The sequence below is a fragment of the Streptomyces sp. CC224B genome, from assembly GCF_030010595.1.
GTDB classification, from domain to species: domain Bacteria; phylum Actinomycetota; class Actinomycetes; order Streptomycetales; family Streptomycetaceae; genus Streptomyces; species Streptomyces longispororuber.
On sequence record NZ_JASCXL010000049.1, the window covers coordinates 1 to 57,671 of the forward strand.

Annotated in this window: 31 protein-coding genes and 4 pseudogenes (1 of these 35 running past the window's edge); 21 read left to right on the forward strand and 14 right to left on the reverse strand. The window is 73.2% G+C overall.

Features of this window, described 5'->3' with window-relative positions; translation table 11 throughout:
* The first annotated feature begins 590 nt into the window (after positions 1 to 590).
* Together QK440_RS20395 and QK440_RS20400 are read left to right on the forward strand one after the other, a co-directional pair.
* A complete protein-coding gene (locus tag QK440_RS20395) occupies positions 591 to 1,925 on the forward strand; it encodes a M14 family zinc carboxypeptidase (protein WP_282794595.1) in 1,335 nt (444 codons plus the stop codon).
* A gap of 50 nt (positions 1,926 to 1,975) precedes the next feature.
* Positions 1,976 to 2,231 (forward strand): annotated as a pseudogene (locus QK440_RS20400) (transposase); the annotation flags it as partial.
* A 294-nt stretch (positions 2,232 to 2,525) separates the two neighbouring features.
* On the opposite strand, the gene QK440_RS20405 reads toward QK440_RS20400, so the two are convergent.
* A complete protein-coding gene (locus tag QK440_RS20405) occupies positions 2,526 to 3,377 on the reverse strand; it encodes an SDR family oxidoreductase (protein WP_282794596.1) in 852 nt (283 codons plus the stop codon).
* Between the two features lie 102 nt (positions 3,378 to 3,479).
* Here QK440_RS20405 and QK440_RS20410 point away from each other — a divergent pair, with 102 nt between their 5' ends.
* Positions 3,480 to 4,151, forward strand: coding sequence for a TetR/AcrR family transcriptional regulator (locus tag QK440_RS20410; protein ID WP_282794597.1), 672 nt, complete (start codon positions 3,480 to 3,482; stop codon positions 4,149 to 4,151).
* 106 nt (positions 4,152 to 4,257) lie between these two features.
* Here QK440_RS20410 and QK440_RS20415 read toward each other — a convergent pair whose 3' ends face one another.
* Positions 4,258 to 4,806 (reverse strand): NUDIX domain-containing protein, encoded by a 549-nt coding sequence (locus tag QK440_RS20415; RefSeq protein ID WP_282794629.1) that lies wholly within the window; start codon positions 4,804 to 4,806, stop codon positions 4,258 to 4,260.
* A gap of 58 nt (positions 4,807 to 4,864) precedes the next feature.
* Between QK440_RS20415 and QK440_RS20420 the strand changes: the two genes are divergently transcribed.
* A complete protein-coding gene (locus QK440_RS20420) occupies positions 4,865 to 5,332 on the forward strand; it encodes a hypothetical protein (protein ID WP_282794598.1) in 468 nt (155 codons plus the stop codon).
* A 762-nt stretch (positions 5,333 to 6,094) separates the two neighbouring features.
* Positions 6,095 to 6,556 (forward strand): hypothetical protein, encoded by a 462-nt coding sequence (locus QK440_RS20425; protein WP_282794599.1) that lies wholly within the window; start codon positions 6,095 to 6,097, stop codon positions 6,554 to 6,556.
* 253 nt (positions 6,557 to 6,809) lie between these two features.
* Here QK440_RS20425 and QK440_RS20430 read toward each other — a convergent pair whose 3' ends face one another.
* The gene (locus tag QK440_RS20430; protein WP_282794600.1) at positions 6,810 to 7,508 is read right to left on the reverse strand and encodes a DUF4232 domain-containing protein; all 699 of its coding nucleotides are present in this window, start codon (positions 7,506 to 7,508) and stop codon (positions 6,810 to 6,812) included.
* A gap of 409 nt (positions 7,509 to 7,917) precedes the next feature.
* Between QK440_RS20430 and QK440_RS20435 the strand changes: the two genes are divergently transcribed.
* The 6 genes and pseudogenes from QK440_RS20435 (at position 7,918) to QK440_RS20455 (ending at position 34,279) form a co-directional block, all read left to right on the forward strand.
* Positions 7,918 to 8,517 (forward strand): DinB family protein, encoded by a 600-nt coding sequence (locus QK440_RS20435; RefSeq protein WP_282794601.1) that lies wholly within the window; start codon positions 7,918 to 7,920, stop codon positions 8,515 to 8,517.
* Positions 8,518 to 8,830: 313 nt separating this feature from the next.
* A pseudogene (locus QK440_RS20440) lies at positions 8,831 to 14,782 on the forward strand (amino acid adenylation domain-containing protein); the annotation flags it as partial.
* 24 nt (positions 14,783 to 14,806) lie between these two features.
* A pseudogene (locus QK440_RS41420) lies at positions 14,807 to 15,349 on the forward strand (phosphopantetheine-binding protein); the annotation flags it as partial.
* Positions 15,346 to 21,654, forward strand: a complete 6,309-nt coding sequence (locus tag QK440_RS20445; RefSeq protein WP_282794603.1) for a condensation domain-containing protein — start codon at positions 15,346 to 15,348, stop codon at positions 21,652 to 21,654. The pseudogene QK440_RS41420 and the gene QK440_RS20445, both read left to right, overlap by 4 nt.
* Positions 21,651 to 33,110 carry a non-ribosomal peptide synthetase gene (locus QK440_RS20450; RefSeq protein WP_282794604.1) on the forward strand — a complete coding sequence of 3,820 codons (11,460 nt, stop codon included), beginning with the start codon at positions 21,651 to 21,653 and terminating at the stop codon, positions 33,108 to 33,110. The genes QK440_RS20445 and QK440_RS20450 overlap by 4 nt, the downstream gene beginning before the upstream one ends.
* 251 nt (positions 33,111 to 33,361) lie before the next feature.
* The gene (locus QK440_RS20455) at positions 33,362 to 34,279 is read left to right on the forward strand and encodes a phosphotransferase (protein WP_282794605.1); all 918 of its coding nucleotides are present in this window, start codon (positions 33,362 to 33,364) and stop codon (positions 34,277 to 34,279) included.
* 389 nt (positions 34,280 to 34,668) lie between these two features.
* Here QK440_RS20455 and QK440_RS20460 read toward each other — a convergent pair whose 3' ends face one another.
* The 3 genes from QK440_RS20460 to QK440_RS20470 all read right to left on the reverse strand — a co-directional run bounded on the left by QK440_RS20460 (position 34,669) and on the right by QK440_RS20470 (position 36,846).
* Complete coding sequence (locus tag QK440_RS20460) at positions 34,669 to 35,805, reverse strand: ABC transporter substrate-binding protein (protein WP_282794606.1); 1,137 nt, start codon at positions 35,803 to 35,805, stop codon at positions 34,669 to 34,671.
* Between the two features lie 455 nt (positions 35,806 to 36,260).
* On the reverse strand, positions 36,261 to 36,611 hold the full coding sequence (locus QK440_RS20465; RefSeq protein WP_282794607.1) for a DUF1036 domain-containing protein: 351 nt from the start codon (positions 36,609 to 36,611) through the stop codon (positions 36,261 to 36,263).
* A 13-nt stretch (positions 36,612 to 36,624) separates the two neighbouring features.
* A complete protein-coding gene (locus tag QK440_RS20470) occupies positions 36,625 to 36,846 on the reverse strand; it encodes a hypothetical protein (protein WP_282794608.1) in 222 nt (73 codons plus the stop codon).
* Between the two features lie 680 nt (positions 36,847 to 37,526).
* Here QK440_RS20470 and QK440_RS20475 point away from each other — a divergent pair.
* Together QK440_RS20475 and QK440_RS20480 are read left to right on the forward strand one after the other, a co-directional pair.
* Positions 37,527 to 38,063: a peptidoglycan-binding domain-containing protein gene (locus QK440_RS20475; RefSeq protein WP_282794609.1), complete on the forward strand. Its 537-nt coding sequence runs from the start codon at positions 37,527 to 37,529 to the stop codon at positions 38,061 to 38,063.
* On the forward strand, positions 38,063 to 39,967 hold the full coding sequence (locus tag QK440_RS20480; RefSeq protein WP_282794610.1) for a hypothetical protein: 1,905 nt from the start codon (positions 38,063 to 38,065) through the stop codon (positions 39,965 to 39,967). The genes QK440_RS20475 and QK440_RS20480 overlap by 1 nt, the downstream gene beginning before the upstream one ends.
* Before the next feature lie 151 nt (positions 39,968 to 40,118).
* Here the strand turns inward: QK440_RS20480 and QK440_RS20485 are convergent.
* Positions 40,119 to 40,208, reverse strand: a pseudogene (locus QK440_RS20485) (SAM-dependent methyltransferase); the annotation flags it as partial.
* A gap of 223 nt (positions 40,209 to 40,431) precedes the next feature.
* Here QK440_RS20485 and QK440_RS20490 point away from each other — a divergent pair.
* Positions 40,432 to 41,544 (forward strand): NAD(P)/FAD-dependent oxidoreductase, encoded by a 1,113-nt coding sequence (locus QK440_RS20490; RefSeq protein WP_282794611.1) that lies wholly within the window; start codon positions 40,432 to 40,434, stop codon positions 41,542 to 41,544.
* A 489-nt stretch (positions 41,545 to 42,033) separates the two neighbouring features.
* Positions 42,034 to 43,200 carry an alkaline phosphatase PhoX gene (locus tag QK440_RS20495; protein WP_282794612.1) on the forward strand — a complete coding sequence of 389 codons (1,167 nt, stop codon included), beginning with the start codon at positions 42,034 to 42,036 and terminating at the stop codon, positions 43,198 to 43,200.
* A 107-nt stretch (positions 43,201 to 43,307) separates the two neighbouring features.
* On the opposite strand, the gene QK440_RS20500 is transcribed toward QK440_RS20495, so the two are convergent.
* The 5 genes from QK440_RS20500 to QK440_RS20520 form a co-directional block, all read right to left on the reverse strand.
* Positions 43,308 to 43,742, reverse strand: a complete 435-nt coding sequence (locus QK440_RS20500; RefSeq protein ID WP_282794613.1) for an ATP-binding protein — start codon at positions 43,740 to 43,742, stop codon at positions 43,308 to 43,310.
* A gap of 153 nt (positions 43,743 to 43,895) precedes the next feature.
* A complete protein-coding gene (locus tag QK440_RS20505; protein ID WP_282794614.1) occupies positions 43,896 to 44,483 on the reverse strand; it encodes a hypothetical protein in 588 nt (195 codons plus the stop codon).
* 194 nt (positions 44,484 to 44,677) lie between these two features.
* On the reverse strand, positions 44,678 to 46,321 hold the full coding sequence (locus QK440_RS20510) for a histidine kinase (protein WP_282794615.1): 1,644 nt from the start codon (positions 46,319 to 46,321) through the stop codon (positions 44,678 to 44,680).
* 227 nt (positions 46,322 to 46,548) lie between these two features.
* A complete protein-coding gene (locus QK440_RS20515; RefSeq protein WP_282794616.1) occupies positions 46,549 to 47,391 on the reverse strand; it encodes an ABC transporter permease in 843 nt (280 codons plus the stop codon).
* Entirely contained in the window at positions 47,388 to 48,389 is a 1,002-nt protein-coding gene (locus QK440_RS20520; protein ID WP_282794617.1) for an ATP-binding cassette domain-containing protein, read from the reverse strand. The genes QK440_RS20515 and QK440_RS20520 overlap by 4 nt, the downstream gene beginning before the upstream one ends.
* A gap of 363 nt (positions 48,390 to 48,752) precedes the next feature.
* Here QK440_RS20520 and QK440_RS20525 point away from each other — a divergent pair, with 363 nt between their 5' ends.
* From QK440_RS20525 to QK440_RS20545, 5 genes are all read left to right on the forward strand, one after another.
* Positions 48,753 to 49,373, forward strand: a complete 621-nt coding sequence (locus QK440_RS20525; protein WP_282794630.1) for a response regulator transcription factor — start codon at positions 48,753 to 48,755, stop codon at positions 49,371 to 49,373.
* A gap of 230 nt (positions 49,374 to 49,603) precedes the next feature.
* The gene (locus QK440_RS20530; protein ID WP_282794618.1) at positions 49,604 to 49,834 is read left to right on the forward strand and encodes an SsgA family sporulation/cell division regulator; all 231 of its coding nucleotides are present in this window, start codon (positions 49,604 to 49,606) and stop codon (positions 49,832 to 49,834) included.
* A 234-nt stretch (positions 49,835 to 50,068) separates the two neighbouring features.
* Complete coding sequence (locus QK440_RS20535; RefSeq protein ID WP_282794619.1) at positions 50,069 to 51,280, forward strand: LLM class flavin-dependent oxidoreductase; 1,212 nt, start codon at positions 50,069 to 50,071, stop codon at positions 51,278 to 51,280.
* Entirely contained in the window at positions 51,277 to 51,930 is a 654-nt protein-coding gene (locus tag QK440_RS20540; protein ID WP_282794620.1) for an FMN reductase, read from the forward strand. Before QK440_RS20535 ends, QK440_RS20540 begins: the two co-directional genes overlap by 4 nt.
* A 251-nt stretch (positions 51,931 to 52,181) precedes the next feature.
* Positions 52,182 to 53,432, forward strand: coding sequence for a hypothetical protein (locus QK440_RS20545; RefSeq protein WP_282794631.1), 1,251 nt, complete (start codon positions 52,182 to 52,184; stop codon positions 53,430 to 53,432).
* A gap of 37 nt (positions 53,433 to 53,469) precedes the next feature.
* Here QK440_RS20545 and QK440_RS20550 read toward each other — a convergent pair whose 3' ends face one another.
* Positions 53,470 to 55,437 (reverse strand): transglycosylase domain-containing protein, encoded by a 1,968-nt coding sequence (locus QK440_RS20550; RefSeq protein ID WP_282794632.1) that lies wholly within the window; start codon positions 55,435 to 55,437, stop codon positions 53,470 to 53,472.
* A 336-nt stretch (positions 55,438 to 55,773) separates the two neighbouring features.
* Here QK440_RS20550 and QK440_RS20555 point away from each other — a divergent pair, with 336 nt between their 5' ends.
* A complete protein-coding gene (locus tag QK440_RS20555) occupies positions 55,774 to 56,934 on the forward strand; it encodes an amidase domain-containing protein (protein WP_282794621.1) in 1,161 nt (386 codons plus the stop codon).
* 126 nt (positions 56,935 to 57,060) lie between these two features.
* Here QK440_RS20555 and QK440_RS20560 read toward each other — a convergent pair whose 3' ends face one another.
* Positions 57,061 to 57,671, reverse strand: partial view of a low temperature requirement protein A gene (locus QK440_RS20560; RefSeq protein WP_282794622.1) — the 3' portion only. 514 nt of this gene lie beyond the right edge of the window; only the last 611 of its 1,125 coding nucleotides appear in the window; its start codon lies off the right edge, out of view; the stop codon is at positions 57,061 to 57,063.

The following is a 57,671-nucleotide window of genomic DNA, read 5'->3' on the forward strand; positions in this document are numbered from 1 at the left end:
CACCGTCTACCTGGCCGCTCTGCACATCGCGGGTATCTTCATCTGGTCCGCTCGATGATCCAGAAGAAACGGCCTAGTCGTGGGTGTGGGTGTGGGGTGTGGGTGTAGTTGCGGTTGTGGGTGTATCTGCGGCTGTGGTGTTGTCGTGGCGGCGGAACACGAGGGTCCGCGCATGGGTGTCCCTGCGCCGTCGGCCACCTTTCCGCGTCGCTGGTGCCGTGTACACCCGCGTCGCCGGTGCCGGGTACAGCCACGTTGGCGGCGCCGTGTACACCCCCGTCGCGGAGGGGGCGTGTACCTCCACGCGGCCAGTGCCGTGCAGGCAAGCGGGGCCGTCCTCCGTGCCGGGGCCCCGCCGGGTTCGGTGGCACGCTGGGGATGCGCGTGGCCGCTCCCCGGGACCTCGTCATGACCCTGAACCTGTCGGCCACCACCGCCCGCGTGCCGCTCACCGGCATGGCGGGGTGCGGCGTCGTGCACGGCCGTAGTGGTCGTCAGGGTCGCCGCCGCCACGTACATCTACATCTCTTGCCGGAACCCGCCCGCCACGACGGGATGGACTCTCGCCCCCTCACGGTTGGAGAACCCATATGGCCCGACGGGCGTACTACGTCTCGCCACCTCCGTCCGGAGGAGCGCCACGACCGCCTACCTGGTCAGCGCTCACGGCGCGGCTGCGTGGCCTGGCAGCCGCGAACCCTGGCGCATGCCGCATCACCACGGTGGGCGTCTCGCGGGGTGGTGAGCCGCTTCTCCTGCTCACCCTGGGGCACGGCCCGCTCCGTCTGCTGATCGTCGCCGGAGCGCACCCCAACGAGCCGGTCGGCCACGCGACGGTCGTCGCGCTCGTCGAGCACGTACCGGCCCATCCCTCGGCGCGCGAGGACGCCACCTGGTACGTACTGCCCTCGAGCGATCCGGACGGGGCCCTGCTCAACGAAGCCTGGTACTCCCACGCATGGCCGCCCACCCTGGAGTCGTACCACCGCGGCTTCTACCGCCCGGCCGCCGCGGACCAGCCCGAGGCCACGTTCCCCACGGCGCGGGGTGGACCGGCCGCGCTGCCCGAGACGCGGGCCCTGATGACGGTCGTCGACACCGTACGCCCCGACGCCATGGTCTCGCTGCACAACGCGGACAGCGGCGGCAGCTTCTACGTGACCACGCGCGGCGAGACGGCCCTCGTGGACCTCTTGGCCGACTGCGCGGCACGCCACGACCTACCCGTGGCACAACTGCCCGCCGACTGCGTCGACTGGGCCTCCCCCGGCCCCGGAGTCTTCGTGCTGCCGCCGGCTGCCACGCCGCGGGCAGCCGCCACGGACAGTACTGAGGGCTGCTCCGATGGTTCCGCTGGTTCCGAGAACGCAGGGGGCGCCAAGGGCGTTGCTGAGTGGCAGCCCGCCGGGGCCACCAGCGTCCATTACGCTGCCCGCCACGGCTGCCTCGGCCTCTACCCCGAGGTACCGATGTGGCGCACCGAACCCGTCGGCCTCCCGACCGCCGAAGGGGTACGCCATCTGCTGTCCACAGCGGACTTCCTCACCGGATTGATGGAGCGCACCGCCGCTGCCGCGGGGCCGACGCCCTTCCTCCCGGCCGCCCAGGACACGGTGAGGGGCATGCGGCTCATGGCCCGCCTCGCCCGCCGACAGCCGCCCCAGGTCAGCGATCAGGACCTGCACCTCCTCCTGCCGCTCCGAGCCGCCGGGATGCTGCTGCGCCACCTCGACACCCAGCTCGACGCCACAACCGCGCCCCTCCCGCACCTGCTGTCTGAACGGCTGCTGCTGCGCGAGCACTTCGACCGGTGGCTACGGCAAACCCAGGCGACACTGCGGCCCCGGCCCCTGCCTCTGTCACGGGTGGTGGGCTTCCAACTCGACACGATCCTCGGCACGGCGCGACTGCTGAGCCCGGGGTGAGTCGAGGCCTGACCTGCCTCCCGAGCAGAAGCCGCAACCGACAACCTGCGCTGTCTGCGCGAGCCCGGCCGAAGCCGTGGGAAGTCGACGATGAGCTGTGGGCGGTGATCGAACCGCTGCTGCCCGAGGTGGAACCTCGGATGCGGCACCCGGGACACAAGCGGCATCCTGACCGGCTGGTGTTTCAGGGCATCTTGTTCGCGCTGCACACCGGGACCTTCTGGGAACACCTGCCGCAGGAACTCGGCTTCTGGTCGGGCATGACCGTTGGCGCCGCCTGACCGAATGGACGGAAGCCGGGTGTGGCCCCTGCTCCATGGGATCCTCCCCTCCGAGCTTCGGAGCGTGCTGGACCTGGAGCGGGTGTTTGTTCATCTGCACTGGTTCCGTCGCCTGCGGATCCGCTGAGGGATACGCGACGACACCCACGAAGCCTTCCTTACCCTCGGATGCGCGCTCATCTGCCGACGGCGCCTGATGGGGTTGCGTAGGAGTGCTGGGTGAGACCACGTGCTGGGCCTTCCGGATGTCGCGGTTGCGGAGATGCGCGACACGGTGGTTGCGGCGACGTTGTCTGACATGTCGCGTCGGCGGGTCGGGTCAGTGGGTGAAAACGACAGATGCCGCAAGATCCTTCTGGGTCTCGAGTGCAGTGAGACGTCTGGTGAGTGTGGTGTGGATGGCCTCGTAGGTGTCGGAACCGAGAGGCAGGCGCAGGGGCGGGTTCGGGTGGTTGGTGGTGTCGTAGATGGCAGCGGCGAGCTTGGCCGGGTCGCCGGTGAAGACGCTGTCGTCAGCGGCCTCCAGGAAACGCCGCGTCCGGCCGACGGCGTTGTCACGGTAGGCGGCCGTTTCGGTGGTGTAGTGCAGGGCCGAGGCGAAGCCGGTGCGGGTGGCGCCGGGCTCGACCAGGGTGAGGTGAATGTTGAAGTCGGCCACCTCATGGCTGACGCTCTCGGTGAAGCCTTCCAGCCCCCACTTCCCCGCGTGATAGGAGCTGTGCGTGGGGGTGCCGATCTGGCCGCCCACGCTGGAGATCTGGATGATGCGGCCTCCGCCCTGCTCGCGCATGGGCTTCAGGAAGGCCCGGGTGATCAGCATCGGAGCAAGCAGGAGGACCTCGATCTGATCACGGATCTGCTCGACGGTCATCTCCTCGGCGGCGCCCACGACTGCGTATCCGGCGTTGTTGACCACGATGTCCACCGGTCCGGACTGGAGGGTCCTGCCGACCACTTCGTCGACGTCGGCCGGCCGGGTGAGATCCAGGATCTCGACGGTCAGCCGGTCGCCGTACGTCTTACGCAGGTCTTCCAGGGCTGAGGGGCGGCGGACCGTAGCCGTGACGCGGTCGCCGCGCCGGAGGGCGTGTTCGGTGAGATGGCGGCCCAGGCCGCCGGAGGCTCCGGTGATGAACCATTGACGTACGGCCTTGTCGGACGGAGTCGGCATGGGAGTCTCCTGGCATAGAGTGTTACCGGAATACATTCCGGTTAGGAGTTAAGCGGAATGTATTCCGGAACGCGACCGAAGACAGGCACCGGAGGAACCCGCATGCCCCCCACCCCTCGCCGGACCAGGAGCGATGCGCTACAGAATCGGGAGCGCCTGCTGGAGGTCGCCGCGCGGGTCTTCGCCGAGCAGGGGCTGGATACCGCACCGGCCGCCATCGCCAAGCAGGCCGGCGTCGGCGTCGGCACGCTCTACCGGCACTTCCCGACACGAGAAGCTCTCATCGACGCCGCCTACCGACACCAACTCACCCGTGTGTGCGAGAAGGCGCCGGACCTCCTCGCCCGGCATCCGGCCGCCGAGGCCACTCGCATCTGGATGGAACACTTCCTCGAGTACGCCACGGCCAAGAGCGGCATGTCCGCAGCGCTCAATGCGGTCATCGCCTCCGGAGTCGACCCATATGCCGACAGCCGCGCACTCCTTACCGACGCCGTCGCCACCCTCCTTGATACCGGCGCCCACGACGGCAGCCTGCGAACCGACGTCACCTCCGACGATGTTCTCCTCCTCATGGGTGGGATCGCCTATTCCGTGCAGCACGGCAGCAAAGAGCAGGCCCGTCGGCTCGTCGACCTCCTCATGGACGCGCTGACCAAGGGCTCGACCGCGAGCTGCACCCAAGCTCCCGGATCCGGCGCGTCCAACGTGCGCGCCGGCACGGCCAATCCATCGAGCGGCGCTGTCGACGTTCATGAGGCTCCAGGCGCATGACACCCACCCAACTCCGAGCGCATTCCGTTAGGAGTTCCAAGCGCTTCAGCGGCCGGGGCTTGGGGCTCACCCGCCGAGGTCGGCAGCCCGTCCCGTCCCGGACGTCTCACAGGCCACAGGCGAGATACCGAGCGAAGACCTCCTGGCTGTCCGGGGTGAAGGTCCACTGCCGCAGCGCCCGCCGCACCTCGGACTCGGTCAGCCAGCCGTGCCAGGCCACCTCACCCGGGTCGGGGGCGCCTGTCTCCGCGAGTACGGCATCGCACACCCCGAGCCAGTGCGGGCTGAGCCCGCTCCGGTTGAGGAACCTGAACCGGAGGCGCACTGCCGCCGCCGCTCCCAGCTCCTCACGGAGTTCACGGACAGCGGCGTCCTCATAGGACTCGCCGACTCCCGCGGCGCCCCCGACCCCGAGTTCGTAGTGGCCTGGGAAGCGGGTCAACTGCTCGGCACGCCGATGGACGAGAAAGCGGCCTTGCCCATCACGGCACACCACCAAGGCGACACGGTGCAGCCACCCCTCCCGAACGGCGTCCCACCGCCTGACCACCCCCAGCACACGGTCCTGAACGTCGACGCGTTCCACGAGTTCATCCACGCCGCACACGATCGCAGAACCCACTGACACCGCCCGGAGTCCCCCGTCGGCCGTCATGGTGGATCTCACTCCGCGGTTTCTGTTCCTGGATCCGTTCGTGCGATGATCTGCCGCCATGAGAGATGTGTGGGGAAAGGCGGTCGGCGCGCTGGTGCTGGCCGCGACCGTGGCGGCTGCGAGCGGCTGTGGCGGCTCGGACGACGAGGACACCTCGAAGCCGGCCGCGAAGGCGGAGAAGGCGCCGAGCGTGAAGGCGGCGGTCACCGCCTTCCAGGACGCGGTGACGGAGTTCGACGAGGACGGCGGCTGCGTCGAGAAGGAGCCGGGTACCTGCTGGCCGCAGATGAAGGCGCTGATGAAGCCCGCGCGTGACCTGCGGAAGGCGGCGAACGCCGACGACAAGAACGGGCCGAAGTTCTGGTCGGAGGCGTACGCGCTGATCAACACGATGGAGAAGGGCGTCAAGGTGGGGAACGACCAGGGCGTCCCGGCCGGCGAATCAATGGCCCTGACGAACCGCGACGACGTGTTCGGCTCCGCCCACAAGCTGTCGGACTGGCTGGACCAACACCCGGTGTCGTAGCGGCCTTTCGATGCCCCACCGCGCGGCCGCCGCCCGCCGGCCGCGCGTGCCAGTCCGAGGATGTGCCCGCGGAAACCAGCAACTTATGGTGCGCCAGCCTCCGTGCGAGCCGGTACGCCCCGAATGACCGCCTCACCCAGTCGCCGTCGTCGCACCCTCGCCGCGCATCAGAAGCAACGCTGAGGCTCAGGCGCGAACGCCACCCGGATCGACGGCCCGGCAGTGTCGGTAGCTTCGGCTGTGATTTCCTGGCTGCAGAAGTCCGATGTGGTCGCGAACTTCCCTGTGCTGAAGCTGAATCCGTCCGGGAGGCGTCCAACCATCGAGCTGCAGGGCACCTGCGATCTTCCCCTTCGGTAGGTTCGCACCGGGTGAGCGGGCCGAGTATCGGGGTCGGCATCGCCGCGCCCTGGTGTGGCCAGCGGCCTGCTGCCTACGAAGGAGACCTCTGTGACGTACCCAGCCCCCACCGACCGCGGCCCTGGCCCCGTTGACGACAGCCGGTTCCGTACGAGGTGGTTTCTGGTCGCGGTGGCATTGCTTGTCGTAGTAGTTGTGCTCGGTGCCTTCCTCATCGTTGGCAGCGGCGGCGGTGAGCAGCAGGACGCGGCGGACGGCACCCGGGGCCCTGCCTCCACAGCGAGCCCAACCGGCAGGCAGTCAGCCGAATTTCAAGACGGCAGGTGCCCGCGGCTGTCGGACAAGAGCACCCAAGTGCCCGACACGGCACCGGCAGGAGTGACCTGGGGACTGTTCCGGACCATGGCGCTGCCGACCTCTGAAGCGGCAGGTCCGGCCGTCACCGACGGCGACGTGGCGCGCTGCTACGCCCGCACTCCCACCGGCGCACTGCTGGCGGCCGCGCAGATTGCAGTGCGCGCCCTCCTGGCACAGGACTGGCGCACCGTCATGGAGGAACAAACGTACGGTGACACCCGGGATTCCTACATCGAACAGCGCACGAAGCTGGAGAAGAAGACAAGCCCTCCGCCTCCGGAGCCGGGGGAACTCGGGCAATACGCCGGCTTCCGCTTCGTCACCTACGACTCGCGAACGGCCGTGATCGAACTGGTGACCCGCTTCTCGGACACGGGCGCCCTTCAGGTGTCCACCGCGACCGTGCAGTGGCGTGATGGTGACTGGCGGTACCAGTACTCCACCACATACACGCAGCCGAAAAGCCTGGACAGCCTCGCCGGCTATGTGCCCTGGGGTGGTGTCTGAAGCCCTGCCCTGTCAATGGCGTTGAGGACCGTTCGGCGGAGATCACCCCGGCCTGCTCGCGCCCCAGTTCGCGCTACCGCCTCGGCATGAGCTCGATCGTGCCTGTCGGCCTCTTCGGCGCTCACGTTCCCGTCGGGCAGCGGCCGGGGGGACGCATTGCTGCGCCTCGGGCCTCAAGTGCACATGTACAGGTGTCATCGCCGCCACCGGCAAGGCGCCCTTGTAGGTCACGCGGCTCCGACACACTTGGTCCCTACTTGGTCGTGTGCGTGGGGTAGACCTGCACATCGGTGTAGGCGCCCTTGATCTGCCCCGCGCCCGCGGGCCACTTCAGAGTCACGGAGTGGGTCTCGTTCGGAGGCGTCACCAGGATGTGGGTCGGCGACGTGAGGCTCTCGGCGCTGTTGTCGATCTCGTAGGCGAGGTTGAAGACGGCGGTGTCACCGGGCTCGAGAGTCGTGACCCGCGGCTGGGCCCGGCCGCGCTCGATCGGGGTGGTGGTGTGGTCGGCGTCCTTGATGTCCACGCCCGCGAAACCTGTCGCCGAGCAGGTGGTCGACCCTCGGTTGGTCATGGTGATGTCGATCCTGCCGGAGCTCTCGTCGGGCGCGGCGTCCTGGGCGTCGATGGCCAGGTTCTGCGTCTTGCAGAACGTGACCTTGGCGCCGTCCGCCTGCGCGCCGCCCGCGCCTGCCCCGGCTTCGGTGCCCTTGCCCGAACCCGGCTGCTTGTCGCCCGCCTCAGAGCTGCCCGAGCCCGAGCCGGCCCCCGGCTTCACGTCACCGTTCGAGGACGAGGACGAAGACGAAGGCGAAGACGCGGTCGGGGAGTTCGAAGTCGAGGAGCCCTTGGACGACGCGTCCGCCTCCGAGTCGTCACCGCCGCAGGCGGTGAGCGAGAGGGCGGCGGCGAGGCTGACGGCGGCGAGAGCGGCGAGGCGGGTGGTCTTCATGGTTCCCCCAGAAGGAAGGCGACGGACGTGCCGGAGCCGTGCATGCGGCCGTAACCATTTGTAGCTTGCACCGAGTTACGAGCGATTCTCCGCGACGTCTTCGTTCCGTCACAGGCGATGCCCTTGTGGCTCTCGCAGTGCCCCTATTGGCCAGCAGGGCTGTACCTTCGGCCACCCACCTGGACCGCGCCCGTCCCGCACCTGGTCCGCCCGCGGAAGTCCCGCCTGAGTCCACGAGCTGAGCGTTCATGGGCCGCCGATGGACCACCGGGCCGCTGAACCACGGAACCCCTCGCCCACCGGGCCGCCGGGCTCACCGGGCCACCGACCTCACCGGCCACATGGCGACGCTCCGAGCGCGCCGGTCGCAGGTTGAGCACGCCGGCCGCCCATGACAGGCTCATGCCCTGTGATCGATGACTCCGCGAAAGAGTACCTGCACAGCGATCTGCGAGAGCTCCGCGAGGCGATGCTCTGGAAGCTCGACGGGCTCTGCGAGTACGACGTACGCCGCCCCCTGACCGCGACGGGGACCAACCTCCTCGGCCTGGTCAAGCACCTGTCGATCCTGGAGTCCAGGTACTTCGGGGAGGTCTTCGACCGACCGCACCCCAAACCCCTGCCGCGGTGGGACGGAGCCGGAGAGCACGGGGCCGACATGTGGGCGACCGAGCACGAAACACGCGAAGAGATCACTGATCGCTACCGTCGTGCCGGGCAGCACGCGGACGCGACGATCACTGCCCTCGCCCTCGACTCCCCCGGCTACGTGCCCTGGTGGCCGCGCCCCAACGTGAAACTGTTCAACATCCTGGTCCACATGCTCACCGAAACCAGCCGTCACGCCGGACACGCCGACATCCTGCGTGAACAGCTCGACGGCTCGACAGGGACAACAGTTGGGCATGCGACTCCGCGGTGCGAGACGGCCGTCCGGGAGGCCCGGTGCGCGAAGATCGCGCGAGCCGCCGAAGCAGCCGCCAGCAGGCTCGGGGCGACCGGGTCGTGAGCGGCCACCGAGACCCGCTCCCGCCGTTCCGAAACCTCATTCGCGGCGCTGCTCAATTGGCCGTCGCGTAACGGAACATCGGCAACCGCGCCCCAGCCAGGGAGAATGACTGCGGGCGGAGTGCGTGCTGTCCCGTGGGCAGGACAATGCCGAAGAGATTTCCTTGACCGGTAATCCGGGCGGCGGCAATGCTGAGAGTTCCGAATGATCTGCCGCCACGGGGGGTGGGCGCGTTGTTTTCGTCCCTGACCGGTTCCTTCGGCAATGATTCGATCCGCGGCCGGTGAGTGCCGCAGGGCACACGATTCCTGAGGTGTTCCGGCGGCGGGCTGCCGCGCACCCGGGGGCGACCGCGATCACCTGCGGTGATGTGTCACTGACCTACCGGGAGCTGGACGCCAGGGCGGACCGGTGGGCACGGGCGCTCCGGCAGCGGGGGGTCGGCCAGGAGTCGGTGGTGGCCGTCATGCTGCCGCGTTCGGTGGAACTCGTCGTGGCATTCCTGGCTGTGCTCCGGGCCGGTGGCGTTTATCTGCCACTCGATCCCGGCCACCCGTCCGAACGCGTCGCGATATCGCTGCGGGATGCGCGGCCGGTGCTGTCGCTGACCGAATCGATATTGGCCGATAATGTGCTGGGGGGTATGTGCCCGCAGGTGTTTCCGGAGGATTTGGACGCCGCGCCGGTGTCGGCGGACGCCTGCCGGATGCCGCGACCGGACCAGTTGGCCTACGTGATGACGACGTCCGGGTCGACCGGAGCGCCCAAGGGCACCGGGATCACCCACCGGGACGTCGTGGACCTCGCGCGGGACCGGCGCTGGCTCGGCGGCGCCCACGCACGGCTCCTCGCCCACGCACCCCTCACCTTCGACGCCTCCGTCTACGAACTGTGGGTCCCGCTCCTCAACGGTGGTCATGTCGTCGTGGACCGGTGCGGGTCCGGGGACATGACGCCGGACCGGCTCCGGGAACTGGTCCACGCCCACGGCATCACCGCCGTCTTCCTGACCACGGCGCTGTTCAACCTCCTGGCGGGTGAGGACGCGCGGTGCCTCGCCGGACTGCGGACGGTGTGGACCGGGGGCGAGCGGGGCTCGGCGTCCGCCTTCCGCCGTGCCGTGCGGGCGTGCCCGGAGACCGAGTTCGTGCACGTGTACGGCCCGACGGAGGCCACCGTCTTCGCCCTCTGCCGTTCCCTGGGAACGGTGGAGCGGCTCGGCCCGGGCGGACCTGACGGGCGGCCCGGAAACGACGCACCCCTCGGGCGGCCCGGAGACGACCTGCCTCTCGAGCCGCCCGGGGACGACGTGCCCCTCGGGCGGCCCATGGACGGCGTACGCGCGTACGTGCTCGACGGCGCCCTGCGTTCCGTGCGGCCGGGCGGCACCGGTGAGCTGTACCTGGCCGGGGCCGGCCTCGCCCGTGGCTACGTACGGCAGGCGGCGCTGACCGCGGAGCGGTTCGTGGCGTGTCCGTTCGGGCCCGCGGGCGCACGCATGTACCGGACCGGCGACGTCGTGGCCCGGACGGACGACGGCGAGCTGGTGTTCCGCGGACGCGCCGACGACCAGGTGAAGGTGCGGGGCTTCCGCATCGAGCCCGGTGAGGTCGAGACGGCGCTCCTCGCCCATCCCGGGGTCGCGCAGGGGGTCGTCGTCGCCCACGAGGGGCCCGGCCCGGGCAGGCGCCTGGTGGCGTACGTGGTCGCGACCGGAGCCACGGGAGCGGGGTGGGGCTCCGGGGAGGGGGACATCGCCGTCGACTCGGGCTTCCGGGCGGGCGAGCTGCGGGCGTTCGTGGCCCGTCGGCTGCCGGAGTTCATGGTTCCCGCGGCGGTCGTCGTACTCGACCGGATGCCGCTGACACCCAACGGCAAGGTCGACCGCGGTGCCCTGCCGCCGCCGGTGTTCGCGCCGGAGCGGTACCGGCCGCCGGGCACCCCGGACGAGGAGGCCCTGTGCGGGCTCTTCGGCGCGGTCCTCGGGCTCGACCGGGTGGGCGTGGACGACGACTTCTTCGGCATGGGCGGTGACAGCATCCAGTCGATCCAGGTGGCCTCCCGCGCTCGCGAGCGGGGCCTCCGGATCACCGCTCGGCAGATCTTCGAACACCGCACCGTCGCCCGGCTCACCGAGGCCGTGGCCGGGTCCCGCGGCCCCGTGCCCGCCGAGCCGGACCACGGGGTGGGGTGGATGCCGCTGATGCCGGTGGCGAGGTGGGTCGAGGAGCTCGGGCCGGGCGCGGAGCGGCTGGCGCAGGCGGTCGTGGTGCGCTGCCCGGCCGGCGTGGACCGGGCCGGTCTCGTGGCGACGCTGGGCGCGGTGCTGGACCACCACCACCTGCTGCGCGCCCGCCTGGTCACGGAGAACGGCGGGGGTCTGCGCGTGGACCCGCCGGGCCGGGTCGAGGCCGGACCCCTGCTGCGCCGGGTCGAGGCCGGACCCCTGCTACGCCGGGTCGAAGCCCGATCCCTGCTGCGCCGGGTCGACGCCCGGTCGTTGCCGCGCCGGGACGAGCACGGCGACGAGGACTGGCACGCGCTGCTGGTGGACCAGCTGGACGCGGCCGTGGCCCGGCTCGATCCGGTGGCGGGCACGATGGCGCAGTTCGTCTGGTTCGATGCGCCCGCCGGGGCGGGACGGCTGCTCGTCGTGGTGCACCACCTGGTGGTCGACGGCGTCTCGTGGCGGATCCTGCTGCCCGACCTGGCCACGGCCTGGGCACAGGTGCGCGGGGGGACGCCGCCGTCCCTGCCGCCGGTGCCGACGTCGGCCCGGCGCTGGGCGACGGCGCTCGCGGCCGAGGCGGTGCGCCCCGAGCGCGTCCGCGAACTGGCCGACTGGGCCTCCCTGGTGGCCGGCCCCGATCCGCTGCTCGGCACCAGGAGGATCGACCCCGCGCTCGACGTCCGGGCCACCGTGGGCAGGGTCCGGGTGCGGTCGTCGACAGCCGTGACCGAGGCGGTGCTCACCACGCTGCCCGCGGTGTTCCACGGCGGCGTCAACGACGGGCTCCTGACCGCCCTGGCGCTGGCGGTCGCGCGGTGGCGCCGTCGCCGCGGCGTGACCGAGACGTCGGTACTGCTGCGCCTGGAGGGACACGGCAGGGAGGAGGAGGCGGTGGAGCCGGGGGCGGACCTGTCCCGGACCGTGGGCTGGTTCACCAGCGTCTTCCCGGTCCGCCTCGACGTGGCGGGGGTGGACGTCGACGAGGCGTTCGCGGGCGGTCCCGCGGCGGGCACGGCGGTCAAGGCGGTGAAGGAACAGCTCCGGGCGGTCCCGGGCCGAGGGATCGGCCACGGGCTGCTGCGGTACCTGAACCCCGAGACGGCCCCGGTGCTCGCCGCACTCCCCAGCGGGCAGATCGGGTTCAACTACCTGGGCCGCTTCTCCCCGCCGGAAGCCGACCCCGGTCCCGCCTCCGACTTCACCCCCACCGCCGACTTCGACCGCCTCACCGAGCTGGCCGAGCTGGACACCGGGCACGGCCCGGACATGCCCGCCCTGTCCGAGCTGGACATCAACGCGATGGTCACCGGTACGCGGCTCGGCGCCGTCTTCGCCGCCCCGGCCGGTGTCCTCACCCGCGCCGAGGTGGGCGAGATCGCCGAGTTGTGGTGCGCTGCGCTCGAAGGCCTGGCCCGCCACGTCAGCGAGCGCGGCGCGGGCGGCCTGACGCCGTCGGACGTCCCCCTGGTGTCGGTGGGGCAGGAGGAGATCGAGGCGTGGGAGGAGCGGTACCCCGGCCTGACGGACATCTGGCCGGCCACGGCGCTCCAGACGGGCCTGCTCTTCCAGTCCGGCCTCGCCGGGTCCGCGTTCGACGCCTACCAGGTGCAGTACGTGCTGCACCTCGCCGGGCCCGTGGACCCGGCCCGGCTGCGCGGGGCCGGGCAGGCGCTGCTCGACCGGCACGCCGCCCTGCGGGCCGCGTTCGTTCCGGACGCCGAGGGCCGACTGGTGCAGCTCGTTGGCACCGGCGTGGAACTGCCCTGGCGGGAGGTCGAGCTCGACGCCGCCGGTCTCGACGGGTTCCTCGCCGACGACCTGGCGCAACGCTTCGACCCGCGGGTACCACCGCTGCTGCGCCTCTCCCTCGTCCGGACGGGCGCGGGGGCGCACGAACTGGTGCTCACCGCGCATCACGCCCTGTTCGACGGCTGGTCGCTGTCGCTGCTCCTGCGGGACCTGCTGCGCCTGTACGGCTCGCACGCCCTGCCGCGCGCACGCGACCCCCGGGATTTCCTGGCCTGGCTGTCCCGGCAGGATGCCGCCGGGGCGGCCCGGGCCTGGGCGGCCGAGCTCGCCGGCCTGACCGAACCCACGCTGCTGGCCGGCGGCCGTGGCCGGGACGGCATCGGGCAGGTCGACGTCCCCCTCACCGCGGACACCGCCCGTCTCCTCGAACGCCGTGCCGCGCGCCTCGGCGTCACGCTCAACACCGTCGTCCAAGGCGCCTGGGGAGTGCTGCTGGGTCTGCTCACCGGCCGCCGGGACGTGCTGTTCGGCACCATGGTGTCCGGCAGGAACGCCGGGGTGCCGGGCGTGGACTCGACGGTGGGTCTGTTCCTCAACACCGTGCCCGTCCGGGTGCGGTGCGCCCCCGGGCGGGCCGTGGACGAGCTGCTCACCGACCTGCAGGAGCGGCAGGCCGGGCTGCTCGACCACCACCATCACGGCCTGCCCGACATCCAGCGGGCCGCCGGTCCTGGCGCGCTGTTCGACACGTTCGTCGCGTTCGAGTCCTTCCCGCTGGACCGCGCCGGCCTGGCCGACGCGGGCGCCGCCGCCGGGATCACCCTCACCGGCATCCGCCCGTTCACCACCACGCACTACGCCCTGACCGTCCTGGCCCTGGCCGACTCCGGGGCCCCTCTGCGCCTCGCCGTGCAGTACCGGCGGGACCTGTTCGGCAGGGCGGAAGCCGCCGACGTCGCCGTCCGCCTCGGGCGGGTCCTGACACAGTTCGCGGCGGACTCCCGGTGCCGGGTGGCGGCGATCGACGTCCTGGAGCCCGGGGAACGCGCGCTGGTGGGACCCGCCGTCGCACCGCCGGCCGACGACACCGTGCCCGGCCTGTTCGCGCGCCAGGTGGCGGCCACGCCCGACGCGACCGCGGTGGTGTCCCAGGACGGCGTAGCGATGTCGTACGCCGAGCTGAACACACGGGCGAACGCGGTGGCGCACGAGCTGATCCGGCGCGGCGTCGGCCCCGAGTCGCTGGTCGGGGTGGCCGTGCCGCGCTCCCCCGACCTCGTCGTGGCGCTGCTCGGCGTACTGAAGGCCGGGAGCGCGTACCTGCCGGTCGATCCCGCGCACCCGGCCGGGCGCCTGGAGGCCGTTGTCGCCGAGGCACGCCCCGCTCTGGTTCTGGTCACCGCCGGGACGGCGCCGACGGTACCCGGTGACCACCTGTGCGTCACCGGGATCACGGGCGCCGGCGGGGACCCGCGGGACGAGGACCGGACGTCGCCGCTGCTGCCGGACCACGCGGCGTACCTGATGTACACCTCGGGGTCGACCGGGGAGCCCAGGGGCGTGGTGGTCACCCACCGCAACGTGACGGCGTGCCTGCGGGACCTCGCGTCCCGTGCGGGCGTCGAACCGGGTGAGCGGGTGCTCGCGGGCACGTCGGTGAACTTCGACGTGTCGGTGTTCGAGATCTTCGCCACGCTGTGCAACGGCGGTGTGGTCGAGCCGGTCCGGGACGTGCTCGTGCTCGCCGAACGCGAGGGCTGGTCGGGCGGGGTGGTCAGTACGGTGCCATCGGCGTTCGCGGAGCTCCTCGACCGGATCGCGGGCAAGGTCGCCGTCCGTACCGTGGTGTTCGCGGGCGAAGCGCTGCCCGCCGCGCTCGTCGACCGGGTGCGGCGGGCGATGCCCGGGACACGCGTCGTCAACGGCTACGGGCAGAGTGAGACGTTCTACGCCACCGCGTGCGTGGTCCCCGACGCGCACGGCGGGGCCACCACGGGCAGCGCACCGGTCGGGACGCCGCTGGCGGGAGTGCGCGTGTACGTGCTGGGACCGGGCCTGGCGCCCGTGCCGCCGGGAACGGTGGGCGAGGTGTACGTCGCGGGCGCCACCGTGGGCCGCGGCTACCACGGCAGGCCGGGGCCGACGGCGGAGCGGTTCGTCGCCGACCTGTTCGGGGCGGCCGGGGAGCGCATGTTCCGCACCGGGGACCTGGCCCGGCGGAACCCGGCCGGGGAACTGGAGTACGTGGGCCGCGGCGACGCGCAGCTGAAGGTCCGCGGCTTCCGGGTCGAACCCGCCGAGGTGGAAGCCGCGCTGACGGCGCACCCCGGCGTCGGCCGGGCCGTGGCCGTCCCGCACGACGGGCGCCTGGTCGCGTACGTCGTCCCGGACGGCGGAGACGTGCGGCCTTCCGCCGTACGTGACTTCGTGGCGGAACGGCTGCCGGAGTACCTGGTCCCGGCCGTGGTGACGGTGCTCGACCGGTTGCCGTTGCTGGCGAACGGGAAGCTGGACCGGGCGGCCCTGCCCGCACCGCGGTTCCCCACCCGCGCGTACCGGGCGCCGCGCACCGCCCACGAGGAGACGCTCTGCCGGCTCTTCGCCGAGGTGCTCGGGGTCGAACGGGTCGGTGTCGACGACGGGTTCACCGCCCTCGGCGGTCATTCGCTGCTCGCGATGCGGCTCGTCGGCCGCGTCCGCGAGGCGGTCGGCGTGGAGCTGCCGGTCGCCGCGTTCTTCGAGGCCGCCAGCGTGGCCCTGCTGGCCCGCAGGCTCGCCGGCGTGCCTTTGCCCGCACGCCCCGGACAGTCCGAACGCCCCGAACGTCCTCGCCTGCGCCGGAGGAACAGATGATCCCGCTGTCGTTCGCCCAGCGCCGGTTGTGGTTCATCGACCGGTTCGAAGGACCGTCCGCGGTCTACAACCTGCCCTTCGCCGTCCGGGTCACCGGTCCGCTGGACGTGCCGGCGCTGGCGGCGGCCGTGCGGGACGTGGTGGCCCGGCACGAGAGCCTGCGCACGCTGATCGTCGAGGAGGCGGGGGTGCCCTTCCAGAGGGTGCTGCCGGTGGCCGACGCCGAGCTCGACGTCCCGGTGGTCGACGTGCCGCCCGGCGGCCTCGACGAGGCGGTGACGGCCGCGACCGGGTACCGGTTCGACCTCTCGGCGGAGATCCCGGTCCGGGCGTGTGTGCTGCGCCAAGGCGCGACCGAGCACGTGCTGGTCCTCGTCGTGCACCACATCGCGGCCGACGGCGAGTCGATGAGACCGCTGGCGCGGGACCTCAGCGTGGCGTACCGCGCCCGGAGCGCGGGCCGCGCCCCGTCCTGGCCCGAACTGCCGGTGCAGTACGGCGACTTCACCCTGTGGCAGCGTGAGCTGCTGGACGCGGACGGGGGCGTGCTCGCCGGGCAGGTGGAGTACTGGCGCGGTGAGCTGGCCGGGGTGGCGCAGCCGCTGCGGCTGCCCGTGGACCGGGCCCGGCCGGCGGTGGCGAGCCGTCGCGGCGACGTCGTGGAGTTCACCGTCGGCCCCGGGCTGCTCGATGCCTCCCGTGCGCTGGCGCAGGCCCACGGCGCGACCGTGCCGATGGTCTTCCAGGCGGCGCTGGCGGTGCTGCTGCACCAGCTCGGCGGCGGTGACGACCTCACGATCGGTTCCCCGATCGCGGGCCGGCCGGACGACGGCCTCACCGACCTCGTGGGGTTCTTCGTCAACACCTGGGTGCTGCGGGCCGACCTGTCGGGCAACCCCTCGTTCGAGGAGCTCCTCGCACGGGTCAGGACCAAGGCGTTCGCCGCGTACGAGCATCAGGACGCGCCGTTCGAGCGGCTCGTGGAAATCCTCGCCCCGGAGCGGTCCACCGCCTACCATCCGCTGTTCCAGGTCATGTTCGTCTGGCAGCACGACGCGCGGATCGGCCTCGACCTGCCCGGCCTGGAGTCGAGCCTGCGCGCGCTGCCCACCGGCACCGCCAAGTTCGACCTGGAGTTCACCTTCCTGGCCGGCCCCGCGGGACAGGGTGCGCGGTGCCACCTCGAGTACGCCACGGACCTGTTCGACCGGGACACCGTCGCCAGGATCGCGGACCGGTACCTGCGGGTGCTACGGCAGGTCCTGACGGATCCGGGGGTCCGGGTGGGCGCGGTGGACGTACTGCTGCGGGACGAGCGGCAGGAGCTGCGCGAACTGAACGACACGGCGGCACCGGTCCTCGCGGACACGGTGCCCGGGCTCTTCGAGCGTCAGGTCGCCGGGACGCCGCACGCGGTCGCGGTCGAGTGCGACGGCGTGACCCTGACCTATGCGGAGCTGAACGCCCGGGCGGACCGGCTGGCCCGTGTCCTCGCCGGACGCGGTATCGGGCCGGAGTCGCTGGTGGCGCTGGCCCTGCCGCGGACGGCGGACCTGGTGGTCGCGCTCCTCGGAATCGCGAAGTCCGGTGCGGCGTACGTGCCCGTCGACCCCCGCTACCCGAGCGAGCGCGTCGACTCCATCCTGGCGGACGCGCGCCCCCGCGCCGTCGTCACCGACCGTCCGGGGACGGGCGCGGGGCCGGTGCGCGTGCTCCTCCGCCCCGACGAGGACGGCGTCGAGGCGCCGGTACGTCCGCCACGGCCCGACAGCGCGCTGTACGTGATGTACACGTCGGGTTCGACGGGCGCTCCGAAGGGGGTGGTCGTCACCCACCGGACCGTGGCCAACGGCATCCGGCAGCTCGCCGCCGTGGTCGGCGGCGGGTGGCGTGTCCACGCGGCGACCTCCGTCAACTTCGACGTGTCCGTGTTCGAGATCCTCACGGCGCTGTGCACCGGTGGGGTGGTCCACGTGCTGCGGGACGTGCTCGCGCTGGCGGACGGGAGCGGCCGGCCGGGCGGGGTGGTCAGCGCGGTGCCGTCCGTCCTCGCCGAGATGGTCGACCAGGTCGCGGACGGGATGACCGCGGACGTGGTCGTGTTCGGTGGCGAGGCGCTGCCGGCCTCGCTGGTGCGCCGGGTCCGCGAGGCGTTCCCCGGTGCGCGGGTGGTCAACTGCTACGGGCAGACCGAGAGCTTCTACGCCACGGCGTACGTCGTGCCCGGCGCAGAATCCGAGGGCACCGCGTCAGGAACCGACGGCACCGCGTCGGGAACCGAGGGCGCCGCCCCCGGACCCGGCGGTGCCGTCGGGGACTCCGGCGGCGCCCACGCGGCGGCTCACGGTGTGGTCCCCATCGGCACCCCGCTGGGCAACATGCGGGTGCACGTCCTCGGCCCCGGTCTGCGGCCGGTGCCCCCCGGCGTCGTGGGTGAGCTGTACGTCGCCGGTGAGATCGCCAGGGGCTACGCCGGGCGCCCCGGGCTCACGGCGGAGCGCTTCGTCGCGGACCCGTTCGGCCCGGCCGGCACCCGGATGTACCGGACCGGCGACCTGGCCCGCCGGGGCGGCGGCCAGCTGCACTACGCCGGGCGCGCGGACGCCCAGGTGAAGGTGCTGGGCTTCCGGATCGAGCCGGCCGAGGTGGAGGCCGCCCTGACCGCGCACCCGGCGGTGGCCCAGGCGGTGGTGACCGTCGGGGCGAAGGGCACCCGGCACCTGGTGGGCTACGTCGTCCCGACCGCCGCCGGGACGGGCGGGGACACCGGCCGCCCCGACGAGCCCGGCGTCGGCCTGACCGCCGGTCTGTCGGTCACCGAGCTGCGCCGGTTCGTGTCGGAGCGCCTGCCGGAGTACATGGTGCCGTCGGCGTGGATGGTCCTCGACCGGCTGCCGCTCGGGCCGAACGGCAAGGTGGACCGGGCGGCCCTGCCGGAGCCGAGGTGGGGCACCGGGACGTACCGGGCGCCGCGCTCCCCCGTCGAGGAGGCGCTGGCCGGCGTCTACGCCGAGGTTCTCGGGCTGGGCCGGGTCGGAGTGGACGACGACTTCTTCGCCCTCGGCGGGGACAGCATCCGGTCGATCCAGGTGGTGTCGCGCGCCCGGGCCGTCGGCGTGCGGGTGACACCCCGGCAGGTCTTCGAGCGCCGGACGGCCGCCGCGCTGGCCGCCGTCGCGGTCAGCGACCGTGTCGGCACCACGCCGGTCCTCGCCGAGCTCGACGGCGGGGGCGTGGGGTGGATGCCCCTGCTGCCGGTCGGTTCGTGGCTGGTCGAGAGCGGCGGCGTCAACCGGTTCGCCATGGCCGCGCTCCTCGACCTGCCGCCGGACCTGGACGAGGCGGGCCTGGTGGCGACGGTGCGCGCGGTGGTCGACCACCACGACGCGCTGCGCGTGCGCCTCGTGCCCGAAGGCGGCCTCACGGTCGGGCCCCCGGGGTCGGTCGACGTACGGGCGCTGCTCCGCCGCGTCGAGGGCACGGCGTCGGTGCCCGAGGAGCTGGCCGCGTGCGCGGACGCGCTGGACCCGGTGGGCGGCGTGCCGGCGCGGTTCGTGTGGTTCGACGCCGGCGCCGGGCGGCCGGGCAGGCTCCTCGTGGTGCTGCACCACTTCGCGGTCGACGGTGTGTCGTGGCGGATCCTGCTGCCGGACCTGGCGGCGGCGTGGGCCCGGATCCGCGAGGGCGGGACGCCGTCCCTGGAACCGGTCGGGACCTCGGTCCGGCGGTGGGCGCACGCGCTCGTGGCCGAGGCCTCGAGCCCGCGGCGGCTCGCCGAGCTGCCGTACTGGCGGCGGGTTCTCGACGGCCGCGACCCCGTCCTCGGGTCCCGGCCGGTCGACCCCGCCGTCGACACGCTGGCCACGGCGGACACCCTGGAGGTGCGCCTGCCCGGCACGGTGACGAGGGCGCTGCTGACCGATCTGCCGGAGGCGTTCCGCTGCGGGGCGGACGACGGGCTGCTGGCGGCGCTGGCCCTGGCCGTCGTCCGGTGGCGGCGGGACCGGGACGTCGCCGAACCCTCGGTGCTCCTGCGGGTGGAGGGGCACGGCCGGGAGGAGGCGGTGGTCCCCGGCGCGGACCTGTCGCGGACCGTGGGCTGGTTCACGACGATGTTCCCGGTGCGCCTCGACCTCGACGGCTGCGACCTGGACGAGGCGTTCGCCGGGGGGCCGGCCGCCGGTGCCGTGGTGAAGGCCGTCAAGGAGCAGCTGCTGGCCGTCCCGGACCGGGGCATCGGCTTCGGGCTGCTGCGGTACACGAACCGCGAGACCGGGGACGACCTCGCCACACGGCCGACCGGGCAGGTGGCGTTCAACTACCTCGGCTGGTTCTCGGCGGCCGACATGCCGGACCACCTGCGGGGGCTCGGCTGGAACCGGATCGCCGAGCTGCCCGTGCCGCTGGACCCGGACATGCCGGTGCCGGCCGCCGTGGACATCCACGCCGCCGCCGTCGACCGCGGGCGGGGGCCGCGGCTCGAAGCCACCCTGGCGTACGCGACCGGCGTCCTGTCCCGCACCGCGGCCCGGGAACTGGCCGACCTGTGGGGAGCCGCCGCGGCGGGCCTCGCCCGGCACGTCACCGGCCCGGGCGCGGGCGGCCTGACGCCGTCGGACCTCCCCCTGGTGCGGGCCGGGCAGCAGCGGATCGAGAGGTGGGAGCGGCGGTATCCGGGCCTGGCCGACGTCTGGCCCCTGACCGCCCTGCAGTCCGGCTTCCTGTTCCACGCGATGGCGGCGGGGGCCGCGTACGACGCGTACCACATGCAGGTGGTGTTCCACCTGTCCGGTGAGGTGGACGCGGCGCGCATGCGGGCGGCCGGCCAGGCCGTCCTCGACCGGTACGCGAACCTGCGCGTGGCCTTCACCGACGGCGCCGGCGGCAGGCCGGTGCAGGTCGTCGTCGACGGCGTGGAGCTGCCCTGGCGGTACGCCGACCTGACCGGCGCCGGCGAGGACGAGCGGCGGGACCTGCTCGCGCGGGACCACGCGGAACACTTCGACCCGGCGGTGCCGCCGCTGCTGCGGATGACGCTGGTACGCCGAGGCCCCGGCCGCGCCGACCTGGTGGTGACGGCCCATCACCTGCTGTTCGACGGCTGGTCGGTTCCGCTGCTCCTGCGGGACGTGCTGCTGTGCTACGGCTCCGGCGCGCCGACGCTGCCGCCGGTCCGGCCGTACCGCGACTTCCTGGCCTGGCTCGTCACCCAGGACCAGGAGGCGGCCGGGCGCGCCTGGGCGGGTGAGCTCGACGGGGTCCGCCAGCCCACCCTGGTGGCCCCCGGCGCGGGCTCCGGCGCGGGGGCGGGGCAGGTCGACGTCCCCCTCGCCGCGGCCACCGCGGCCGCGCTGGCCAGGCGCGCGGCCGACGTCGGCGTGACCGTGAACACCGTGGTGCAGGGTGCGTGGGCGGTGGTCCTCACGGAGCTGGCCGGGCACCCGGACGTGGTGTTCGGAGCGACGGTGTCGGGCCGCCCACCCGCGCTCGCGGAGGTGGACTCCATGGTGGGGCTGTTCATCAACACCGTGCCCGTACGGGTGCGCCGGGCGGCGGGCCGCACCTACGCGGAGCTGATGACGGAGCTGCAGGACCGGCAGGCCGCGCTGCTCGACCACCACCACTACGCCCTGGCCGACATCCAGCGGTCCCTGGGGGTGGCCCCGCTGTTCGACACCCTCGTCGTCTTCGACTCGTACCCGGTGGACTCGGCCGGGATCGGCGAGGCCCGTGCCGCCGCGGGGATCACGGTCACCGCGGTCACCACCCCGGTCGGCGGGACCCACTACCCCCTGACCGTGATGGCGAACGTGGACCCGCACCTGCGCCTGGTGCTGCAGCATCGGCACAGCGCGTTCGGCCAGGAGGCCGCCGCGGCCGTCGCCGCCCGGTTGGCCCGGGTCCTGGGCGAGTTCGCCGCCGACCCCCACCGCCCGGTCGCGGCGGACGGGACGGTGGCGCCGCGCCCCTCGACCCACCGCGTACCGGCCGCGAGCGCCGGCGTGGCGCCGCGCACCGCCGGCGAGCGCGTCGTCGCCGGGCTCTGGGCGGACCTCCTCGACCGTGCGGGCCCCGACGCCGTCGGCGTGCGCGAGAAGTTCTTCGAGGCCGGCGGGACGTCGTTGACGTTGATGGCGCTGAGCAACCGGCTGAGCGAGCTGGCCGGACACAAGGTGTCCGTGGGGACGCTGCTGAAGCACACCACCGTGGAAGCGATGGCACGCCTGCTCGACGGGCGGCCGGCCTCCGGGGACGGCCGCGAGCCGACCACCGGGGGCGACGGAGAGTGGGGGTACGAGCTGTGACGCGCTCCGACCGGGACGCCGTGGCGGTGATCGGGGTGGCGCTCGCGCTGCCCGGGGCCGCCGACCTGGACACTCTGCACGAGAACCTCGCGAACGGCACGGTCGGTGTGGGCCCTCCGGGCAGGGACCGGATGCACCACGCCGGAGCACCCGCCGACGCCGACTACGTCCGCATGGGGTACCTGGACCGGATCGACCTGTTCGACCACCGGTTCTTCGGTCTGTCGCCGCGCGAGGCGGAGCTGATGGACCCACACCAGCGGATAGCCCTGCAACTGGCACACCGCGCGATCGAGAACGCCGGCTACGCCCCGGGGAACCTGCGGGGCGTCCGCACCGCCGTGGTCCTCAGCGCGCCCACGCCCGGCTACGCGAGCCTGTACGAGGACGAGGACCCGCAGCAGATCCTCGGCTCACTGCCGTCCGCCACGGCGGCGCGCATCGCCTACTTCCTCGACCTCACCGGCCCGGTGGCCGTCGTGGACACCGCGTGCAGCGGCAGCCTCGCCGCGCTGGCCACCGCCGTGGAGCACCTGCGCGCCGGGCGGGCGGAGCTGGCGGTCGCGGGCGGCCTGAACGTCTTCTCGGTCCCGCTGACCCGCGATGCCCACGAGCCCCTGCGCGGCCTCGAGTCGCCGGATGCCGTCTGCCGCCCCTTCGACGCCGGGGCGAACGGCCTGGCGATCGGCGAGGGCGGCGGGCTCGTGCTGCTCAAGCGGCTGCCCGAGGCGCTGGCCGACGGGGACCACGTCCACGGGGTGGTGACCGGCATCGCCGTCAACCACAACGGGTTCCGGGCGACCGGCATGAGCGCGCCGAGCGCCTACGGCCAGGCGGAGGTGATCGCCGAGGCCTGGCGGCAGGCGGGCGCCGACTCCATCGACCTGGTGGAGTGCCACGGCTCCGCCACCCCGCTCGGCGACGTGGTGGAGGTCGACGGCCTGCAGCTCGCGTTCGCCGAGACGGGCCTGACCGGGCCGTGCGGGATCGGCGGGATCAAGGGCAACATCGGCCACCTCGACCAGGCCGCGGGCATGGCGGGCCTCTTCAAGGTGCTCGCCGGCCTGCGGCACGGCGTGCGCTACCCCAACCCGAACTTCCGGTCGCCGAACCCGATGGTCGACGTGTCCGGCCCGGTCCGGGTGGAGACGGAACTCGCGGAGTGGGTCCCGTCGTCGGGGGCGCGCCGGGCCGGGCTGAGTTCCTTCGGGCTGACCGGCACCAACGTCCACGCGGTGATCGAACAGCCGCCGGAGGGACGGGCCGCGGCGGGCGGCCCGCCGCCCGGGGCCGCGGCCCCGGTGGCCGAACTGGTCACCCTGTCGGCGAAGTCGCCCGCCGCGCTGGCCGCCTACGCGTCCCGCGTGGCCGCGTTCCTGGACCGGACGGAACACGGCCTGGCCGCGGTCGCGCAGGTGCTCAACCGGGGGCGCGACGACCACCCGTTCCGGTGGGCCGGTGTCGCCCGGGACACCGGGGAACTGGCCGCGTCGCTGCGTCGGGCGCGCCTCGGCGGGACGCCCGGCGCGCCTCCCCGCTCCGCGCCGGTCGTCCTGCTGTTCTCGGGCGACGGCGACCTGGGCGACGCCACGTGGGGCAGGCTGGCCGAGGCGTTCGACGGGCTCACCGGCGTGGGCGCGACCGGTACGGCGGGCGAACGGCTGTGTGCCCGGCTGGGTGCCGCGGGCGACCTCGTGCGGTCCCTGGGCGTGCGCGAGGCCCAGTTGGTGGGTTCGGGCGTGGGCAACCTCGTGGTCCGGCGGCTGCGCGGCCACACGGTGGACACGGGAGGCGTGCCGGTCACCGACGAGGTGAACGAGCCGGGGCTGCGGCGGGCGGTGGCGCGGTTCGTCGAGCAGGGCGCCGTCCTGGTGGAGGTGGGCGCGGACGGGACGCTGTCCCGGTCGATCGCCCGGCTGGCCCCGGAGCTGCCGGTGGTGCGGTTGTTCGCCGACCCGTCCCGGGAAGGCGTTCTGCGGACGCTGGCCGAGTTGTACGCGCGGGGGGCGGACCTCGTGTGGGACCGGTTCTACGCGGGCCGGGACATACCGCGGATCGAGGCGCCCACGTACCCGTTCGAGGAAGTCCCGTGCTGGTGCCTGCCGCCGGGCGGTCCGGCACCGGCGGCGGCATCCGGCGCCCCGGACGCGGCGGCGCCGGAGCGCGGGGCGGCGGCGCGGGAACGCCCGGCCGGGCCGCCCGAGCGGGAGATCGCGGCCGTGTGGCGGCACGTCCTGAAGACCGAGGACGTGGGTCCCGACGCGAACTACTTCGAGCTGGGCGGCACGTCGATCGCGGGCATCTCGGTGCTGCGGGAGGTCGAGCGCCGGTTCGGGGTGCGGCTGACGTTCGCGGACCTGTACCGCTGCCCGACGGTCCGGGAGCTGGCCGCGCTGGTCGGCTCGGCCGCGCGGACGCCCGCAGCCGACGGCTGGACGATTCCCCTCCTGCCCCGTGGCGGTCGGCTGCCGCTGTCGTACAACCAGGAACAGCTCTGGTACCTCGACCGGCTCACCCCGGACAGCCCGCTCTACGCCATTCCGACCAGGGCCCGGTACACCGGCCCGCTCGACCTCGACGCGTTCCGCGAGGCCCTGCGTGACCTGGTGCGGCGCCACGAGATCCTGCGGACCCGCATCCTCGACGAGGGCGGCGTGCCGTACGCGCTCGCCGATCTGCCGGAGCCGGAGCTGGAGGTCGTCGACCTCGGCGGGCGCCCCCGCTGTGACCTGCGGCGGCTGATCGAGGCGGCCGCGACCGCGCCGTTCGACCTGGCCCGCGGACCGCTGTTCAGGACGACGGTCGTCCGCCTCGCCGACAACGACCACATGGTCCTCTACGCGTGGCACCACATCATCTTCGACGGCTGGGTCCCCGCCATCTTCTACCGCGACATCGCCGAACTGTACGCGGCCCGCCGCGCGGGGCGGCCACCACGCCTGCCCGAACTCCCCGTGCAGTACGCGGACTTCGCCGCCTGGCAGCGGTCCTGGCTCGACGGTGCCCGGCTGGCGCGGGGCCTGGAGTTCTGGCGCTCCTACCTGAACGGCCTGTCCACCCCGGAGCTGCCCCTCGACCGCCCCCGCGCCGCGGCCCGGTCCCACGCCGGCCACCTGCTGAAGTTCGTGCTGCGACCGGACCTCGTACGGCGGTTGCGGGCGTTCAGCGCCCAAGAGCACGTGACGACGTTCGTCACCATGCTGGCGGTGGTCGACACCCTGGTGCACCTGTGGGCGGGGCACGAGGACGTGGTGGTCGGCGTGGCCACCTCCGGCCGGTCGAACCCGGCCACCCACCAACTCATCGGCTACTTCAACAACGTCCTGCCGTTCCGGACGGCCGTGCGTCCCGAGACGTCCTTCCGCGACCTCGTCCACCGGTGCGCGGAGACCGTCACCAGTGTCCTCGACCACGAGGAGATTCCCTTCGGGAAGATCGTCGCCGAGCTCGGCGGCCGCCGTGACACGTCCCGGCACCCTGTCTTCAGCGTGGCGTACACGCACCAGAACAACGCCGCGCCCACCGAGGAACTGGCCGGTCTCACCGTGACCCACGACACCGGGGAGATGGTCGGGATCGCCCCCGGTACGGCCAAGTTCGACCTGACCGTAGGGGTGTTCGACCAGGACGGCGGCCCGATGGACGCGTTCCTGGAGTACGCCGTCGACCTGTTCGACGCCACCACCATGCACCGCCTGGTGGAACTGTTCCAGGAGATCGCCGCGGCCGCGATGGCCGACCCCGACCGCCCGCTGCGCGACCTCGTTCCGGCGGAGGCGGAGGCGGAGGCGAAGGCGAAGGCGGAGGCGGCGGATGCCGCGGAGCCGGTGGCCGACGACGTCCTGGGCACGGCGGTGCCGGTCCCCGACGTCACGCTGCCCGAGTTGTTCGAGCGGCAGGCCGCCATCACACCGGACGCCGTCGCCGTGACCGGCGAGGCCGGGCCGGTCACCTACGGGGAGCTCCGCGCCCGGGCCGCGCGGCTGGCGTCCGCCCTGCGCGCGTGCGGGGTCGGGCCGGAGTCGGTGGTGGCGGTCGCCGTGGAGCGGTCGCCGCGGTTCGTGGTCGCGATGCTCGCGGTGGTGCGGGCCGGCGGCGCGTATCTGCCCGTCGACCCCGGTCAGCCCGCCGAACGCCTCCGGCTCCTGCTCGACGACGCTCGGCCCGCGCTGGTGCTCGGCGACGCGCGGACCCTGCCCGGCCTGCCCTGCCCGGTGATGGACCCTGCCGCATCAGACATATCTGATACATCCGATACGTCCGCCGCGTCGGCGTCCGCGTCCGCGTCGGCGTCGGCGTCGGCATCCGAGGACCGCCTCCCGCGGTGCCACCCGGACCAGTTGGCGTACGTGATGTACACGTCCGGCTCGACCGGGATGCCCAAGGGCGTGGGGATCACGCACCGGGACGTCGTCGCGCTGGCGGCCGACCGCAGGTGGTCCGGCGCCGCCCAGGACCGGGTCCTGTGCCACTCGCCGCTGACCTTCGACGCCTCGGTGTACGAGCTGTGGGTCCCCCTGCTGCGCGGGGGGCGGGTGGTCCTGGCGCCGCCCGGGAGGCTGGGCGCGGGCACACTGGCCGCCCTGGTCGCCGACCACGGGATCACCTCGGCCCTGCTGCCGACCGGTCTCTTCACCGTCCTGGCGGAGGAGGCCGCCACCTGCCTCGCGGGCCTGCGGGAGGTGTGGACCGGCGGTGAGCGCGCGCAGCCCGCGGCGTTCCGCGCCGCTCTGGACGCCTGCCCGGACACCACGTTCGTCCACGCCTACGGGCCCACCGAGGCCACGGTTGTCGCGACCTGCCGCTCCGTGGACGCCGCGGCGGCTGCCGCCGCCGACGTCCCCATCGGGCGCCCGATGGACAACACGCGCGCCCGCGTACTGGACGAGGCACTGCGTCCGGTGCCGCCCGGCGCCGTCGGCGAGCTCTACCTCTCCGGCGCCGGGCTCGCGCGCGGGTACCTGGGCCGCCCCGGGCAGACCGCGGAGCGGTTCGTGGCGTGCCCGTCCGGACCGCCGGGCGGGCGGATGTACCGGACGGGCGACCTGGTGCGCCGCGCCCCGGACGGCGAACTGGTCTTCCAGGGGCGTGCGGACGACCAGGTCAAGATCCGCGGGTTCCGTATCGAGCCGGGTGAGGTCGACGCCGTCCTGAACACCCACCCGGCCGTGGTGCGGACGGCGGTGGTGGCCCGCGAGGAGCGGGACGGGGACACGCGCCTCGTGGCGTACGCGGTGGCACGTGACGGTGTGGCGGCGCAGGAGCTCCGCGCCTTCCTGTCGGCGCGGCTGCCCGACTTCATGGTCCCGTCGGCGGTCGTGCTGCTGGACGCGCTGCCGTGGACGCCGTCCGGGAAGCTCGACCGGGCGGCCCTGCCCGCGCCGGAGGCCGCCGCCCCCGCGTACCGGCCGCCCCGCTCCCCGCGGGAGGACGTCCTGTGCGGGCTGTTCGCGGATGTGCTCGGCACGGAACACATCGGCGTCGACGACGACTTCTTCGAGGCCGGCGGGCACTCCCTCCTGGCGACCCGGCTCGTCAGCCGCATCCGGGCCGCGCTGGGCACCGAGGTCCCCATCCAGACGGTGTTCGAGTCGCCCACCGTCGCGGAGCTGGCCCCGCGGCTGTCCGCCGCGACCCGGGCCCGGCCGCCGCTGCGCCGCGCCGAACGGCTGCCGGAGCGGATCCCGCTGTCCTTCGCACAGCGCCGGATGTGGTTCATCGACCGGTTCGACGGGCCGTCCGCGACGTACAGCATCCCGCTGACCCTGCGGCTGACCGGAGCCCTCGACGTCGCGGCGCTGTCGCTCGCGGTACGGGACGTGCTGCACCGGCACGAGAGCCTGCGCACCGTGATCCTGGAGGAGGGCGGCGTGCCGTTCCAGCGGGTGCTGCCGCCGGACGAGGTCACGCCGGACCTGCCGGTCGTCGACGTGGCCCCGGCGGCCGTCCCCGGTGCCGTGGCGGCGGCCGTGGCCCGCCCGTTCGACCTGTCCGCCGGGGTCCCGGTGCGGGCGACGCTGTTCCGGTCCGGTCCGGACGCGCACGTGCTGCTGCTCCTCGTCCACCACGTCGCCGCCGACGGCGAGTCGACGGCACCGCTGGCACGGGACCTGGCCGCCGCCTACGACGCCCGGCGCGGCGGGAGGCCCCCGGTGTGGCCGGAGCCGCCCGTGCGCTACGCGGACTTCACGCTGTGGCAACGGGAGCTGCTGGCCGACGGGAGCGACCTCCTCGCGACCCAGGTGGCCTACTGGCGGGCCGAGCTGGCCGGGGTGCGGCCGGTACGGCTGCCGGTGGACCGGCCGCGGCCGCCGGTGGCGAGCCACCGGGGCGCCGTGGTGGAACTGGGCCTCGACCAGGCGCTGCTCGACGCGGTGGGGCGGCTGGCGCGGGCGCGGGGCGCCACCGTCCCCATGGTGTTGCAGGCGGCGGTGGCCGTGCTGGTGCGCGAGCTCGGCGGCGGTGACGACATCACCATCGGCTCGCCCATCGCCGGCCGCATGGACGCGGCGCTCGCCGACGCGGTCGGGTTCTTCGTCAACACCTGGGTGCTGCGGGCCGATCTGTCGGGGAACCCGTCGTTCGAGACCGTCGTGGACCGGGTGCGGGCCAAGGCCCTGGCGGCCTACGACCACCAGGACGTCCCGTTCGAACGGCTCGTGGAGATCCTCAACCCGGAGCGGTTCACCGCCCACCACCCGCTGTTCCAGGTGATGTTCGCCTGGCAGAACGTCACCCGGCGGGACTTCGCCCTGACCGGGCTCGACGTGGCCTTCGACCCGGTGCCGACCGGAACGGCGAAGTTCGACCTCTTCTTCAATCTGGCCGAGGTCCCGGGCCACGGCGTCTACGGCCATCTCGAGTACGCCACCGACCTGTTCGACCGCACCACCGTGGACGGCGTCGCCGCCCGGTTCGAGGCCGTCCTGCGGCAGGTGACGGCCGATCCCGGGCGCCGGACCGTCGACGTGCTGCTCGCTGCGGAGCGGGACCGGCTCCTCGCGGGAACCGGCCGCCCCGCGGTGGTGACTCCCGCGCGGACCGTCCCGGAGTGGTTCGAGCGGCAGGCCGCGATCACACCGGACGCGGTCGCGGTGCGGGACGGCGAGACCTCGTTGACGTACGCGGAGCTGGACGCGCGGGCCGGTCGCGTCGCCCGGCTCCTGGTCGAGCGCGGTGCGCGGCCGGAGGCGCTGGTGGGCCTCGCCCTGCCGCGCTCGGTCGACCTCGTCGTCGGCATGCTCGGGATCTGGAAGTCCGGCGCGGGGTACGTGCCGGTCGACCCGCGCCACACCGGTGAGCGGTCCGCCCGCGTGCTGGCCGAGGCGCGGCCCGTGTTCGTCCTGACGGACCTGGACCAGCTCGACGGCCCGGCCCCCGCCACCGGCGACGGCGGGGACCCCGGCCGCGCGGTACGGCCCGGCAACATCGCCTACGTGATGTACACGTCCGGCTCGACCGGGGTGCCCAAGGGAGCCGTCATCACCCACGCGTGCGTGGTCCACGACCTGGCCCGGCTGGCCGAGCTGACCGGCCTGCGGGCGGGCCACCGTGTCCTGGCGTCGACCTCGGTGGCCTTCGACGTCTCGGTCTTCGAGATCATGGCCGCGCTCGGCACGGGTGCCACCGTCGAGGTGGTCCAGGACGTGGCCGCGTGCGGCGCCTGGTCGGGGGCGCTGGTCTGCGCGGTTCCCTCGGTCCTCGCCCAGGTCGGCGAGCGGATCACGGCGGACACCGTGGTGTGCGCCGGTGAACCCCTGACGGGCGCTCTCGTCCAGCGGCTGCGAGCTGCCCTGCCCGGCGCGCGGCTGGTCAACGCGTACGGGCAGAGCGAGTCCTTCTATGCCACGGCGTTCCCGGTGCCGGACCAGGCGGACCCGGCGGACCAAGCGGACCCGGCGGACCCGGCGGTGGTGCCGATCGGGACGCCGCTGGGGAACGTACGGACGTACGTGCTGAGCCCCGGCCTGGGGCTCCTGCCCCGGGGCGCGGTGGGTGAGCTGTACGTGGCCGGTGAGGTCGGCCGGGGCTATGTCGCACGGGCGGGCCTGACGGCGGAGCGGTTCGTGGCGGACCCGTTCGGTCCGGCGGGGACACGGATGTACCGCACGGGAGACCTGGCCCGGTGGGACCGCGACGGCCGGCTGGAGTACCTGGGGCGGGCCGACGCGCAGCTCAAGGTGCGCGGGGTGCGGATCGAACCGGCGGAGGTGGAGGCGGCGCTGGCGGCGTGCCCGGGTGTCGCGCGGGCGGCGGTGGCCGCGGTCGACGGGGCAGCGGGCCCGCGGCTGGTGGGGTACGTCGTACCCGCCGGAACGTCCGGGCAGGACGGCGCCCGCGGCGTCGACGTGGCCGAGGTACGGCGGTCCGTGGCCGGACAGCTCCCGGAGTACATGGTTCCGGCGCAGCTCGTGGTCCTCGACCGGCTGCCGTCGACACCCGGTGGAAAGGTGGACAGGTCCGCGCTGCCGGACCCCGGCCGTGCCGCCGAGGCCTACCGGGCCCCGGCCTCGGCGGTCGAGGAGGTGCTCGCCGGGGTGTACGCCGAGGTCCTCGGCCTGGAACGGGTGGGTGCCGACGACGACTTCTTCGCCGTCGGCGGGGACAGCATCCGGTCGATCCAGGTGGTGTCGCGGGCCCGCGCGCTGGGCGTCGAGGTCACTCCCCGGCAGATCTTCGCGTGCCGCACGGTGGCGGCGCTGGCAGCGGCGGCACAAGAGGGTGGCGCACCTGCCGTGCTCGCCGAACTCGACGGCGGCGGCGTCGGTCCGCTGCCGCTCCCGCCCGTGGCCCACCACGTCGGCCGGCCGTTCACCCGGTTCTCGATGACGGCCGTCGTGGAGCTTCCTGCGGACATCGACGAAGCGGGGCTCGTCGCGACGCTGACTGCCGTGCTCGACCGTCACGACATGCTGCGCGCACGACTGCTGCCGGGTGACGAGGGGCTCGTGGTGGCCCCGCCGGGCACCGTCGACGTCGCCGCGCTGCTCAGGCGGGCCGAGCGGGGCCGGGGGTGGGCGGCGGCGTGTGACGCGGCCGCGGACCGCCTCGACCCGGAGGCGGGGGTGATGGCCCAGTTCGTGTGGGCCGCCCCCGACGCCGCGAGGGCGGGCAGGCTGGCACTGGTCCTGCACCACCTCGTGGTCGACGGCGTGTCGTGGCGGATCCTGCTTCCCGACCTGGCCGCGGCCTGGGTGCGGGTGCGCGCCGGGCGCGCTCCGGAACTGCCGCCGGTGGGAACCTCGGCCAGGCGGTGGGCGCACGCGCTCGCGGCGGACGCGTACTCCGCGGACCGCGCGGCCGAGCTGTCGTACTGGAAGGACGTCGTGGACGGCCCCGATCCGCTGCTGGGGTCCCGCAGGCTGGACCCCCGCCGGGACACCGCCGCCACCGTGGACAGGGTGCGGGTGGACCTGCCCGCGGCCGTGGCGGAGGCACTGCTGTCCCGCCTCCCGGCGACGTTCCGGTGCGGGGTGCAGGACGGGCTGCTCGCCGGGCTGGCCCTGGCCGTGGCCCGGTGGCGACGGGACCGCGGGGTCGCCGAGTCGTCGTGCCTGATCACGTTGGAGGGGCACGGTCGGGAGGAGGCCGTCGTGCCCGGGGCGGACCTGTCGCGCACCGTCGGCTGGTTCACCAGCGTGTACCCGGTCCGCCTGGACACCGCGGGATGCGCCCTGGACGAGGCGTTCGCGGGCGGCGCCGCGGCCGGTGGCGCCCTCAAGGCCGTCAAGGAACAGCTCCTGTCCGTCCCGGACAGGGGCCTCGGGTACGGGCTGCTGCGCTACGTGAACCGCGTAACCGGCGCGGACCTTGAGGCGTACCCCGCTCCGCAGATCGCGTTCAACTACCTGGGACGGTTCGCCCCGTCGGACATGCCCGCGGAGCTGAGCGGCCGGGACTGGACGCCCGTGGCCGACACCGACGGCGCGGACACGGCACCCGACGCCGACATGCCCGCACTGGCGGAGATCCAGGTCGGCGTGGTGGTCGTCGACACCCGTGAGGGCCCACGACCGCACGTCACGCTCGACTACGCCACCGGTGTCCTGGACCGCGCCGCCGTCGCGGACCTGGCGCGGCTCTGGTGCGACGCGCTGACCGGCCTCGCCCGGCATGCGACGGGGCCGGACGCGGGCGGCCTCACACCGTCCGACGTGCCTCTGGTGGCCGTGACCCAGCCGGACATCGAGCGGTGGGAGCGGCGCTACGGCCGCCGGGCGGGGCTGGCCGACGTGTGGCCCCTCACCGCCCTGCAGTCGTCACTGCTGCGGCACACCATGCGGCCGGGCCGCGCGTACGACCCGTACCACGTGCAACTGGCCTGCCGGCTCTCCGGGAAGGTGGACGCGGCCAGGATGCGGGCCGCGGGCCAGGCGCTGCTCGACCGCCATGCCAGTCTGCGCGTCGCGTTCGCCACTGCCGCCACCGGTGAGCCGGTACAGGCCGTGGTCGACGGAGTCGAGCTGCCGTGGCGCCACATCGACCTGCGCGGCCTCCCGGAGGACGAACGCACGCGCACGCTCCGGCGGATCCGGGCCGAGGACCGGGCGGCCCACTTCGACCGGGCGGTGCCGCCCCTGGTGCGCATGCTCCTCGCGCGGACGGGGACCGACTGCGCGGAGTTGCTGGTGACGGCGAACCACCTGGTCTTCGACGGCTGGTCCGTGCCGTTGCTGCTGCGGGATCTGCTACGGCTGTACGGTTCCGGCGGTGACCCGTCCGCGCTCCCGGCGGTGCGCCCCTACAAGGACTTCCTGACCTGGCTCGCGGGCCAGGACCGCGCGGCGTCGGCGCGCGTGTGGGCGGACGAACTGGACGCCCACCGTCCCTCCCTGCTCGCCGCCCCGTCCGACGGCGAGCCCGTGGGCCTGCGCACGGTCGAGGTTCCCCTGAGCGAGCGCACCGCGGCGGCGCTGGCCGACCGCGCCGCGCGGTGCGGGGTGACCCTGAACACGGTCGTGCAGGGCGCCTGGGCCCTGGTGCTCGCCGAGGCGACCGGACGTGACGACGTGGTGTTCGGCGCCACGGTGTCCGGCCGGCCGCCCGCGCTCACCGGGGTGGACTCGATGGTGGGCATCTTCATCAACACCGTTCCGGTCCGTGTGCGCCACCCCCGGGAACGCCCCTTCGCCGAGCTGCTCACCGACCTCCAGAACCGGCAGGGCCGACTGCTCGAACACCACCAGTTCGGGCGGACCGACTGCCACCAGGCCGACACCCAGGTCGTGTTCCAGTCCTTCCCCAGGAACCGGGCGGCCCTCGACGAGGCGTACACCGCCGCCGGTATCGCCGTCACCGCGATCAGCGCGGACAACGGCACCCACTATGCGGTGGCCGTCACGGCGACCGCCGATCCGCGTCTGCGTGTGTCCTTGCGGCTCCAGCGCCACCTGTTCACCCCCGACGCCGCGGCGGCGATGGCGGAACGGTTGGCCGAGGCCTTGGGGAGGCTCTGAGGAGGCGGGGGCGTTCCGCTCGCTCGCACGAGCAAGGCCGGCCCGCGGGTGCGGCCACGGAGGCGGGGCGCGCCTCCTGCCGTACCCACTGGCCGTCCCAGCGGACGAGACGCACGCACCGGTACGCGGCACGGCGCAGGGCGGTACGAAGTGGTGCCACAGGGCGGTACGAAGTGACGCCTTGGGCAAGGCATTTGGAGGAGGCCCACCCGCGCCCCGGGACGGACCACCGCTCACCTACCGTTGCTCCCATGACAGCCACCGAAGCGGACATCACCGAGGACCTGATCCGGGACCTGTTGCGGGAGCAGTGCCCCGACCTGGCGGACCGCCCCCTCACGCTGGGAGCCCTCGGCTGGGACAACCAGGTGTGGCGGCTCGGTGACGACCTCGCCGTCCGGTTGCCGTGGGCGACGCGGAGCGCGGACGCGCTGCTGCGCAAGGAGTACACCTGGCTGCCTCTCCTCGCTCCGCGCCTGCCCCTGCGCGTGCCCGTCCCGCAGCACCTCGGCGAGCCCTCCGCCCGGTTCCCGCACCCCTGGCTCGTCACCACCTGGGTGCCGGGCGAACCCGCCGACCGCGCCCCGGCCACCCGCCCCGCCGAGGCGGCCGCCGCCCTGGCCGGGTTCCTGTCCGCTCTGCACCGCCCCGCCCCCGACGAGGCACCTGCGGGCCGGGACCGCGGCGGCCCGCTGGCCGACACCGCCGAGCCCTTCGTCCGAGGGCTCGCCTCGGCCGCCGAACTCGGGCTGATTCCCGCCCCGGACGCCGTCCGCGCCGTCTGGGAGGACGCCGCCGCCGCGCCCGAGTGGGCGGGGCCGAGGCTCTGGCTCCACGGCGACCTGCATCCCGCCAACATCCTGACCACGGACGGCACCTTCTCCGGCGTAATCGACTTCGGCGACCTGTTCGCCGGCGACCCGGCCGGCGACCTCGCGGCCGCCTGGCTCCTCCTCCCGGACGGCGCCGTCGACTTGTTCCACAAGGCCTACCGGCCGAACCCCGACCCCGCGACCCTGCGCCGTGCCCGTGGTTGGGCGGCGGTGCGCGCCCTCGGCTGCCTCCACATCGGCGACGCCGGGGTGCACGGCCGCCCCGGAGGCAAGGCCACCTGGGGCCCGCCTGCTCGGGCCGCGCTGCGACGCCTCACTGCGGCGGTTCACGGGTGAGCGGGCGCCCGGCCGCGCCAGGTGACGGCGGCGGGCACCGTGAGGTGGCTGCGCAAGCGTGTACGGCTCGTGTGCGGGGCTCAGTGGAAAGTGAGGGACTTCCCTGAGACACCTCAGGGCCATCCCCGATACCGAAGTGACCGCCCCACTGGTGCACTGGAACCATGCACCGAAACCCGCCGCCCACAGCCTCCGCTCACGTTCCGGCCGCCCTCGCCATCGCTGTGGGCCTGCTGCTCCTCACGCGGCGCCACCTCCGCCCCACCCCGACGAACCGCTCCCCCTCCCCCGCACCTCTCAGGTACGAGTCCGAGTGCGGGTACGAACGTGGGTGCGAGGCCGGGCCCTTGTACAAGTCCGAGCACGGGAAGGGTCCACGCGGCACAAGCTCAGCCGGTGTGCAGGGTCCGAAACCGATCAGGTTGCGCGGGGTCCCGGTCGACGACGTGGACCGGCGTCCAAGCCCACTGCCAGACGCTGATGCCTGGAACGCGGGAGAACCGGATGTGCCCGCGGGAGCCTTCGACCGCGACGTCCGGCCAGAATCCGGCCGTGCGGGCCTGGTCCACGCCGGGGGAACGGAGCGCTTCGGCGAGGACGGCGATGGTGTCGTAGCCCTCGAAGGCGACGAAGGAGGGTGCCCCGGCCAGCCGCTCGCGCAGGGCCGTCGCGACCCGGGCGCCGAGCGGACCGAGGCGCTCGGGCAGATAGCGCAGGAACGGAACCCCGGCGCCGTCGTCGCCGAGCGCCGTCGCCCATTCGGCGAACTCCGGTTGTCCGGCCGGAGCGCCGATCAGCACCTCGGCCAGGCGCTGGTCGCGGCGGACGGACTCGACGATCGGCACAGCCGGTTCCGGGTGACCGACCAGCAGGAGCAGGGCCGTCGCACGGTTGTCGACGAGTTCGTCGCACACGGCGGCAGGGGTGAGCGTACGCATGTCGAGTTCGGTGACGGTGCCGCCGTGCGGCGCGAGGTGGTCCCGCAGGATGCGGGCCCCGGAAGCCCAGTAGACACTCGGCTGGGTCGCCACGGCGATGCGTCGGTGCCCCGCCCGGAGGAGGAACTCCGCGTAGATCCGCCAGCCATGGGACTGCGCGGGGGCGAGCCGCGCGACCCACTCCGTCGGCTGTTCGGTCAACGCGTCCAGTACCGCGGACGAGCAGAGGAACGGCAGGCCCAGGGCGTCGGCCCTGGCAGCAGCCGCCCGAGCGACGACGCTGTGGTACTCCCCCGCCAGCGCGACCACGCCCAGGTCTGCCAGTTCGTCCACGGCCGCCGCGGCCCTCTGCGGGTCGGCCGCGGTGTCGCGGACCACCAGCTCGAGCGGCCTGCCGTCGATACCGCCGGCGTCGTTGACTTCGCGCACGCCCAGTTCGAGCCCGGCGAGCAGGTGCCGACCCGCCTCGGTCCAGCCGGGCCGCGTCAGCGGAACGAGGACGCCGACCAGCACGGACGGCGCGTCGGTCGGTCTTGCGGGTGGCCCGTCGGTGCGCGCCGCTCCCGGTCGCGAGGACGGCGTACTCATGCGCTCGCACCCCCCACACGACGACGCGGCCGCAGCACGCCGGGCTCGCGGAGCGGCACAGCACTGAGGTGGACGTTCATCTCGCCTCGCCGTGGCGGGCGCACCGGGGTCACCATGCCGGACATTGCATCCACCGCTTCGCCGCGAGGCAACCGAATATGCGTCCGCGGAGCTACCGGACCTCGCGGACCCTTCTTCAGCCTCATGTCGAGCACGCGGCGGGCCCGGCCCGGCACTTCAGGGACGGGCACCTGCGCGCCGGGGCCGGGCGCCCAGAAGGGTGCACGAGACGTAGCCCGCACCAGTCCACCGGCAACTGATGCGGGCTGTTCGCCGCAGGGGGGCGGAGCGGTCCCGACCCCGACCACCTCACGCCGTACGACCGTACGACCTGCACGGTTGCCGACACTGTCGTTCACGGCTCCCGACCTAGCAGGGCCGGTCCTCCGGTGCGCTCAGGACCCGCGAACCAGACGGATGGTCCAGTTCGCCGTTCCGTTAACGTCCAGCTCCCGCATACCGATGTTCATCGACGGGTCACTGGCGACATCCGGGCACCAGTCGAAGACCGAGTGGGGGACGTTCTCGGGGAACGGCCCCGCCCACTGGGCGTTGTCCACGGCGAAGGCGTACCAGTACCAGTACCGGTTGAGGCCGGAGAGACTCCCGCCGTACGCCACCTTGGACTCCCCGGGGGCGATGACCCACCAGCCCTTCCTGCGCCACGGCTCGGGGCGGCAGTTCCGGTCCAGGAACTCGATCATGACGTTCACGGTGCTGGGATACGCGTTCTCGAAACGCAGCACTGCGATACCCCCTTCAGTCCGCGCTCCGGGGAAGCCGCCGGACAGCGGACCCGGCGCCTTCCCGCTCCAGCACGAAGTCCGCGGGAAGCCCGACCACGCCGGGCTTCTCCTCGCTGACCTTGATTGCCTGTTCCTCCTGAGCCACCGGCGCTCCATGCACCAGGGCCGCTGCCAACTGCTCCGGCTCCACGTCCGAGGTGGAATCCACTCCGACGTCCGGTGTTTCACCGGCCATGAGACGACGCTCCTTCCGCGTCAGACCTGCACTGCACCCCTGCACTGCCCGTCGCTTCGATTCCAGAGCACGCCACATCGCCTTTCAGTTTCTGGTGAGTAGCGGCACTCGCTTCTGGCGGCGGACAGGACGCACCTGGCCAAGAAATCCGAACCACCGCAGCGCACGACTATGACCTCGCGCTGCCGGCTCGCCATTCCTCGCCGAGACGAAACTCGGTAAACCACGTGCATCGCACAAGGTATTGAGGCGGCACCAAGAAAAGAAGCGGGTGTTCCGATGAGCGGAACGATCTGCCGAAAAGCCATGTACACCTTCGCGGGCGCGTTCTGCCGATATGACCGTGACCCGCGCGAAAGGCTGAAGCGCCGCGAGCACGTCTGCCGGAGCCCGTCGACGCCTGCGGCGGTGGCGTCGGCGCACGACCCTTGCCGTAGCGAACGACCCATCGTGGGCGGTTCGCGCGGCGGAGCAGCCGAGCGCAGGACGCGGTTGGGGCGCATCCGCCCCCATCCCCGCACAGGCAGGTATTTGAAGCTTGTGGACCGAGGGCGGAGTCGTACACGAGCGCGTCCGTCACTTGTCTAGTTGTCGACTCCATCCCTGCTCGTCCGAACCGATAGCGTCACCCGGCGCCGCGTCGGCGTGGCGCGGTAAGTACCGGACCCGCAGGAGGAGTTGTGCGCAGCAGACACACCGGCCGTATGACCCGCGCCGTCGGCGTCGCCGGCGCGACCGCCGCTGCCGTCGTCCTGGCCGCTTCACCGGCCTCGGCGGCGGAGTGGGGTATCCACGGCGCGGGCAACCCGCTCGACGACTGGTGGGACGAGCAGATCGTGTCGGCCAAGGAAGAGCACCACCCGCGCGGCAACGTGGCCGCGATGTGGCAGCAGATCCTGTGGGCCGACGGCTATCTCACTTGGGCCGACATCGACGGAAACTTCGGTACGAAGACGACGACGGCGTCCAAGAAATGGCAGGCCGACCACGGTCTCGACGCAGACGGCCTGATCGGCCGCAACACCTGGAAGAAGGCCTCCACCAGCAATCTGACCCTCGGCAGCGAGGCGAACACCTTCGTGTACTGGGGCACGGGTGGACGGAAGATCACCTTCAAGCGTCCGAACGACCCGGATTACTGGCAGATGCAACTGGGGTCGGAGTGGGGCACCCTCTCCTACGACCTGTGCACATATGACAAGTGCGTCGGTGTGTGATGGCAGCCCGACGCCGAAGACTCGTCGCCCTCAGTGGTCTTGCCACCCTCGCCGCCACCGCTGCCCTGCTCTCAGCCGCCCCGGTGGGCCAGGCGGCGGCGGACGGCGGTACGGAACCGAAGGTGCGGGTGACCGTGACCCCGCCCGACGGAGTCGCCACCATCGACCGACTGCCCGCCAGGACTCGCAAACCGGTGCCGGGCTCGATCATCCAGACCTGGACGCGAGAACGGTTCACCAAAGAGACATGCATCAAAGCCATCAAGGAGACCGGCGCAGGCGTGGTGACGCACTCCAACAGGTTCAGCACATGTCGAATGGTCGGCATACGGTCGGAACTGCTGAATGACCCGACGGTATGGGCGGAGACGAAGGCGGTGTTCGTCTCGAACACGGATCAGTTCAACCGCACCGTCACCACACACCTGTGGACCACTGAATCCAAGATGTTCGTCGCGCCCGGATCGGACCCGCAGGGCACCAAGCTGAGGAAGGTGATGGACACGGACCTGCAGATCCTGCAGGAGTGCTGGGGGATGGAGGGCGCGTCCTGCGACGACAAGAAGCCCACCGATCCCGGACCCGTGCCGACGAAGCCCTTCGACGGCGGGCCCAGGAACTTCCTCGACTGGTACACCAAGGAATCGGCGCGGGAGCCGTCCACCGTGACGTTCCAGACGGATCGTTCCGACGCCTCCAAGCTCACGTCGACGATGATCGCCGAGTACCCGGAGATCGCACAGCAACAGGACATCGACAAGGTGTCGTACCACACGATGGCCACGAAGATCGTCTGGGTGGACGGGCTGAGTAGGGACTTCGCCGCCGACGACACCTTCCGCTGTGACAACGCGAAGTACCTGCGCGCCCGCCACGGCTGCGTGTGGCGCCGCACCGTGGAGGTCAACGGTGAATCCGGGCCGGTCGGAAAGGCGGACATCGAGGCCACCTATCCCGCCCCGTACTCCATGGCACCGGAGTGGGCACAGCACGTGCTGAAGGCCCAGAACAAGCCGACCCAGACCCAGCCCTACGCACCCGATCCGAACCAGCCGGGAGCGCCCAGGGATCCCTTCGGCTGGGGCGGCACCTTCAACATCGCGGGCGGCCCGTCGCGCCCGTCCGCGGACCTGCCGCTCACCCGCATCTACCAGGGCTCCCACAACCGCCGCACCACGCAAGGACAGCACGCGGCGACCCAGGCCAACGCCAATCGCAACATGGTTCGCCGGGCCTGCAACCACCTCAACCGCACCCCACCGGGCGTGGCCACACCGGAGTGCGACGAGTACCCCTTCGCCTCCACCTGGCAAGGCGCGCAGTACACGAATGACGCGGCCACCAAGGCCAAGCCGTGGAAGTTCTCAGTGAAGTACATAGGACATCGCGCCAACAACGACGCCGGACGGGACTTGCGCCTGTTCTACTCCTGGGCCCACGTCCTGCACGGCGGTGACCCCTTCCGCGTAGCGGTCCTCGACGCACCGGCCTCCCGCGCAGGCCACGAGGAGGCGGTACGGGAGTTCGCGCAGCGCAAGGACGCCCAAGCGCAGCGCGGGACACGCGCACCCCGGGCCTACGCACCCGAGGACCTGTGCACCAACCCGGACATCCCCGGAGGTTTCGAGTTCGTCTGTGACTACGACGAGGAGTGGGTGAAGTTCGACAACGGCACGTTCCAGGCGTTCGTGATCGGCAAGGACGGCCAGGCTTACACCAACTGGACGCGCGCTGACGGCAGTTGGGCCGGATGGCAGAACTTCGGCGGCTGGCACGACGGCGGGATCGAGGTGGTCGATCACAGCGGCGGCTACGTCAAGGTCCGCACCACGGGCACCGACGGACAGCCGTATTACAAAGAGCGTACGGCCGCCACGGGTGCATGGTCGGAGTGGCACAAGTAAGGGCACAAGTAAGGGACAGAGCCGGTGGTTGCCGCCGCATGAATGAGCTTCCGTGGATGACTGGCCTTACGGCAGCAGTGACCGGTCCTCAGGTTCATGAAGTGCTGCGGCCGCCGCTCACCTGAGAAAGCACCTCACGCGGCAGGTCGAACACGTCGAGCCCGCGTTCGGCGAGGTGGGCGGTCACCGTTCCGGGGCCGCAGCCGACGCCGAGGACAGGGCCGAGCCCGCTCACAGCCTCCACGCAGGCGTGTCGGCGCGTGTCGATGGCTTGTCAGTGGTCTGTCGGCGGCCTGTCGATGGTCTGTCGACGGTCGCGTGGAGAGTGGAGTTCGTCGGTGCCGGGGATCAACGGCACCGGCCCTCAGCAGCACACCATCCCGACCCACTGGCACGGCCTCCCCGGCTTTCGCATGACCCGCCGAGGTGCCCGCCCAGTGGTCCACGAGCAGGAAGACAGCCCCATGACCACTCATGTCACGATCATCGGCGCCGGGCTCGGCGGCCTTGTGCTCGCCCGTGTGCTGCATGTGCACGGGATACCGGCCACGGTCTACGAGGCGGAAACCTCCCCGGACGCGCGTTCGCAGGGCGGGCTGCTCGACATCCACGACTACAACGGTCAAGTGGCGCTGCGCGAAGCCGAGTTGCTGGGCGAGTTCCGCGGGCTCATCCTGGAGGGCCGCCAGGCCATGCGCATCCTCGCTCCGGACGGGAACGTCCTGTTCGACCAGGCCGACGACGGCACGGGCGGGCGCCCGGAGGTGCAGCGCGGTGAACTGCGCCAGATGCTGCTCGACTCCCTCCCGGCCGGCACCGTCCGGTGGGGGCACAAGGTCAGCGGCGCTCGTACCCTCGGCGAGGGGCGCCACGAGGTGACGTTCGCCGACGGCCGCACCCTCGTGGCCGGGTTGCTGGTCGGGGCGGACGGCGCGTGGTCGCGGGTGCGGCCGCTGCTGTCCACCGCCGTACCGGAGTACGTCGGCAAGTCGGTGGTCGAGACGTACCTGTACGACGCGGACACCCGGCACCCCGCCGCCGCGAAAGCCGTCGGCGGCGGGTCGATGATCGCGCCGTCGCCGGAGAGGGAGATCTTCGCGCACCGGGAGAGGGGCGACACCCTGCACGCGTACATGGGGCTGTACGGGCCGCCGGACTGGTTCGCCGCCATGGACTTCGGCGACGCCGCGGCGGCCACCGCCCGGGTCGCGGCGGAGTTCGACGGCTGGGCGCCCGAGCTCACCGCGCTGATCACCGGCAGCGACACCGCGCCGCTCCTGCGTCCCCTCCACGCCCTGCCGCCCGGGCACCGCTGGGACCGGGTGCCGGGAGTGACCCTGCTCGGGGACGCCGCCCATCTCGCGCCCCCGAACGGTGAAGGCGCCAACCTGGCCATGCTCGACGGTGCCGAACTCGGCAGGGCCCTCGCCACGCACCGCGATGACGTCGAGGCCGCGCTGACCGCGTACGAGCAGGCCATGTTCGCCCGCAGCGCCGAGGCCCACGACATGGAGTCCGGCGGCAATCCGGTCCACGACCTGATCACCGCGTTCACCGGGCATGAGGAGGAACGGTGAGGCATACGGCGCCGGTGCCCGCCGTCGTCCAGGTCGGGGGGCAGCGGCGAGAGGCGCGCGCATCCGCCGGTGAACCGGCCGGGACAGGCGAGCTCCGCCCATGGGGCCCGGAGGCGCGCGAGCGCGGTCGGCAGCACCGCGCAGGGCATGGCGCGCCCCCCCGTGGCTCCGGTGTGGTTCGCGTCTTCCGCGTCAGCGCTCCACCCGCGCCACGAGGTCAGCGGCCTCCGTCCCGCGCCACGCACGTGCGGCCCGGTCCCTCCCGCCCCAGCGGATCTACCGGCGTCTCCATGACCACGTCGACCACCGTTCCCGAGTCGTTCACTTGGTGCCGGGCTGAAGGTTTTTGCAGCGAATCGCGCACACCTGTTGGCCGGAAAGAGTTGGTCTGCCGGTCCCTGCCGTGCGTGTGCCCACGGCCTCTACGGTCCCTGTGACCAGTCGGCGACGCCCAACGACTCGTCATTCGCTCGTGGTGAAGGAGTAGCTGTGGAACGTCGCAATTTCCTGCGTGGTGCGGTGATCGGCACCTCCGCCGCCGTCTTCGGCGGCACCCTCATGCACGGTGCCGCGTACGCGGCACCGGCGCAGAACGGCACCAGCCCCTACGGCGGCCTGCTGGCCGCCGACGCCAACGGCATCATGCTGCCGTCCGGCTTCACCAGCCGGGTCATAGCCCGTTCCGGCCAGACGGTTCCCGGTACTTCGTACACCTGGCACGGCGCCCCCGACGGCGGTGCCTGTTTCGCCGACGGCACCGGCTGGATCTACGTCTCCAACTCCGAGCTCGGCACCGGCGGCGGCGCGAGCGCGGTCAAGTTCAACTCCTCGGGCTCCGTCACGGGCGCCTACCGCATCTTGTCCAACACCCGGAACAACTGCGCCGGCGGCGCCACCCCGTGGAACACCTGGCTGTCCTGTGAGGAGGTCAGCCGCGGCTACGTCTACGAGACCGACCCCTGGGGCGCGAAGGCCGCCGTCCGGCGCGGCGCGATGGGCCAGTTCAAGCACGAGGCGGCCGCCGCCGACCCGGTGCGCAAGGTGATCTACCTGACCGAGGACGAGTCCGACGGGTGCTTCTACCGGTTCATTCCCGCGACCTGGGGCAACCTGTCCTCCGGCACCCTCCAGGTGCTGGTCGCGGGCTCCGGCACCTCCGGCTCCTTCACCTGGGCCAACGTGCCCGACCCCGACGGCTCACCCACGTACACCCGCGACCAGGTCTCCGGCGCCAAGATCTTCAACGGCGGCGAGGGCTGTCACTACGCCACCGACACCGTCTGGTTCACCACCAAGGGCGACAACCGTGTCTGGCGGCTCAACCTGACCAGCAACACCTACGCACTCGCCTACGACGACAGCCTCGTCACCAACGGCTCCGCGCCCCTGACCGGCGTGGACAACGTCACCGGCAGCTCCTCGGGCGACCTGTTCGTCGCCGAGGACGGCGGCAACATGGAAATTTGCATCATCACCCCCGCCGACGTCGTCGCGCCCTTCCTGCGGATCACCGGCCAGTCCGGCTCCGAGATCACCGGCCCGGCCTTCTCCCCCGACGGCAGGCGGCTGTACTTCTCCAGCCAGCGCGGCACGTCCGGCAGTTCCTCCGGCGGCATCACGTACGAGGTCACCGGGCCCTTCCGCACCTCCGCCTGAGCGCGCCCCGGCGCCGGCCGGCGCGCCCCGTACCCCCGTCCGCACCCGCCCCCTCCACTCCGGTCAGCGGAGGGGGCGGGTGCGGGGGCGCCGGTGTCCGCCCGTGCTCAGGTCGTCGCGCCCTGCGGGCAGGGCGCGTCACCGGCCGGGGTGAAGCAGGCGGTGACGGTCTTCCCGTCGGACGTCGGGTGGATGCTCCAGGTGTCGGCGAGGGCCTGCACGATGGCGAGGCCACGGCCGCCGACGCTGACGTCGTCCGGCCGGCGCGGCGCGGGCGCCCCCGGCCCCGAGTCGTGGACGCTGAGGTGCAGGCGCTGCCCGTCCCAGGTCAGCACCACCTGGGCGCTGGTGTGCGCGTGGTGGTGGGCGTTGGTCACGAGCTCGGAGACGGCGAGGACCACCGAGTCCACGGCGTCGGGCGCGGTCCGGTCCCACCCGAGCGCCTCCAAGTGCGCGCGGGCCCACTCGCGGCCCGCTCTGACGCCGCGGGAGACGGGGAAGGACTGGGCCCATCCGACGGCTCGTACCGATGCGTCCGGCATGGCGCACCCCCTGAATGTCTGGATCGCGGTTCCCCCTCCTTCTACCCCCGACCCCGCAGTTCAACGGTTCCGGCAGCGAAGGACCACAGCTCACGGCGCACCACCCGCGCTCCGGGCCCGGGCCGGGCGCCGGCCGTCACCGCGGGAGCGCGCCTACTCCAGCCAGCCCGCCGCCCGCGCCGTCTGCCACGCCCGGCTCTCGGCCCGGTCCGCCGCGATGTTGCGGCGGGCGTCCCGGCCGCCGGCGGCGTCGGCGGCCTCGGCCGCGCGCCAGGCGGCCCTGGCCGCGCGGCGGGCTTCCAGCTCGGCGCCGCCGTAGCCCTTGTCCCCGGTGGCCGTGGCGGAGTCCACGGCGCCGGAGCGGGACTCCGCGGGACGGGCCGCCCCGGACGCGACGGCCGCCCACATCGCGGCTCGCGCGGCGTCCTTCGAGGTCATCCGGCCCGTCGGGCCGCCGACGGCGTCCAGTACGGCGGACCGGGACGCGTCGGCGGCTCGCGTACCCCACTCCCGGGCCACCTTCCCCGGCGCCCTGCCCTCGATCAGCTCCGCCCGCTTCGAGGCGTACGCCGCGCGTGCGACGTGGCAGTCCGCCAGCGTCTTGGCGTCGGCTCTCTCCCACTTCCCCGCGGTACCGGCGCACACCCGCATGGACGCGCGCCCGCCGTCCACGGCCTGCGCCGCGGGGGCCAGGACGACCCCGCCGAGCAGGACCGAGGCCCCGGTCAGACCGACGGCCACAGCCTCACGTGCCGCTTTCCGTGCCCTACCCACGACTCCCACATCCCGTCCGCTCGTGCCCGCCGGGCCCTGTCCCGGTGGAGCTCGCCGACATCATGGAAGCCGCGGGCGGGCGGACCGGCCGCGAACCGCCGCTCCTCACCCTTACGGGGCGGCGGGAGTCCTCGGCCCCTTGTGCTTGCCCCGCGGTCCGGTCAGCGTGCGTACGCCGCCACGGTCTCCTTGCTCACCAGGGTGTCGCCGGACCAGCAGAGCCGGTAGAGGTCGACTTCCTCCAGCAGGTCGCGGCCGGAGCGGTAGAACTCGCAGCGGGAACCCGGCGGCCGGGGCGCGGCCCGGGCGTGGTCGGGCGGGTACGGGAAGGCGCGTGCCGGAAGCAGCGGGGTGAGGGCGGCGCGGGACTGCCCGGGCCGCATCTGGTCGAACCGGGACGGCGGCAGCACTCCCGTGGTCAGTTGCCAGGCCAGGTAGAGCGCGGCCGGCGCGAAGAACGCCGCGGCGGCGACCGGTGCCGCGAAGGCGGCGAGGGAGCGGCGGCGCGCGGCCCGCCGTACCGCGGCGAGCCGTTCCGCCGCCCGCGGGGCCGGGTCGAGGTCCGCGTCCCCGTACGCGGGCGTGCCGGGGGGCGCCGGGCGCGCCGCGCGGCGGGGCGGGGCCTGGTGCGGGAGGACCGCGGTGACGCGGAACCCGCCCTCGTGGGGGCCGGCCCGCAAGGTGCCGCCGAGCATCGTCACGCGTTCCTGAAGTCCCGTCAGGCCCCGGCCGCCCGTACCGTCCGCCCGGGGTGCGGGCGCCCCGGCCCGCCCGGCCGCCGGGGCCGGAGCGTTCACGACGCTCACGCGGGTGCGGTCGGCCCGGTGGTCGATGGCCACCGTGACGGCGCCGCCGGGGGCGTGCTTCACGGCGTTGGTGAGGGCTTCCCGCACGACCCGGTACATGCCGCGTTCGACCAGCGACGGCAGCGCGGGCACCGCTCCCCGCCGCTCCCAGCGCACCGGCACGCCGGAGGCGACCGCCCGGCCGAGGAGGTCCTCGACCGTGTCCTTGCCGGTCGGGCCGTCCGCCCCCGCCCCTGCCTCCACCCCCGGGCTGCGTGGTTCGTGCAGGAGGGCGACGGTTTCCCGTAGGTGCTCGACGGCGTCCGCGATCGTCCCGCGCAGCTCGGCGAGGTCGGCGCGGTCGCGGTCGGTGAGGTCCGGCGAGAGCTCCAGGGCGCCCGCGCGCAGGGCGACCAGGCTCAGGGTGTGGCCGAGCGAGTCGTGCATGTCGGCCGCGATGTCGGCGCGTTCGGTCAGCCGGGCCCGCTCCGCGACGAGGTGCTGCCGCTCCTCCAGGCTCCGTGCCAACCGCCAGCCCTCGCGTACGAGTTCACGCCGGCCGCGCCAGTGGCGTCCCGCCAGCCACGGCGGCAGGAGGGCGGCGGGCAGCACGGTCAGGGCGTAGAACCACCACACGGGCGGCACCCGCAGCGCGGCACAGGCCGTGACGTCGGTCGCGAGGCACGCGGCGAGCACCAGGAGCGGGCCCCGGACCTGCGCGACCCGGACACCGAGCAGACAGCTCACCGCGGCCAGGGACAGGACCTGAGCGTTGGCGGGGGTCGCGGCGTCCGCCAGGCCGAGCGCGCACAGCCCGTTGACGAGGAGCACCGCGGCCCCCGGCCGGCCGCGGGACAGCGGCACGGCCACCGCCAGCACGGCCAGCGGGAGCAGCAGGTCCGCGACCGGTGAGGCCTGACCCGCGTCCCGGAAGCCGTACCCGGTGGCGGCGGCGAGCACGGCCCACAGCGCCCCGTCGACGAGAAGGGACCGGGCCGGGGGTGTGCGGGGGCGCGGCATGGTGGGAGGTCGTCCTTCCGGTCGCGGTCGGTGCTGTGACGTGCACGGGACGATTCTGCGGGTCGCGTGCCGGGCACCCGCCGGGGGTGGCCGTCGGCGGGCGCCCGTCCCTTGGCAAGGGAGCCCGTGCCGTGGCGCGGGAGGCCGTGCCGTGGCGCGGGAGTACACGAGTGGCGACGTGTACGCGACGCCGTACACCCGTCCCTGCGGACCCGCGCGTGCGCCGCTCAGGCGTCCCTGCGTCGCAGCACGTACTGGCCGACCCCGTGGGCTGCCGCCGCCCAGGCGGCGACGAGGAGCACGGCCGCCGCCGGGGAGAACGGGGCGTCGGTGCCGGCGCGCATGAAGTGGTCGCCCGCTCCGTACGGCAGGCGGTCGTTGACGGCGGCGAGCGCGTCGCCGCCGAGCCCCAGGAGCACGCTCGGCAGCGCCCACAGCAGCGTGCCGAGGATCGACAGCGCACCGGCCGCGTGCCGTGCGGCGAAAGCCACGCCGACGGTGAGCACGGCGACGAGCGCCTGGTAGGTGCCGACGGCGAGGACCTGGGCGAGGGTCGTGCCGACCGCGAACGAGGCCCGTCCGTCGAACGCCCCCCAGGCCACGGCTGTGCCGACCACGGCGTACAGGGTGCCGCCGAGGAACGCGACCACGGCCGTCACCAGCGCCTTCGCCGCGTGCACGCGGTGCCGCCGCGGCACCCACAGCAGCGAGGCCCGTACGGTCCCCGTGGTGTACTCGGAGGTCACCGCCACCGTGGCCAGGACGACGAAGACGAACTGGGTGACGACGGCGGAAGCGGCCGCCGCGTTCCCCACGGGCTGGACCGGATGGCCGTTGATGTCGGCGATCGAGGCGTAGTAGAAGGTGAACACGGCGGTGATCGCGAGGCCCGCCAGGAGGCAGAGGGCGGGGGCGCGGACGGACCGGAGCTTCGTCCACTCCGCGGCGACCGCCCCCGGGAAACCGCCGGGCGTACGCCCCTCCGCGCTGCCGGGCGTGCGTCCGCCCGGACTGCCGGGCACGCCCCGCGTCGGCACCGTCCGCCCGCCCCGTCCCGTCGTGGTGGTCATGACCGTCCCCCTTCGTCTTCGCCGGTGTTGCCGGTGGCGTACTCGACTTCGCCGGTGCCGCCGGTGGCGTTGGTGCCACCGGTGCCGCCCGTTGCGTACTCGACGCTCCGCGCGGTCAGGTCCATGTACGCCTGCTCCAGCGACACCCGGACGTCGCTCAGGCTGTGCAGCCGTACGCCGTGCCGGTGGGCGAGGTCGCCGACCTCGGCGGCGGTGCGGCCCTCGACGGTGAGCGCGCCGTCCGCCGACGTCTCGACGCTCACCCCGTCGACGGCCGTCAGGCCGCGGACGAGCGCCGCCCGCTCCTTCGGGTCGGGCACCGTGGCGCGCGCCGACGCGGGCGACGCGGCGGCGAGGAACTCCGTCATGGAGGTGTCGCTCAGCAGCCGTCCCCGGCCGATGACGACGAGGTGGTCGGCGGTGAGCTGCATCTCGCTCATCAGGTGGCTGGAGAGGAACACCGTGCGGCCCTCCGCCGCCTGGTCGCGCACGAGGCGGCGGATCCAGCGCACGCCGTCCGGGTCCAGGCCGTTCACGGGTTCGTCCAGGATCAGCACGGGCGGGTCGCCGAGCAGGGCGCCCGCCACCCCGAGCCGCCCGCTCATGCCCAGCGAGTACGTCCCGGCCGGGCGGCGGGCCGCCGTGGACAGGCCCACCAGTTCGAGCACCTGTTCCACCCGGCGCACCGGGATGCCGTTGGTCCTGGCCTGGGCGATCAGGTGCGCGCGGCCGGAGCGGGCCGGGTGGACGGCCCGGGCGTCCAGCATCGCGCCGACCGCGCGCAGCGGCCGACGCAGGTCGGCGTAGGGCCGGCCGGCGATCAGGGCCCGCCCGCGCGTGGGGTGGTCGAGCCCCAGGATCATGCGCATCGTGGTGGATTTCCCGGCCCCGTTGGGGCCGAGGAAGCCGGTCACCTGGCCGGCCTTGACGTCGAACGTCAGGTCGTCCACGGCGAGTGTGCCGCCGTAGCGTTTCGTCAGTCCTCGGACGCTGATCACGAACGTTCCTTCGCTGTCGGTCGCTGGGCTCCGGCGCGCGGGACGCGGCGCGCGGAGCGTGTGTACGGATCACGGGCGTGCGGATCGCCGGTGTGCGGACCGCGGGTGTAGGGATCACGGGTGTACGGAGCGCGGCAGCCGCCCCGGTTCCGTACGGCAGCGACGCTAGGAGCGCTCGCGGCCGGTGCCCATGGGCCGAAAGGAAGAGGCGTCCTGCCTTTCGTCATGGACCTCCCCCGACCTGGGACGTAACCCTGGGGCGCGCCGTCCGCGGGGCGGGAGCCCGGCCGTAGGCTCGTCCGCGTGGAAGACACGACACCGAGCGAGCGGCCGGTCCGGGTCCTGGTGGCCGACGACGAGGCGATGGTCCGGGCCGGGGTGCGCGCCATCCTGGCCCGGGACCCGCACGTCGAGGTCGTCGCCGAGGCGGGTGACGGGCACGAGGCCCTCGCGCTGGCCCGACGGCACCGGCCGGACGTCGTCCTGCTGGACATCCAGATGCCGGGCCTCGACGGGCTGACGGCCGTGGCGAGGTTCCGGCGGGAGCTGACGGCGGTCGGTGTGATCATGCTGACGACCTTCGGCCAGGACGAGTACATCACCCGGGCCCTCGAGGAGGGCGCCGACGGATTCCTGCTGAAGGCGGACGACCCCAGGGAGCTCCTCAACGGGGTACGGGCGGTCGGCGCCGGCGGCGCCTACCTGTCTCCCCGGGTCGCCGGCCGGGTCATCGCCGGGATGCGCGCCCACCGGTCGGCGCACCCCCACCGCTCGCTGGACCGGCTGACGGAACGGGAGCGCGACGTGCTCGCCGGGCTCGGCGCGGGCCTGTCCAACGCGGAGATCGCGGAGCGGTTGCACCTGGTCGAGGGCACGGTGAAAGCGCACGTCAGTGCCGTGCTGACGAAGCTGGGCGCGCGCAACCGGGTGGAGGCGGCCATCGCCGCGCACGAGGCGGGCCTGATCCCGCGGCACGGCGGCTGACCGCCTTCCCGATCCGCCGCGGTCCGCGTGTGCGCGTACGCGGGTGGCGTTCCCCCGACGGTCGGGAGGCGGCGCGGGCCACGTCCGGGGGACGCGGGCGCAGCGGGGGGAGCGTGCCTTGCCGGGCAAGGTTCTGTGCGTTCTTCGGCAAAACGTCGCGCCGTCGGCTCCTAGGGTTGCGTTTCGTCGGGTTGCAGGACACACCTATCCGCGTTCGTTCGGGGGCCTCAATGGAACAGCGTCTCGGCACGGTCACCTCCGCGGTGACGGCACAGGTCCGCACCGCCGAGGGGGTGCCGCCGACGCCTCTGCCCGCGGAACTGCGGTACGAGGTCTCCGACCCCTATGCCGTGGTACTCACCCTCGGCCCGTCGACCGACTGGGCCGTGACGTGGGTCTTCGCCCGTGCGTTGCTCGCCGAGGGGTTGCGGCGGCCCACCGGGGCGAGCGGGAACATCTGACCGCGGGCCCGGCCTCTGAGGACGCCGCTGGATGATCACGCTCCGGATTATCGGCGGCCGTGTCGGCGTTGTGCCCTGTGGCCGTCGGGTCGGCGACAAGCCGTAGCTCGTGCTCGTTCCCAGCACCACCCCGCAAGCGACGCCTTGCGAGCGACACATCACCAGCGCCACACCGCACGTACAAGAGCAGGCCGGGACGACCACCTGCTCGATTCGTCATCGAAGGAAGACCGAGTGTCACAGGAACAGAAGAGCTTGGTGCCGAGCACGCAGTTCGGCGTCTTCAGCGTCGGCGACGTCACGCCGGACCCGACCACGGGCAGGACGCCGACCGAGCGCGAGCGCATCAAGGCCATGGTCGCCATCGCGCTGAAGGCCGAGGAGGTGGGCCTGGACGTGTTCGCGACCGGGGAGCACCACAACCCGCCGTTCGTGCCGTCCTCGCCGACCACGATGCTCGGCTACATCGCGGCGCGGACGGAGCGGCTGCTGCTGTCGACGTCCACCACCCTCATCACCACGAACGACCCGGTGAAGATCGCCGAGGACTTCGCGATGCTCCAGCACCTGGCCGACGGCCGGACGGACCTGATGCTGGGGCGCGGCAACACCGGCCCGGTCTACCCCTGGTTCGGCCAGGACATCCGGCAGGGCCTCAACCTCGCCGTCGAGAACTACGCCCTGCTGCACCGCCTGTGGCGCGAGGACGTCGTCGACTGGGAGGGCACGTTCCGCACGCCGCTGCAGGGGTTCACCTCCACGCCGCGCCCGCTGGACGGCGTACCGCCGTTCGTCTGGCACGGGTCGATCCGCTCCCCGGAGATAGCGGAGCAGGCCGCGTACTACGGCGACGGCTTCTTCCACAACAACATCTTCTGGCCGGCCGACCACACCAAGCGGATGGTCGAGCTGTACCGGACCCGCTACGCCCACTACGGGCACGGCACACCGGAGCAGGCGATCGTCGGCCTCGGCGGGCAGGTGTTCATGCGGAGGAACTCGCAGGACGCGGTGCGTGAGTTCCGGCCGTACTTCGACGTGGCGCCGGTCTACGGGCACGGCCCGTCCCTGGAGGAGTTCACGGAGCAGACGCCGCTGACGGTCGGCTCGCCGCAGCAGGTGATCGAGAAGACGCTGGCGTTCCGCGAGTACGCCGGTCACTACCAGCGCCAGCTGTTCCTGATGGACCACGCCGGACTGCCGCTGAAGACCGTGCTGGAGCAGCTCGACCTGCTCGGCGAGGAGGTCGTGCCGGTGCTGCGCGAGGAGTTCGCCCGCAACCGGCCCGCGGACGTGCCGGACGCCCCGACCCACGCCTCCCTGCGCGCCGCCGCGGAGGCCGGGAACGCCGGGAGCGCCGGGAAGGTCGAGGACAACGCCGACGCCGAGGACGCCGCGCGCGCCGGGGCCACCGGCGGCAGCCGCGAGGAGGTGGCCGCGCGATGAGGCTCGTCGTCGTCTCGGCGGGGCTGAGCGTCCCGTCCTCCACGCGGTTGCTGGGCGACCGCCTGGCCGCCGTCGCCGCGAAGGAGGCCGCGGCCCCCTCCCCCGCCCCGGCCGGTGTCCAGGTCGTCGAGGTGCGGGACCTCGCCGTGGAGATCGCGCACAACTTCACCAACGGGTTCCCAGGGCCCGCGCTGGCCGACGCGTTCGGCGCGGTGGCCGGGGCGGACGGCCTGATCGTCGTCACCCCGGTGTTCTCCGCCTCGTACAGCGGTCTTTTCAAGTCCTTCTTCGACGTGCTGAGCGTGCACGACGAGGACGCTCTGGCCGGGAAGCCGGTGCTGATCGCCGCGACCGGCGGCACCGCCCGGCACTCGCTCGTCCTGGACCACGCGCTGCGCCCGCTCTTCGCCCACCTCAAGGCCGTCGTCGTGCCGACCGGCGTCTACGCCGCCTCCGAGGACTGGGGCGCCGCCGGCCTGGACCGGCGGATCGAGCGGGCGGCCGGTGAGCTGGCGGCGCTGCTGCGAGGGACGCCGGCGACAGGCGGCCCCGCCGCCGGGCAGGCCTCCACGCTGGTGCCGTTCGAGGAGTGCCTCACCGCCCTCGGCCAGAGGCCCCGGCCCGGCCGGAGCCCCCGCCCCGTCTCGTGAAGCGGTGGCCGGGCGGCCCCGGTGACGAGAGCGGTCGGCGGTGGGGTGGCCGGGGCATCGGGGGTATGAGTGACCCGGAGTACAGGAGGCGCGCCGATCGGTTCTATATTCATACAAACCATCCATGCGCGGCCCTGCTGCGATGAACGGGGGGTAGGACCGCGGTGGTCGAGACCGACAGCACCACACACGCCGGGGCGGAGTCCCGCACTGCCCGCAACGCGCGCAAGAAGGCCCGGAGGCGCAAGCGCCTGGGCCTCGGCGCGGCCGTGCTCGTCGCGGGCGGGGCGGCCACCGCGTCCCTCCTGACCCTCGGGGACTCCTCCGAGGGCCGCGACGACGCCGGGCACGCGGCCTCCGCCTCCTCGCACGGGGCGGCCCGGGGGGCCGCGAAGCACGGGAAGAAGGGCAAGGACGACGAGGAGGACTGGGACGGCAAGGTCCGGGTCCTCGGGGACGGCTCCACCTCCTACACCGGGCCGCAGCCCCGGCAGCTCAAGCCCAAGAAGCTCAAGCCGGGCGAGAAGCCGCCGCAGTTCGTGGTGTTCTCCTGGGACGGCGCCCTGGAGGGCGACGACCACCGCTTCTCCCACTTCCGCCAGGTGGCGAAGGAGAGCGACGCCCACATGACCTTCTTCCTCACCGGCATCTACCTGCTGCCGGAGAGCAAGAAGGCGCTCTACCGCCCGCCGCAGCACGGCCCGGGCGCCGCCGCCATCTCGTACCCGACGGTTCCGCACATCCGGGACACGCTCGGGCAGTTGCGCGGCGCCTGGAAGGACGGGCACGAGATCGGTTCGCACTTCAACGGGCACTTCTGCGGGTCCAAGGGCGGCGGTGAGTGGAGTCCCCAGGAGTGGAAGAGCGAGATCGACCAGACGTACGCGTTCATCAAGAACTGGAAGACCAACACCGGCTTCTCCGGCGAGGCGCCGCTGCCCTTCGACCCGGACCGGGAGGTGGTCGGCGGTCGCGCGCCCTGCCTGGAGGGCCAGAAGAACCTCCTGACCGCGATCAAGCCGTTCGGCTGGCGCTACGACGCCAGCTCCTCGGGCGACTTCCAGATATGGCCGTCCAAGGCGAACGGCATATGGAACTTCCCGCTGCAGCTCCTGCCGTTGCAGGGCAAAGAGGTGCAGGTCCTCTCGATGGACTTCAACTTCCTCTACCACCAGTCCGGCGACCGCACCCAGGGCGACCCGGCGAAGTTCCCGGCATGGGAGGAGCAGGTCCGGGCCTCGTACATGAACGGCTTCAACCGGGTCTACAACGGCAGCCGGGCGCCGATGTTCATCGGCAACCACTTCGAGGACTGGAACGGCGGCATCTACATGAACGCCGTCGAGGACGTGATGCGGGACGTGTGCCCGCGCAAGGACGTCCGGTGCGTGTCGTTCCGGGAGCTGGCGGACTGGCTCGACGTCCAGGACCCGAAGGTCCTGGCCCGGCTGCGCATGCTCGACCCCGCGCAGGCGCCGGACTGGACGTCCCTGGTCAAGTAGCGTGGGCCGGGCCGCCGGGTGCTCCGGCGGCCCGCCGCTACTTCACCGAGGCGATGTAGTCGGCCCACAGGCCGACCGCCCGGTCGCTGCCGAGGGTGCCGGGGGCGTCGCCGCCCAGCCCCTTCAGCGGCAGCGGCACCAGGTCGGTCAGCGCCATGCGGTAGACGACCACGGCCGTGGTCTCGGCCTCGGTGCCGCCCACGAACCAGCCCGCCGTGTTCTGGGCGGTCGTCCCGGTCTTGCCCACGGCGCCGGGGCGCACCGCGCCCGCCTCCCTCGCCGACCCCTCGGTCATGGTGGCCCGCAGGGCGTCCGTGACCGCGCGGGCGGTCCGCTTCGACACCGCCCGCGCCGACTTGGGCCTGTCCAGCGGCACCGTGGCACCGGCGCGGGTGACCGAGCTCACCGAGTAGGGATCGGTGTGCGTGCCGCCGGCGGCGAAGGTCTGGTACGCCCCGGCCATCCGGATGGCGCTGGGCGTGGAGTTCTCCCCGAGGGCGAACGGCGGGACCCGCTCCCCCAGGCTGGACTTGAGCAGCCCCGCGCGCAGGGCGTACGACTCGACCCGGTCCAGGCCGACGTCCAGGCCGAGTTGCAGCAGGGGCGTGTTGACGGAGTGGGCGACGGCCTGCCGCAGGGTCACCTCGCCCCAGTCGCGGTCGCCGTCGTTCTGGCCCTTCACCACGTTGCCGCTGCGGTCCCAGTACGGCCCCTCGGGCGTCCGCACGGCGACCCCGTCGTCGCCGTTGTAGACGCTGGCCGGGGTGACGGGCGTCCGCGGCCCGCCGCGGGTGCGCTGCACGCCCTCCTCCAGGGCGGCGGCGTAGACGAACGGGGTGAACGCCGAGCCGGCCGGGATGGTGGTCGCGTTCGACTGGTTGAAGCCCTGCTTCAGGTAGTCGCGCCCGCCGTACAGGGCGAGCAGGCGGCCGTCCGTGGCGACGCTCGCCGCGCCGATCCTGGCGTGCTCGTCGGTGCGCGGCCGCCGCCGGGGGTCGAAGTCCTTCTCGGCCTTGCGGACGGCCGCGGTGAGGGCCTGGGTGCGCGCCTTGTCGAAGGTCGTGTGGATCTGGTAGCCGCCGAGGTCGAAGTCGGCGGCCTTGATGTGCCCGTTCCTGACGGCGTGCTGCTTGGCCAGCTCCACCAGGTAGCCGGTCTGCGCGCCGGGGGTGCCGCCGGTGCCCGGGCCCGTGGGCTCCGGGAACTTCGTGTACGTGGCGCGCTCGGCGCGCGAGAGGTGGCCGGTCTCGACCATGCGGTCCAGGATCCAGCTCCACCGCTCGACGGCCCGCTTGTGGTTCTCCTTGCCGAGGGCCGGGTCGTAGAGTCCGGCGCCCTTGAGGAGGGCGGCGAGGAAGGCGCCCTCGCTGGCGTTCAGCTTGGAGACGTCCTTGCCGTAGTAGGCGTGGGAGGCGCGCTGGATGCCGTACGTGCCGCGGCCGAACCAGCTCGTGTTGAGGTAGTCCTGCAGGATCTTCTTCTTGCCCGTCCGGTTGTCCAGCTTCACGGCGAGCAGGAGCTCGGTGAACTTCCGGGACAGGGTGCGGTCCTGGCTCAGGTAGACGTTCTTCACGTACTGCTGCGTGATGGTGGACCCGCCCTGGGTCTCACCGCCGCCCACCGCGGCGCGCAGGGCCCGCAGGACGCCGGTCGGCGAGACCCCCGAGTCGGAGTAGAAGCTCGCGTTCTCGGCCGCGAGGACGGCGCCCTGGACCTTCGGCGGCACCTTGTCCAGGGGTATCTCCTGCCGGATGACCCAGCCGGTGCGGGCCATGACGGAGCCGTCGGCCCAGAAGTACACGTTGTCCTGTTGTGTGGCGAAGGAGTTGAGGTCGTCGGGTATGTCCGTGGTGGCGTAGGCGATCGCGACGAAGCCCGTCAGGCCGAAGCACAGGTACAGGAAGGCGCCCAGCCACTGGCGCCACGAGGGCACCCACCGCCGCCACCCGCTCCGGCCCGGCCGGGGGTAGGCGGGGCGCAGGCGGCGCAGCTGCCGGCGCGCCACCGCGAGGGCGCCGGGTGTGCCGCCGCCGGACCGCGGCCGGCGCCGCGCCGCGGGCTTCCTGCGGCGGCCGGTCCCCTGGCCACGGCTGCCGAACACCGCCCGTAGACCCCCCGATCGCCCTTCCGCGGCCGTACTCCTCCCACCCACTCCGCACGCCTCCTCTGCTGCCTGTTCCGCACACCCTAGAGGTACCCGGGACGGGGCCGGCCGGGGTGTGGGAACGGTGTCCGGCGGTCGCCGGAGGCCGCGTGGGACGAACGGCGCAACGCAGGCGCCCAGTTGTGCGAAGATTCCGTCCCCCGGGCGACTCGACCGGGCGACAAAAGAGGAAACAGAGTGATATCCAAGAGATACAGACCCGCCGTCATCGCCGGTCTGACCATGGCCGTGATGTCCGGCCCCCTGCTGGCGTACCCCGCGAACGCCACCACCCGCACCCCCGCCCCGGCCGTCGACGCCGCCGACAGCGCGCCGCGCGAGGCCGACCGCAGGACGGCCGCCACCTTCGCCCGCATCGCCGAGGACGTCCTGTCCCGGCGCACCCAGGCCCTGGTCCAGGGGCGCGGCGGCTCCCAGGACAGTACCGCGAAGACCCGGATGTCCGTCCGGCTGAAGAAGGACGAGGACGCCGCGCTCCGGTCGCTGCGGTCCCGCAAGTCCCGGCTCGCGGCGCTCGGCGAGGCCTACACGGACGCGAAGACCCGTGTCGTGGTGGAGCGTGCCACCGTCACCGGCAGGACGGCGACCGTCCGGGCCACCGCGTCGTCGACGCTCACCTACAAGAAGGTGCGCGGGGACGAACCGGACACCACCGCCTTCTCGACGCGGCAGGAGCTGACGTTCGCCGCCACGAGGAACGGCTGGGAGCTGACCTCGGTCACGTCTCGGGACAACGGCCCGGTCGCGGTCGACGAGCCGCCGACGGCCCGGGTGAAGACCGTCAAGGACGACGGCAAGCAGTACCCGAGCGGCACGCCGGCGTCCACCGCGTACCCGACGAGGCCGACGCCGAGGAAGACCGGCGGGGCCTACGACTACTCCGCCATGGCGCGGTACACGGAGAAGTACTGGCGTACGTACAACACGGCGTACCGGCAGTTCAACGGCGCCGGGGGCGACTGCACCAACTTCGTCAGCCAGGCGCTGAAGGCGGGCGGCTGGAAGTCCGTCCCGGGCACGTCCTCCGACTACCGCAACTGGTGGTACGACGGCGCGCGGCAGAGCGGCTCCTGGGTCGGGGTGAACGAGTGGGCGTGGTTCACGCTGTCCAACCGGCGGGCCCCGAACCTGACGAACGTCTACCAGCTGGACGTCGGCGACGTCCTGCAGGTCGACTTCGACCGCAACGGGTCCAAGGACCACTCGATGATGGTGACGTACCGCGACCGGCGGGGCATGCCGTACCTCACTTACCACTCGACCGACACCTACCGCAGGTCGCTGGCGAGCATCATCGCGTCGTATCCCAACGCGCGTTACTTCGCCTACCGCACCTGATCCCGCCGCACCATCGCGGGGCAGCGGGCCGGGAGGCCCCTGAGCCGCCTCGGTACGTCCCCGCGCCGCGCGGCCCGTCCCTTCGGGGAGGGGCCGCGCGTCCTTCGTGGGGGGTGTGGCCTCCCGTCACCGGCGGGTGGTGACCACCGTGACCAGTGCGCCCAGGAACACCCCGGCGACGAGCGCGGGGGCCGGGGACCACGCGGCCAGCAGGACGCCCGCGGCGGCGACGGCGAACGGCACGCCGTCGGCCGCCCGCCTCTGGTGCGGCCGCAGGTGGATCGCCCACACCGTGGTCAGGAAGACGGCGGCCGGGACGGTGACCGCGAGGCCGGCGCCCACGGACGAGGTGCCGGGGTGGCGTGCGAGGTGGTCGGCGTAGGCGGCCAGGCCCGCGCCCTCGGCGGTGGCCGACGCGAAGACCAGGTAGTGGCCGTAGGCCCAGGTGAAGCGTTGGCGGTGCGCCTGGTGGGTGGTGGCGAGGAGCGTGTGCGCGGGCCGGGCGAAGTACAGCCACCACAGGGCGAAGGCCATCAGCAGGCCGCCCCCGGCCAGCGCGTACAGGGCGCCGGTGCCGTGGTGCCGGTCGAACGCCCCCCGTACGGCGACCGTGGCGGCCGCGACGGACTCGCCGAGCACGATGAGGGTGAACAGCTCGTAGCGCTCGGCGATGTGGTGCGGGTGCCACGGCGTCATCCCGGCGGACTGCGCCCACACCGGAACCAGGAGTTCTGCCA

Excerpts from the sequence above, each read along its gene's own strand:
- QK440_RS20395 (WP_282794595.1), top strand. The coding sequence starts at position 591 with ATGGCCCGACGGGCGTACTACGTCTCGCCACCTCCGTCCGGAGGAGCG.
- QK440_RS20405 (WP_282794596.1), bottom strand. The coding sequence starts at position 3,377 with ATGCCGACTCCGTCCGACAAGGCCGTACGTCAATGGTTCATCACCGGA.
- QK440_RS20410 (WP_282794597.1), top strand. The coding sequence starts at position 3,480 with ATGCCCCCCACCCCTCGCCGGACCAGGAGCGATGCGCTACAGAATCGG.
- QK440_RS20415 (WP_282794629.1), bottom strand. The coding sequence starts at position 4,806 with ATGACGGCCGACGGGGGACTCCGGGCGGTGTCAGTGGGTTCTGCGATC.
- QK440_RS20420 (WP_282794598.1), top strand. The coding sequence starts at position 4,865 with ATGAGAGATGTGTGGGGAAAGGCGGTCGGCGCGCTGGTGCTGGCCGCG.
- QK440_RS20425 (WP_282794599.1), top strand. The coding sequence starts at position 6,095 with ATGGCGCTGCCGACCTCTGAAGCGGCAGGTCCGGCCGTCACCGACGGC.
- QK440_RS20430 (WP_282794600.1), bottom strand. The coding sequence starts at position 7,508 with ATGAAGACCACCCGCCTCGCCGCTCTCGCCGCCGTCAGCCTCGCCGCC.
- QK440_RS20445 (WP_282794603.1), top strand. The coding sequence starts at position 15,346 with ATGATCCCGCTGTCGTTCGCCCAGCGCCGGTTGTGGTTCATCGACCGG.
- QK440_RS20455 (WP_282794605.1), top strand. The coding sequence starts at position 33,362 with ATGACAGCCACCGAAGCGGACATCACCGAGGACCTGATCCGGGACCTG.
- QK440_RS20460 (WP_282794606.1), bottom strand. The coding sequence starts at position 35,805 with ATGAGTACGCCGTCCTCGCGACCGGGAGCGGCGCGCACCGACGGGCCA.
- QK440_RS20470 (WP_282794608.1), bottom strand. The coding sequence starts at position 36,846 with ATGGCCGGTGAAACACCGGACGTCGGAGTGGATTCCACCTCGGACGTG.
- QK440_RS20480 (WP_282794610.1), top strand. The coding sequence starts at position 38,063 with ATGGCAGCCCGACGCCGAAGACTCGTCGCCCTCAGTGGTCTTGCCACC.
- QK440_RS20490 (WP_282794611.1), top strand. The coding sequence starts at position 40,432 with ATGACCACTCATGTCACGATCATCGGCGCCGGGCTCGGCGGCCTTGTG.
- QK440_RS20500 (WP_282794613.1), bottom strand. The coding sequence starts at position 43,742 with ATGCCGGACGCATCGGTACGAGCCGTCGGATGGGCCCAGTCCTTCCCC.
- QK440_RS20510 (WP_282794615.1), bottom strand. The coding sequence starts at position 46,321 with ATGCCGCGCCCCCGCACACCCCCGGCCCGGTCCCTTCTCGTCGACGGG.
- QK440_RS20515 (WP_282794616.1), bottom strand. The coding sequence starts at position 47,391 with ATGACCACCACGACGGGACGGGGCGGGCGGACGGTGCCGACGCGGGGC.
- QK440_RS20525 (WP_282794630.1), top strand. The coding sequence starts at position 48,753 with ATGGTCCGGGCCGGGGTGCGCGCCATCCTGGCCCGGGACCCGCACGTC.
- QK440_RS20530 (WP_282794618.1), top strand. The coding sequence starts at position 49,604 with ATGGAACAGCGTCTCGGCACGGTCACCTCCGCGGTGACGGCACAGGTC.
- QK440_RS20540 (WP_282794620.1), top strand. The coding sequence starts at position 51,277 with ATGAGGCTCGTCGTCGTCTCGGCGGGGCTGAGCGTCCCGTCCTCCACG.